This is a genomic window from Empedobacter sp. UBA5987 (assembly GCF_002429865.1).
GTDB classification, from domain to species: Bacteria; Bacteroidota; Bacteroidia; order Flavobacteriales; family Weeksellaceae; genus Empedobacter; species Empedobacter falsenii_B.
Genome location: NZ_DJBB01000055.1, coordinates 57672 through 102620, shown reverse-complemented (window position 1 = coordinate 102620; position 44949 = coordinate 57672). Strand labels below are relative to the sequence as shown.

Below are 44949 nucleotides of genomic sequence, written 5' to 3'. Positions count from 1 at the left end.
TAATACAAATGCACTACCGGTAATTCTTAATATTTTTCATTGATAACTTTGAACTATAACCATATAATGGATTAATATTTTTTGCAGGAAAAATTAATTGTACAATTCCCATAATTATAAATATTAGACCAAATAATAAGGATAAAATAAACAAAGGGCTTTCTGTATTCATCATAAAAAAAATTAAATCATCTTAGTCTTTATCATTTTATATAAATTTAAATACTTTTCGTTAGATTCGTACTTTTAGATTTATTATTTTTGCTTCAATTATACTCAACCTTAAAATGGCTATAAAAAACACACAGGAAACACCAAAAACTCCTAAAAAACAAATCGTCAAAACAATTATAGGTATACTGTTTTTAGTAATCGGTTTATTACTATTAGCTTCGTTTATTTCTTATTTTTTTAATGGTTTTATGGATCAGAGCCAAATCTCTGATTTATTAGATAAAAGTCAAACCGCCGAAAATATTTTCGGGAAGTTTGGCGCATTATTAGGTGAAACATTCATTTTGCAAGGAATCGGAATTGTTTCATTTTTTGTCCCAGTCTTCTTTATTCTCTTAGGAGTTAAAGTTGCTACAAATTGGAAAAAAATTAAGCCTTTCACAACGCTTTATCAAAGCATTTTCTTCATGATTTGGTTGCCAATATTTTTTGGTTGTATTTTACCAACTCAACACATGTTTTCTGGCGTAATGGGATTTGAAATTAATGATTTCCTAAATAGCTTTATTGGTAAATGGGGTGTAATTTTATTGCTTTTCGTTAGTTTATTGATTTATTGTGTCATTCATTTCCGAATGACGTATCAATCTATCCAAGAAAAAATGGAAGAACGTGCGAAACAAAAAGAAATTGAGCGCATAGAAAAAGAGCAAGAAAAAATCAAGAGAGAACAGCTTGAATTAAGAAAACGTAAGGAAAAAGAAGAACAAGAAAAGATAAATAAATTCAATCAAGATGCTGAAAAGCAACAAGAAGATAGTTTATCGCAAGAATTAGAATTGATAGAACAACAAGAGAAAGAAGCAATTCAATCTCATAAAGTAAATCCAAACGAAGCATTTCATCAAGAATTTAAAATTAATCAACCAAAAGAGGAAGAAACAATCGAAGAAACTCCACTTAATATTACAGAATTAGTGGTTGAAGATTTGGCAGATGATGAGGAAGAAAATAATCAAGTAGATTTTTTATCAATTAATGATGAAGAAAATTTAGAAACAGAAATTCAACCAACTCAAAACTCTTCTGAAAATGGATTAGAATTAAAAGTTCAACACGTTGATGAAGAAGAAGAATTTGAAGCGACTTCTGCTCGATTGGTACAAGAGCAAGGTGAATACAATCAACGTTTAGATTTACCAAATTATCAATTTCCTCCTATTTCATTGTTAAAAAAATATGACAACGGAAATACCTTAATTGATCAAAAAGAATTAGAAACGAACAAAAATAGAATTGTCGAAACCTTAGGAAACTATGGAATCGGAATCGATGAAATTTCTGCAACAATCGGTCCTACAGTTACATTGTACGAAATTGTACCAAAAGCTGGTGTTCGTATTTCTAAAATCAAAAATCTTGAGGACGATATTGCCTTAAGTTTGGCTGCGCTTGGTATTCGTATTATTGCGCCGATTCCTGGAAAAGGAACAATTGGTATTGAGGTTCCAAATTCTAATCCTTCGATGGTTTCCATGCATTCGGTAATTGCTTCGCAAAAGTTCCAAAATGCTGATATGGAATTGCCAATTGCTTTCGGGAAAACAATTACGAACGAAACCTTTGTTGCCGATTTAGCAAAAATGCCTCATTTGTTGATGGCTGGTGCAACGGGACAAGGTAAATCGGTTGGTTTGAATGCAATTATCGCTTCGTTAATCTATAAAAAACATCCATCTGAATTAAAATTTGTGATGGTCGATCCAAAGAAAGTTGAGCTTACTTTATATTCTAAAATCGAGCGTCATTATTTAGCAAAATTACCAGATTCGGAAGAAGCAATTATCACAGATAATACAAAAGTAATTAACACGTTAAATTCACTTTGTATTGAAATGGATGATCGTTACGAATTATTGAAAAATGCTTTCGTTCGAAATATCAAAGAATATAACGCGAAGTTCAAACAACGTAAATTAAATCCAGAAGCTGGTCACAGATTCTTACCATATATTGTATTAATCGTGGATGAGTTTGCAGATTTGATTATGACAGCTGGTAAAGAAGTTGAATTACCGATTGCTCGTTTAGCTCAGTTGGCTCGTGCTGTTGGTATTCACTTGATTGTTGCAACTCAACGTCCGTCTGTAAATGTGATTACAGGAACAATTAAAGCCAATTTCCCAGGACGTGTCGCTTTCCGTGTAACGTCAAAAATCGATTCGAGAACGATTTTAGATTCGCAAGGAGCCGATCAATTAATTGGTAAAGGTGATATGTTGTACACCACTGGAAACGAATTAATTCGCTTACAATGTGCGTTTGTTGATACACCAGAAGTCGATAAAATCACCGAATTTATTGGTGAACAACGTGGTTATCCAGATGCAATGCATTTACCAGAATATGTTGGTGAAGAAGGTGGATCTAATTTAGATATTGATTTATCTGATCGTGATGTACTTTTTGAAGATGCTGCACGATTAATTGTAATGAATCAACAAGGTTCCGCGTCTTTATTACAACGAAAATTAAAATTAGGATATAATCGCGCCGGACGATTAATTGATCAATTGGAAGCTGCTGGAATTGTTGGTCCTTTCGAAGGAAGTAAAGCAAGACAGGTATTGATACAAGATGACATGAGTTTGGAACAGTTGTTGAATAATTTGAACTAAAATTTATTAAAAACAGATAGAAAATTAAATTGTATGAAAAAGATAATCTATTCTTTCATACTCTTATTAGTAGGGGTTGGAACATTAAACGCTCAATCAGCAAAACAAATCTTAGACAAAGTTTACGCTAAATATACCAACGCAAACTCGTATTACATCAAATTTGATTTTAGCCATAATGCAAATGGAAAATCAACAAGTCGTTCGGGAGAAGTTTTTGCAATGAAGCAAAAATTTAACTTGAATGTAGGCGATATCAACCAAATTTTCACAGGAACTAAATTATATACAATTGCAAAAGATGACAAAGAAGTAACTATTTCTGATGCATCTAACACAGATGATTTCTTAACACCAACTAAAGTTTTGAACACGTATCGTACTGATTTCAGCTACGCTTTAACAGATAAAAAAACGGTTGGAGGAAAAACAATTCAGTATATAAAATTAACTCCAACTAAAACTTCAACAATCAAATATTCGGTTTTAGGAGTCAATACAGCGAATAATGAAATCTACGATTACAAGGAATATGGTAAAAATGGTGATACAACATCAATAGTTGTAAAAGATTACGTTCAAAATTTACTTATTCACAAAAGTTACTTTAACTTTGACCAAAAGAAATATAAGTCGCAAGGCTATATGATTACTCAATTATAATCAATGTTAAAAAAACTTGACTGGTATATAATCAAGACCTTTTTAGGTCCATTTTTTTTCATATTTAGTGTTCTATTTTTCATCTTTATCGTGCAATTTGCATGGCAACAAATGGAAAAATTTGTTGGAAAAGGTTTAGAATGGTACACTATTACCGAATTACTTTTTTGGTTAGGAATTAACGTTATTCAGCTTGTATTACCGCTTACAATCCTTTTGGGGTCTATCATGACCATGGGAGGTTTTGGAGAACGATACGAATTAGCTGCAATGAAAGCGTCTGGAATTTCACTTACCAGAATACTTGCTCCATTGTTTACATTAGTTGCTTTAATGTCTGTTGGATTGTATTTTTTCGGAGACAAAGTGATGCCTTATTCCCAACAAAAAGCACGAACAATGTACTTCAATATCTTACAAACCAAGCCAACGGTAAGTATGAAAGAAGGTGTTTTTATCGAAACCGTTCCGGGATTTCAGATGAAAATTAATAAAGTTTCGGGCGAAAATTCAGAAAAATTAGAAGACGTTTTTGTGCATCAAAATGCACCTTTTGGCGAAAATACGATGACAATTATTGCGAAAAAGGGAAATCTTGCACCAGACAAAAATGACAATCATTATCTAAAAATGGAACTTTTTGATGGAATTGCTTATACCGATAACATCAAAAATAAAAACTTTGATCAACGCAAACGTCAAGAAAATCAATATACAAAATTTGATACATTAAACTATTATATTGACATTTCGGATATTTTAAATTCTGGTAAAGACGAAGACCCAGGAAACTCTTATAAATATTTGGACGGAAAAGGTTTAAGACATCTTATCGATTCATTAAACACAGATTATAAGAAGTATTATAAAGATTTGAAAACGAATATGTTTAATCAAAACTATTTCTATTCAATCAAAGTAAAAGATATTGATACGGTAAAAACAAATATGATTTTTGACTTGAAAGAGCGAAATCGTCAAGAACAAGATCAAGTGCTTAATCAAGCCGTACAAATGGTAAATCGTGATCAAGAAAATATGACGTTTTCTGAACAAGAAATTGTAAACAGAGAAAAGTTATATTCAAAAGTAAATATTCATTACCAAAGAAATTTCTCGTATGCAGTAACGTGTATTATTTTCTTTTTGATTGGATCATCATTAGGTGCAATCGTAAAAAAAGGAGGAATTGGAATGCCAGTTGTCATCTCAATTATCATTTTCGTTATTTATTTTATCCTTAATTTCTCGGCAGAAAATATGGCGAAAAACGGAAAATTAGATCCAACTTTTGCCGCTTGGGCAGCGAATATTATCGCGCTTCCTTTCTCTATTTTGTTTAGTTACAAAGCTAATCAAGATTCTGGATTATTTGACATCAGTATTTACGTTGATCCACTTGTAAAATACTTTAATAAGTTTAAGAAAACAAACAAAAACGAGGAGCATTCTCGTTATCAATAACATAAAACAATGGAAAATAGATCATCTCAATTAAACACAATTGAAGAAGCTTTAGAAGATTTAAAACAAGGAAAAGTTATCATTGTAGTTGACGATGAAGATCGTGAAAATGAAGGAGATTTCCTATGTATCGCCGAATTTGCAACGCCAGAAGTTATTAACTTTATGGTTACGCACGGACGCGGATTAGTTTGTACACCACTTACACAACAAAGATGTAAAGCATTAGGTTTGGACCTTATGGTTGGGCACAATACTGCAATTTACGAAACTAATTTTACGGTTTCTGTGGATCTACAAGGTCACGGATGTACGACAGGAATTTCGGCTTCTGATCGTTCTAAAACTATTCAAGCTTTAATTGACGAAAATACAAATCCAGATGATTTAGGAAAACCAGGACATATTTTCCCATTAATTGCAAAAGATGGTGGAGTTTTGGTTCGAATGGGACATACAGAAGCTGCTGTTGATTTGGCACGCATGGCAGGATATTATCCTGCTGGATGTATTGTCGAAATCTTGAAAGAAGATGGAGAAATGGCTCGCTTGCCAGAATTGTTAGAGATTGCAAAGAAATTTGATCTTAAAATTGTTTCGATTGAAGATTTGATTGCTTACCGATTAGAAAATGAATCCTTGGTAAAACGTATCGAGCAATTTCCTGCAAAAACAAGATTCGGAGAATATGAATTAATCGCTTATCAACAAACAACAAATAATCAAGTTCACTTCGCTTTGAAAAAAGGAAAATGGACAAAAGATGATGTAGTTCCAGTTCGTGTAAAATCGACAAATAGCTACTATGATTTGTTTAGCGCTTTACAAAACGGCGAAACACCATTGTTAGAAAAAACAATGAACATCATCAATGAAGAAGAAAAAGGTGTTGTAATTTTTATTAATAACATTCAAAGTTCTGAGTTGATTGAACAAAAATTAGAGATTTTCAAAAGTTTTTCTGAAGGAAAATCTAAATCAGGTGTTTTACCAGCCGATGAAAAAGATCACGGAATTGGCTCTCAAATCATCAAAGATTTAGGCATCCAAAAAATGAATTTGATTACACGCACTTTAGAAGAACCACATACGACGCAATACGGTTTGGAAATTGTAAAATGTACTAAATTGTAAGAAATAATTCATCACAATATACAAAAGCAGTTCTGAGAAGAGCTGCTTTTTTTTTTGAATCATTTTGTAACTTTTTGATTAAATTGACATCTCATATAAAAACACAATATGCAAAATAAAACTTTAGCTTTAATATTTTTTATTCTTACGAGTATTTCATTTGGACAAAATTCAATAGCTAATAAAATTTACACTTCTGATATAGATAATTTCTGGATAGCTTTTGATAGTATTCAAACTACAAATAATTATTCACAAAAAATAAAATTCATTAATACTTTATACATTGATAAAGGGACAAAAGGTTTAAAATCCTTTATGAAAGTAAGAGATTATAATGATACTCTTTATATTAAACTTATTGATAATTATCCTAAGTTTTGGAATTCTATTAGACCTAATACACTTACCATAAAAAATAAAACAAAAGAATTAACTAAAGCTGTAAAAAAACTAAAAAAACTATATCCTGAGCTAAAAGAAGGAGAAATGTATTTTACAATTGGTGGCTTGCGTTCAGGTGGAACTTTATATGAAAATATGGTTTTAGTTGGTTCTGAAATCGCTACAGGAATTCCAAAAACAGATGTTTCAGAATTTGAAAATGATTGGCTAAAAAATGTTTTTGCGAAGCAATCACTTGATAATATTATTTCACTAAATATTCATGAATATGTACACACACAACAAAAACCAAATGAAAACAACTCATTATTACACCATACCCTAAAAGAAGGTTCGTGCGATTTTATTACAGAGCTTGTTTTAGGAGAACCAATTGAAAAACAATATATTTTTTATGGAAAACAGCACTTCGATGATTTGAAAAAACAATTTAAAGAAGAGATGTTTATAGATGATTTTTCAAATTGGTTATACAATGGAGGACAAAAGGGTGAAGCTGCTGATCTGGGATATTTTATTGGATATGAAATATGTAAATCATATTACAATCAAGCTAAAAATAAAAAACAAGCGATAAAAGATATTATTGAACTGAATTATCAAGATGAAAAAGAAGTTGAAAATTTTCTAAGAAAATCTGGTTTTTACGAAGAAGGTTTTGATAAAGATCAATTAATAAAAGAATACGAAAAAAAACAACCTTATATCATAAAAATTGAGCCTTTCGAAAATGGTTCAACAAATATAGATTCATCTATCAAAGAATTTAAAATTATATTTTCTAAACCAATGAATCCAAAAGAATATTCAATAAGATTCTCAAAAAAAGGAAAAGAGTATAGTCCTAAGTTTACAAAAATCAATTTCTCTAATGATAACACTACATTCGTAATAACTATGGAATTAACTCCAACTAAAGAATATGAATTTGTAATTTCAAATGGTTTCAAATCAGAAGATGGCTACCCATTAAAATTAGACAACAATGAATTAATTATTAATTTTAAAACTCAATAATACAAAAAAAGCTTCTCGAAATCGAGAAGCTTTCTTATTAATAATCATCATAATATTTAATGCGCATAATGTTTACGAGAAACAAAATGCAGAATTTTTTGAACTAATTTCGTGTTTTTATAAAGATTCCAGTTCATTAATAAAACACTGAACAAAATTACTGCCAAACCGTAAATTTGCAAATGAGTTACGACATCATCTGTAAAAAAATAACTCAATGCAACGGCTACAATAGGGTTTACATACGCATAAGTAGAAACTTCCACAGCTGGTCGATATTGCAACAACCAAACGTAAGAACCAAAAGCAAGAATAGAGCCAAAAGTTGTTAAATAAGCCATTGCCAACCAATCTTCTATCGCAACATTCGCAAAATTGAAATTAGCATATTCTCCATTGAAGATTGCAACTGTATTAAACAAAACACCAGCAGTAATCATTTGCCAAGCCGTTTTGACCATGATGTTCAAATCTTCTTTTGGCTTTGTAACTTCTTTTTTCTGCTTTTCTGTTACATATTTTGAATACAAAGAACCTAACGTCCAAGCAATCGAACAAAAGATCAGAACAATCAACCCAATCATATTTAAGAACTGCTGATCTGCATCTGCGTGCACAGTGGTTGTTTGTTCATAGAATAACATCAGAACTCCAACAAAACCTAACAAAACACCTAAAATCGTAGGAATACTTGAAAAATTTTGTTTCCATTTCGGTTTATCTAAGACAATAAACCAAATTGCTGCCGATGCTGCCATAATTGCAACAATTCCACTTGGTAAAAATTGTTCGGACCAAATAATCCCAGCCATATCAATAAACAACAACATAAAACCTGTAAACATACATTGTTTCACAATTTGTTTATCCCACAGCTTGTAACCTTTCAACTTACAATATCCCATCAACATTGTGCTCGCCGCAATAAAGCGAAACGAACCCAAAATAAACGGACTAAAACCATGCAAAGCCTTATCTATAAAAAAATAAGTTGATCCCCAAACTACATAAACCACGAAATATGCTGCAATAATCAGCCACTTACTTGGTTGATTCCCTTTCATTCAATCTCTATTTTTTAAATCGTTGGTATAACGATATTTTGTTCTTCTTTTATTGTTTGTAAAACTATAGTTGTACGCGTAGAAGTGATTCCGCCAATTTTACTCAAATGTTTGCGCATCAATTCCACCAAACCTTCGTTATCAGAAGTTCTCACTTTGATTAGATAACCATCTTCTCCAGCAATATCATGAACCTCTAAAACTTCTGGAATTTCGGCAAGTTGTCTTCCTACTGTTTCATCACCGATAATATCTACGGTTTTGATAAACATATACGAAAGTAATTTTTGTCCAACTGCCACTGGATTTATTTTTGCGTGATAAGCCAAAATAACTTGCTTATTTTCAAGCTTTTTCACACGTTCTAATATTCCAGAAGGTGCCATTCCCAATTCTCTTGCGATATCTGCATTGTTAATGCGTGCATTATCTTGCATTAATCGCATGATTTTCAAATCAGTAGCATCTAAATTAAATTCTATCTTTTCCATTTCGACTGCAAAATTAAGACTATTTTGAATAATATTCAAAAAATATATTAAAATTTGTATCTTATTCTTGATATTATTTTAAACTGTAAATTAAATTCATTTTAAATTCCAAAAAAAACATCATTATTCAAAAGAAAAGGCTACTCAAAAAATGAGTAGCCTTTCTATTATTTTAAAAAATTTCGGTTAGAGAATTAGTTTCCTCCTTCTTCCATTTTCTTTTTCAATTCTGCTAATGAATCGATATCTCCTAAAGTAGAAGTTTCGATTGTGTTAGATGAATTGTTGTTATTGTTGTTAGATGATCTCTCAGCTTTAACTTCTTCCTCACGGAAAGTTGCTGTGTGAGAAACTACTACACGACGGAATTCTTTGTTGAATTCGATAACTTTGAAAGATGTTTCTTCACCTTTTTTGATACGAGATCCGTCTTCTTTCTCTAATGTACGAGCTGGAGCGAAAGCTTCAACGTCAGCATCTTCGAATTGTACTGTAGCACCTTTGTCAAATACGTCAACTGCTTTACCTGTGTGAACTGTACCTACAGCATATTTAGCTTCGTACTGATCCCATGGGTTTTCAGTTAATTGTTTGTGACCTAAAGATAAACGACGAGCTTCTACGTCTAATTCTAAAACTACTACGTCTAAGATATCATCAACTGCACAGAATTCTGATGGGTGTTTGATTTTCTTAGTCCAAGATAAGTCAGAGATGTAGATTAATCCGTCAACACCTTCTTCTAATTCTACGAATACACCGAAGTTAGTGAAGTTACGAACTTTACCTTTGTGAGTAGAACCTACTGGGTATTTAGTTGTAATATCTGTCCAAGGATCTGGAGTTAATTGTTTGATTCCTAAAGACATTTTTCTTTCTTCTCTATCTAAAGTTAAAACTACTGCTTCAACCTCATCACCTACTTTTACGAAATCTTGAGCAGAACGTAAGTGAGTAGACCATGACATTTCAGAAACGTGGATTAAACCTTCTACACCTGGAGCAACCTCAACGAATGCACCGTAGTCAGCTAAAACAACTACTTTTCCTTTAACTTTATCACCAACTTTGATATCAGCATCTAAAGCATCCCATGGATGAGCCTCTAATTGTTTAATACCTAATTGGATACGAGATTTATCTTCGTCGAAATCTAAGATAACAACGTTGATTTTTTGTCCATCTTCTAAGATTTCAGATGGGTGGTTGATACGAGACCAAGATAAGTCAGTGATGTGGATTAAACCGTCAACACCTCCTAAGTCTACGAATACACCGTAAGATGTGATGTTTTTAACTTCACCTTCTAATACTTGTCCTTTCTCTAATTGAGCAACGATTTCTTTTTTCTGAACTTCGATATCAGCCTCGATTAACGCTTTGTGAGAAACTACTACGTTTTTGAATTCTGGGTTGATTTTAACAACTTTGAACTCCATAGTTTTTCCTACGAATTGTTCGTAATCACGGATTGGTTTAACATCGATTTGAGAACCTGGTAAGAAAGCTTCAATTCCGAATACGTCAACGATCATACCTCCTTTAGTACGAGCTTTGATGTAACCGTTAACGATTTCTTGAGAATCGTGTGCTTTGTTAACAGCATCCCATGCATTTAATGTACGAGCTTTTTTGTGAGATAAAATTAATTGTCCATTTTTATCTTCACGTTGATCAACCATTACTTCAACGATATCCCCAACTTTCAAGTCTGAGTTGTAACGGAATTCGTTTAATGAAATAACACCTTCTGATTTGAAGTTGATGTCAACGATAGCTTCTTTATCTGTAATACGTACAACTTGTCCTTTGAATACTTCATTCTCATGTAAGTCTTCTAAAGTTGTATCGTACATTTGCTCTAATTCAGCTTTTTCTTTACGATCTTCTTCGTTTAATCCTGATTCGAAAGATTCCCAATCAAATGATTCTGGCGCTACGTTTGCATTAGCAGACGCGTCTAATACTGGAGTGTTTAATACAACTTCTTGTACCTCCTCTTGTTTTGTTTCTTTAGACATAATTCTAAAAATTTGTATCTCAATCTATTTTATTTTGGAATCTTCAAATGCAAATAAATGACCGAGAGATGTTTAACTTAATAATTAATTGCTTGATTCCTAAACCATTTTAGCGAGTGCAAAGATAAACAATAATATTTTAATATTTGGAATAATTTTAGATTCAACTCAAAGAAATTTAAGATTTTATAAACGAATTGCACCCTTGTTTATTCGTAACTTGTAATCGAATCTCAACTTTATGGATAGTCTAAAGAAAATAAAACGATTTTCTAAAATCGTAAAAGTCGTTTCTAAATATGGTTTTGAAGAAATTCTTTCTCGCGGAAATGATTTGTTTCATTCTGATCACGATACCGAATTTTTCAACCAATCATTCAATCAACGTTTCCGAATGGCTTTGGAAGAACTTGGTCCGACCTATATAAAATTTGGACAATTATTGAGTAATCGAAAAGATTTGGTTCCTGAATCTTTGGTTGAAGAACTAAAAAAATTACAAGATAATGTTCCGCCAGAAGAAATTGACATCAAACAAAAAATTAGAGACGAATTTGGAATAGAACCTGACGAACATTTTCTTTTTATAGAAGAACAACCTTTTGCTGCAGCAAGTATTTCGCAAGTTTATCGCGCAACTTTATTGAATGGTGAAAAAGTTGTTTTCAAAGTAAAACGATCTAATATTCAGAAAATAATTGAATCTGATTTAGCCCTGATTCGAGATATTGTTCATTTTTTGGAAAAAAAATATGAGAAACTTCAAAAATTATTCATTTCTGAAATCGAAAAATCATTTGAAAATTCAATTCTGAAAGAACTTTCATTAACCAATGAATTTCAAAATATTGAACGATTCAGGAAAAACTTTGAGAATAGTAAAGATGTTTATGTGCCAAAAACGTACGAAGATTATTCGAACAATAATTTTCTTTGCATGGAATTCATAGATGGTTTCAAGGTAAATGATGTTGAACAGTTAGATGCTTTAGGAGTTGATCCGAAAAAAATCGTACAGAAAGGTTTTGATATTTATTTGAAACAATTACTTGATGACGGTTTTTTTCATGCCGATCCACATCCCGGAAATATTTTTATTTTAAAAGATGGACGACTTGCTTTTATAGATTTTGGTTCGATGGGAATTTTAGCCATCAACGAAAAAGAGGCTTTAGAAAATGTTGTAATTGATTTTGGATTAAAAAATCCGAAACGAATTGTTCGTTCACTCAAAAAAATGGCGATTAAACATTATATCGAGAACGAAAAACAATTGGAACGTGACATTGCAGATATTTTTGATTATTTAGAATACAATACTGTCGATACAATAGAAGTTCAAATCATCATTAAGAAATTCAACAATATTCTACAGCGAAATCATGTTTTATTACCCGAATATGTTTATATTTTACTACGCGGAATTGCGCTTATAGAAGGAATTGGACAACAATTACACGCTGATCTTAATGTCCAACGCTCGATGCGTCCTTATGCCGTAAAATTGGCTCGACAAAAATTTCATCCAAAATATTTGAGTAAAAAAGCAATTGATAATTTTAAAGATATTCAGGATTTAATCAACGATTTACCAGAAGACACCTTGAAATTAATTGAAAAAGTAAACAATGATAAATTGGCTTTAAACTTTAAGATTGATCAAATAGATAATATTCAGAAATTAATAAAAGACAGTATTAATAAACTGGTTTTAGCCATTCTTACTTTAGCTTTCGGAATTGGAGCAAGTATGCTTGCTAACACTACTGTTCGTCCAATGATTTTGGACATGCCATTACTTTCTTGGATTGGATATTTACTATCAGTGTTTACAGCTTGTTGTATCATTATATTGGTTTTTAGAAAGAAATAATTAATCCTAATTTCATAAAAATAAAATAGCCACCTCAATGAGGTGGCTATTTTTGTATATTATCGTTTTAAAGAATTATTTTTTCTTTTTGATAACTTTTGTTTCAGTTACTACAGCTGTTCTAGGTAATACCTCAACACGTCTGTTTCTTTGGTAACACTCTTCAGTGTTTTCAGTACATAACAATTGAGATTTTCCTAAACCACGAGCAGTTAAACGAGCTTTATCCACTCCACCTCTTTCAACTAAAATATTAACTAACGCTTGAGCACGTTTTAAAGATAATGTTTTGTTATAAGCGTCTTTACCTCTTTGGTCAGCATGTCCGTCAATGTAGAAGCTTTTTTCTTTTAAATCATCAGAATTTAAAATTTGAGCAGCTACACGTACATCTTCGTAAGAAGAAGGAACAATTTTATCAGAGTTGTATTCGAATAAAATATTAGATAAACGTTTTGCTACGTGAACTTCTGTCCATGGACATCCATTATTTTCTTTTGGTCCTTTTACTGTTGGACAAGCATCATCTTTATCTGGAATACCATCTCCATCTGTATCTGGACAACCTTGGAATTCAGCTAAACCATATTCGTTTGGACAAGCATCATCTTTATCAAAGATTCCATCACCATCTGTATCTGGCCAAGGACATCCATTATTTTCTACTGGACCTGCAACTGTAGGACAAGCATCATCTTTATCTGGAACACCATCACCATCTGTATCTGGACAACCTTGGAATTCAGCTAAACCAAATTCTGTTGGACAAGCATCATCTTTATCAAAGATTCCATCACCATCTGTATCTGGACATCCGTTTGTAGATGGATCATTTGTAGCGATACCTGGAGTATCTGGACATGCATCTTCGTCATCAGGAATACCATCACCATCTCTATCTTGTTTTCCGAAACGGAAAGTAACACCTACTGTGTGTTGGAAGAAATCGAAATAATTGTTTCCTCCGTAAGCTGGTAACCAGTTGTAATCAGAAGCAACGTTTAAACCAAAGTTTTTAGTAAACCATAAGTTAAATCCAGCACCTAAAGAAGCTACAAAGTGATTTTTCTCTAAATCTTCAACTTCTGTTAATTGGTAAGTTTCATTTCCATCACCATTACCATAGTAAGCTGTTAATGGAAATTGTAATCCTGTGTAGTCGTATCTGTGGTAACCAGCACCTACACGGATATATGGATCAAACCAAGAATCTTCTTTTAAGATATAACCATTAGCTAACTTATAACGTAAACCTAAACCAGCATTGATGAATAATTCATCTTTGATACGTAATCTGTTGTTATCAACTTCACCTACTGAAGCAGTTAAATCAACATCAAAAGATCTGTTTAAGTTACGGATGATAGATAATTTAGATAAAGGAGGAACGATATCCCAATTATCTGTTTTGAAATACTGGTTGAATGGTCCAGTGATCGAGTTGTGATCAACTGCGTGAGCACCAACTGTAATTGCCCAAGGATTCTTAGAATTCTGAGCATCTACAAAAGAATTACCCGCTAGGAATAATACTACTGCAGATAATAATAGATTAAACTTTTTCATTATCAAATATTTAGCGTTTTAAATATATTAAATTTTACTTAATTTTTATACAATTATAAGACAAATTTAAGAATTCTTTATCATTCTATCCAAATCTCTTTTCAAATCTTTTCCTTTTATTGTGTTTCTTTTGTCAAAAAGTTTCTTCCCTTTTGCCAAATATATCTTCAATTTTGCCAACCCTTTATTGTTTATAAACAGCGTGGTTGCTACAATTGTCAATCCTGTCTCTTTCGTTTTGCGTTCCAATTTTCGCAACTCAGATTTTTGTAATAAAAGTTTTCTGTCTCGTCTCGTTTTATGATTAAAGTATGTTCCCCAATCATATTCGTCAATAAACATATTAACAATATAGAGTTCTCCATCCTTCATTTGACAAAAACTTTCGGTAATCGAAGCTTTTCCCATTCGGATAGATTTTATTTCAGTCCCAAATAATTGGATGCCGGCTTCGTAAGAATCTAATAATTCATACTCAAACCTTGCACGTTTATTCTTAATCGTAACTTCTTTCTGCACTTTATTTTATTCCAATTAAAATTTGTAACTTTGCCGGAAGGTCAAACAAACATCATACCAAAAATTATGTTAAATGTTTCTAATTTATCGCTTCAATTCGGCAAGCGTGTACTTTTCGACGAAGTTAATATAAAATTTACAAATGGCAACTGTTACGGGATAATTGGTGCTAATGGAGCAGGAAAATCTACTTTCTTAAAAATATTATCAGGTGAAATCGATCCAACTTCAGGACAAGTTAGTCTTGAAAAAGGAAAACGTATGTCTGTCTTAGAACAGAATCACTTCAAATATGACGAATATACAGTATTGGATACTGTTTTACGTGGAAATAAAGTATTATACGATATTAAAGAACGTATGGATGCTTTATATGCTAAACCAGATTTTTCTGAAGAAGATGGTATCAAAGCAGGAGAATTAGGTGTCGTTTATGAAGAAATGAACGGATGGAATGCAGAATCTGATGCTGCTACATTATTATCTAATGTAGGAATCGATTCGGATATGCATTATACGTTAATGGGAGATTTAGATAATAAAGCAAAAGTTCGTATTTTGATTGCGCAAGCTTTATTTGGAAATCCTGACGTGTTAATCTTAGATGAGCCTACCAACGAATTGGACGTTAATACAATTCAATGGTTAGAGGATTTCTTAGGTAATTTCGAGAATACTGTAATTGTTGTATCGCACGACCGTCACTTCTTAGACGCGGTTTGTACGCATATTTGTGATTTAGATTTCTCTAAATTAAACCTATATTCTGGTAACTACACATTCTGGTACGAATCTTCTCAGTTAGCTGCAAAACAACGTGCACAACAAAACAAAAAAGCAGAGGAAAAGAAAAAGGAATTACAAGATTTCATTGCTCGTTTCTCTTCTAACGTTGCTAAAGCAAAACAAACGACTTCTCGTAAAAAAATGATCGAGAAATTAAATATCGAAGATATCAAACCTTCTTCTCGTCGATATCCAGCACTTATCTGGGAACAATCGCGTGAGGCTGGTGATCAAATCTTAGAAGTAAACAATTTATCTGCTTCTGTAGATGGAGAAGTTTTATTTAAAGATGCGAACATCAACTTGAAAAAAGGTGATAAAATTGGTATTTTCTCTCGCAACTCGAAAGCGGTTTCTCAATTTTTTGAAATTCTTTCAGGAAAAGCTCAGCCAGATTCTGGAGATTTTACTTGGGGAATTACAACAACACAAGCGTATTTACCTTTAGATAATACAGATTTCTTCAAAGAAGATATCAACTTGGTTGATTGGTTACGTCAATATACAGAATCAGACGATGAACGTCACGAAGAATTTATGCGTGGTTTCTTAGGGAAAATGTTATTCTCTGGAGACGAAGCTCTTAAAAAATCTTCTGTTTTATCAGGAGGTGAAAAAATGCGTTGTATGTTCTCTCGCATGATGTTATTACGTGCAAACGTATTATTGTTAGACGAGCCAACAGGTCACTTAGACTTAGAATCGATTACAGCATTGAATAATTCTTTGGTTAATTTCAAAGGAACAATTTTAATGGGTTCTCATGACCACGAATTGATTCAAACAACTTGTAACCGTATTATCGAGTTAACTCCAAACGGAATCATCGATCGTTATATGACGTATGATGAATTCTTAGATGATCCAAAAGTAAAAGAATTAAAAGCAAAATATTACGCTTAATAATTTCTTTCACCATATTTCTAAAAATCCAGAAGGTTCTACTTTCTGGATTTTTTTATTCATAAATTATTCTATCTTTGAGTTAGAATTTTTCGCATGATTCAACTTCCTACCATATTACTTTATCTCATTATTGCATTGATTATTTTTCTAATCATTATGATTACATATTTAATCCATTCATTAAAATCTGAGAAAAAAATAAGTCATGAGCAAACGCAACGTTTAGACAATTTATCTACAAAAGTTGATGAGTTAAAATTGGAGTCATACGAAGCTAAACTGAATCCTCATTTATTCAAAAACATACTTAATTCTATTCAGTCAAATGCTTATCAAACCTATTATACGATTGATAAATTGGCAAATGTGTTGGATTATATTTTGTACGAAAGCAAAGACAATTTTGTGACGATAAAAGATGAAATAGATTTCACTAAAAACTTTATTGAAATTAATAAAGTAAAAGTTTCGCCTTTGTTTGATTTTCAAGTTAAAACGAAAATTGATGAAACTTCACCTTATTATCAAGAAAAAATTATCTTACCTTTATTAAGTATTGATTTTATTGAAAATGCTTTCAAACACACCGATTTCCAACAAGCCAATTCATTCATAAAAATTTTGCTTGAACTGAATAATAAATCATTTCAAATTCAGGTAATGAATAAAATTTCACCAAAAAATAGTTTAAAAAAAGAAACTGGCGGACATGGAAGTCAATCCTTAGAACATCGCTTGAAAATGGTTTACGACGACGATTTTTCACTTTCTAAAACTATAGAACAAGATATTTTTGTAGCCAACTTAAAAATAAATCTACATGAGTTTTACACTAAAATGCATACTAATTGACGATGAAATTCTTGGGTTAAAATACCTGAAAATGTTGTGTGAACAAATGGAAGACATAGAAGTTGTGAAAGCTTATGTTGATCCTGAATTATTCATTAACGAAATCGAAAATATCGATTTTGACTTTTGTATTTTAGATATTGAAATGCCTAAAATTAATGGTTTACAGATCGCTAATTTATTAAAAGAAAAACCGTTTATTTTTTCCACTGCTTATAAGGAATATGCTGTTGATGCTTTTGATTTAGACGCGACAGATTATATTCAAAAACCAATTAAAAAAGAACGTTTACAACAAGCTGTTGACAAAGTAAAAAAACGTTTACAAAATAATTTTTCGACACCAAATAATTTTGTACAATTAAATTCAGACAAAGGAAAAATTTTGTTGCAGTTTAATCAAATTTTGTACATTACAACTTCTAGTGTTGACAGCCGTGATAAAGTGGTTTATTATCAAGATTTATCGTTCTTAATTTTGAAAAATATCACACTCGATGCATTATCAGAAATGTTACCCGAAAAAGATTTTGTCCGCATCAATAAACGAGAAATAATTAGCTTACATCACATCAAATATTTCCACTCAGACAATGTTACTTTAGACATTTTATCGAAAGAGAATAAAGAAATCAATTTGGTATTAAGCGAAGTTTACAAAGCTAATTTTATTGCTCAAATTTCAATTTGATTACAAAAAAAATCCATTTCATTACATTTTACTCGAGTTTAAAAAATATTGATATTTTTCTGTAAATTAATTTCTGACTTTTGTTGAAAATTAACGCCATGAAAAAATCGACAAGAAATTCAATTTTTTATATCGTAACCATTCTACTTTGTTCAATCATGATGTATTTTATTGTGATAAGAGCAGAAGAAATGGAAGCAGGAAAACATGTTGTACAAGCTGCAAACGGAAGCAATTACTTCAATGATTTCATCAACAGTATTACGCATAATATTGGACATCCGCTTGCTATTTTATTAGCACAAATTGTGACCATTATATTTACCGCAAGGGTTTTTGGATGGATTTTTAATAAAATTGGACAACCAACTGTAATTGGAGAAATTATTGCAGGTATTTTCCTTGGTCCTTCTTTTATAGGAATGCATTTCCCAGAATTTTTCGGAGATCTTTTTCCAAAAGAATCGTTAGGAAACTTAGAATTTATCAGTCAGATAGGTTTGATCCTATTCATGTATGTTATCGGGATGGAATTAGACCTGAAAGTGCTAAAGAAAAATGCACAAGACGCCATAGTTATCAGTCATGCAAGTATCATTATTCCATTTACACTTGGTTTGGCTTTGGCTGGATTAATTTATATGGAATTCGCACCAGAAGGAATTAACTTTTTATCATTTGCCCTTTTTATCGGTATTTCGATGAGTATTACAGCTTTTCCCGTTTTGGCTCGTATTGTACAAGAACGCGGAATTAGTAAAACTCGCTTAGGTTCTATTGTAATTACTTGCGCTGCTGCCGACGATATCACAGCTTGGTGTTTATTAGCTGCGGTTATCGCCATCGTAAAAGCCGGTTCATTCATCAGTTCAATCTACGTGATTTTACTGGCAATTATTTACGTTATCGCAATGGTTCGTTTCGTTCGCCCTTTTCTAAAGCGCATTGCAGACGTACATTCGAGCAAAACAACGCTTACAAAACCTATCATAGGAATCTTTTTCTTGGTCTTAATTATTTCTTCATATTTAAGCGAAATCATTGGAATTCATGCATTATTTGGAGCTTTTTTAGCTGGAACAATTATGCCAGAAAATGTAAAATTCAGAAATTTATTCATCGAAAAAATAGAAGATGTTTCATTAGTTTTATTACTTCCACTATTCTTTGTTTTTACAGGTTTAAGAACGCAAATTGGATTATTAGATAGTCCACATTTATGGCAAACAGCGGGATTGATTATTTTGGTTGCTGTAACAGGAAAATTTGTTGGAAGTGCAGTCGCCGCAAAGTTTGTAGGACAAAATTGGAAAGATAGTTTGACCATCGGTGCTTTAATGAATACACGAGGTTTGATGGAATTAGTCGTGTTAAACATTGGATATGATTTAGGTGTCTTAACACCAGAAGTTTTCGCTATGATGGTGATAATGGCTTTGGTCACAACTTTTATGACAGGTCCAGCTTTAGATTTAATCAATTGGATTTTTCGAAAACAAAAGACAGAAAATGAACTTTCTGAAATTAGTCAAAGTCAGAAATATAAAATTTTAATTGATTTTCAAACACCCGAAAAAGGTGCTGAATTATTGCGAATAGCTAATAGCTTTATCAAAAAACAAGACGAAAATTCACTTGTTTCTGCAATTCATGTGATGAAAAGTAGCGAAGTGCAACATTTCAATCTTGAAGATAGAGAAGCAGAAATTTTCGAACCGATTATTGAGGTTTCCAAAGAATTACACCAAGATGTAACAACCATGTTCAAAGTGTCTACTGATATGGTTTTCGACACCGTTGATGTTGCGCAAAAAGGTGATTACGATTTGATGTTGATGGGTGTAAGAAATTCTATTTATTCGGGTTCGTTGTTGGGTAATATTTTAGGATTTACAACTAAAATTATTGATCCAGATATTTTAATTGGTCAAGTTACTGGAAAAGAAAACATGTTTGATCATTCAATTTTCAACGAAAGAACGAAACAATTATTGAACAAATCAACCGTTCCTGTTGGAATTGTTTTGGACAAAAATTTCACAAAAGCTGAGAAAGTTTTTCTTCCTCTTTTCGGAAATAAAGATGCCGATTTACTGAAATATGCACAACGTTTAATCTCGAATAGCGAATCTCAAATTATTATTGTAGACGTGAGCGGTTACACAAAACGTCATTCAGAAGTAAAAGAAATTATTCGTAGTATCGAAAATATTGCACCAAATCATATTAGTCTTTCGTACAAGCAACAATTGGATAAAGAGTTTTTGGATGAAATGGATTTGATGATGATTAGTATGGAAAGTTGGAAAAACTTAATCGAAACAAAAAGCATTTGGATTTCCAATGTACCAACAACTTTGATTATTTCTGAGTAACATTTTTTATAAGATTCATAAAGTAAAACAAAAAATCCAGCTGAAAAGCTGGATTTTTTGTTTTATATCATTCAAAATCGATTAAACATCAATTTTTGCATAGTGTGCATTTTTCTCGATAAACTCACGACGAGGCGGTACATCATCACCCATCAACATAGAGAACACGCGATCTGCTTCTGTCGCATTGTCAATCGTTACTTTACGCAACGTTCTGTGTTCTGGATTAAGTGTTGTATCCCATAATTGCTCCGCGTTCATTTCCCCAAGACCTTTATATCGTTGAATTGTAACTCCTTTACCAGAACCATCTGTAGAGAATTCTGCAGTTAAACGCTCACGATCTTTTTCGTCCCAAGCATATTCTGCTTTCGCTCCTTTTTTGATCAAATATAAAGGTGGCGTTGCAATATAAATATGTCCTTGCTCAATCAATTCTTTCATATAACGGAAGAAGAATGTCAAAATTAATGTCGCGATGTGAGAACCGTCGACATCGGCATCGGTCATAATTACAACCTTGTGGTAACGTAATTTTGAGATATTAAGTGCTTTTGAATCTTCTTCAGTTCCGATTGTTACACCTAAAGCTGTATAAATATTTTTAATCTCTTCGTTATCCAAAACTTTGTGCGCCATCGCTTTCTCTACATTCAAAATCTTACCACGCAATGGTAAAATTGCTTGAAAATGACGATCACGACCTTGTTTTGCCGTTCCTCCGGCAGAATCTCCCTCGACTAAGAATAACTCAGATTCTTCTGGTTTACGAGATGAACAATCCGCTAATTTCCCTGGCAATCCGCTTCCTCCCATTGGATTTTTGCGTTGTACCATTTCACGAGCTTTCTTCGCTGCCTGACGAGCTTTTGCTGCTAAAATTACTTTATCAACAATTTGTTTTGCTTCTGTTGGATTCTCTTCTAAGAAATTCGTTAACATTTCTGCCACAATTTTATCTACCGCAGGAGAAACCTCAGAGTTTCCTAATTTCGTTTTTGTTTGACCTTCGAATTGAGGTTCCATTACTTTTACCGAAATAACTGCTGTTAATCCTTCTCGGAAGTCATCTCCAACAATTTCAACTTTTTCTTTTGCAAGATTAAAGTTTTCTTCAGCATATTTTTTCAATGTACGTGTCAATGCACGACGAAAACCAGATAAATGCGTTCCACCTTCGTGTGTATTGATATTATTTACATACGAATGCACATTTTCGTTATACGATGTATTGTATCGCATTGCAACCTCAACTGGAATTCCATCACGTTCACCTTCCATGAAGATTACTTTGTCCATGATAGATTCGCGGCTACCGTCGATAAACTCAACAAATTCTTTTAATCCTTCTTCAGAATGAAAAGTTTCTGTTACAGGATTTCCATCAGCATCTTTTTCGCGTTCGTCAACCAATACAATATTGATTCCTTTGTTTAAGAAAGCTAACTCACGCAAACGATTTGCTAAAGTAGAATAGTTATATGTTTGTACTTCTTGGAAAATTGTATCATCTGGCGTAAAAGTAACTGTTGTACCACTTTTATCAGTCGTTCCAACTTCTTTTACATCATACAAAGGTTTCCCTTTCGAATATTCCTGAATATATTGTTTTCCGTTCTTGAAAACTTCTGCCGATAAATGGTTAGAAAGTGCATTAACACACGAAACTCCAACACCGTGCAAACCTCCAGAAACTTTGTACGTATCTTTATCAAACTTACCTCCTGCACCAATTTTCGTCATTACAACTTCTAATGCAGATTTTCCTTCTTTTTTATGTAAGTCGACAGGAATACCACGTCCGTTATCTTCTACACGAATCGAGTTTCCTTCTAAAATTGTCACCTTGATTGTATCACAGTATCCTGCTAAAGCTTCATCAATAGAGTTATCAACAACCTCGTAAACTAAGTGGTGTAATCCTCTAACTCCGACGTCACCAATGTACATCGATGGACGAAGACGTACGTGCTCCATTCCTTCTAACGCTTGGATATTATCCGCCGTATATGTGTTATTACTCATAATATGTCTCTAACTTTTTAAAACAAACAAATATAGTGAATTTTGACGAGAAAACCTCTTAAAAAGAACTTAAAGTATTGGATAAAATAACGTTTTAAACATCATTTTTTGGATTAATTCAATAATTGTTAAAATAAAAAACCGAAATCAAATTGATTTCGGTTTTGAAGTATATAATTTCTATAAATTAAATATCTTTCTTTTCTAGGTAAACGACTTTTTTCGTTTCGAAAAAATCTTCGTCAAAAAAGTTTTGAATATCAAATAAAACTGCATTTGGAAAACCTGCTAATTCTTCTGTCAAATCGCCTCCTTTTAGGTATAACAAACCATTTGGAAAAGGATTAATCGCTTCTTTTTTGAATTTCCCGCGAATCCATTCCGCAAATCTTGGCATTGCTGTTACCGCACGAGAAACAACAAAATCATATTTATCTGTCAACTCTTCGGCACGCTTCTGTTCAGCTTTTACATTCGTCAAACCTAAACCATCAGCCACACCTTTTACAACCTTTATTTTTTTTCCTATAGAATCAACCAAATGAAACTGAACATTCGGAAACAAAATTGCCAACGGAATTCCTGGTAAACCTCCGCCAGTTCCTACATCAAGAACAGAAGAACCATCTGCAAACTCCATCACTTTTGCAATCGCTAACGAATGTAAAATATGATTCGTATAAATTTCGTCAATATCTTTTCGAGAAACAACATTGATTTGATCGTTCCATTCTTTGTACAAATCACCAACTTTCGAAAATTGCTCGATTTGTTTCTCCGTTAAATCAGGAAAATATTTTAAAATTAAATCAATCATTGCTTAAATAATTTCTGAAACTCGCTGACAAACGTAATCTAACAACTTTGTATCGTCTTCTGTAAACGGATTAATTTTGTGCGAATCGATATCAATTTGACCAATATTTTCTCCATTTTTGAAAATTGGAACAACAATTTCAGCTTTCGTTTCTATTGAACAAGCCAAATAATTATCTTGTGCATAAACGTCTGGCACAACAAAAGTTTCGTTAGATTCTGCCACTTGCCCACAAATTCCTTTACCATAAGGAATTATTGTATGATCGGTAGCTGCACCAACATAAGGTCCAAGTTTTAGTTCATTTTTATCTCCATTCTTGAAATAAAATCCCACCCAATTATAGTATTCAACTTCGTCACTCAACAATTGACAAATCTTTTGTAATCTATCTTCCGTAGAAATTGCGCTATCAATTATGACATCCACGCGTTTATGTAAATCTTGCATTTTGTTACTTCTAAAAAAGCAAATTTATTGATTAATCATAACTTAATCAAAAGTTGACGTTTTTCATTTATATTTGTTCAAGATTTTTTAACCAAATGAAAGAATTTAAACCTTTATTGTTATTCCTTGCACGTTTTTTAGGAACTTACATTATTTTAAGTTTAGCTTATAAATTGTATTTGGATCAATATTTACCGCACAATACCCCTGATCCATTTACAAAATTAACATCTGATGTAACAGCTTTTGGTTTGAACAAATGTGGTTTTTTTACTTTTTCTAATATTGCAGAAAATCAACCTTGGATGCGTTTGGTAATGGACGGACAAGTCGCGTCTATTGTAAATGAAGGTTGTAATGCGATTTCTATTTTGATAATTTTCATAGCGTTTATCGTTGCTTTTTACACGAATTTCAAACAAACTTTTTTGTTTATTTTGTCTGGTTTAGCAATTCTTTTTGTGATGAATATTTCGAGAATTATGTTGTTAAATTATATTTTTAGATACCACGCAGAATATGGTAAAATGGCGCACGATTATCTATTCCCTGCAATTATTTATGGTTCAATCGTGATTCTTTGGATTGTTTGGATCAAATTTTTTGTAACAAAATACAATAAGCAAAATGCTAAATAAATATTTACGTTATGCAATTGCAGTTTTACTTGTTTTTGGATTAATATTAGTCCGAAAATTTGAAGATATTTTATTTTATGATCCTTTCTTAGAATACTTTCATTTTGTTGGACATTCAAAATTTCCTGAAATTGATTTACCAAAATTAAACGCAAGTCTGATGGTTCGCTATCTAATTAATACATTATTAACGGTATTAATTGTTTGGTTTATTTTCTGGAAAAAAAGTTACGTTAAATTCTCTATCATTATTATGATTATCGGATTAATCGTTCTTTTACCAATCTATAATTATTTGATTTCAACACATTTTTCATCAGGCGAAATGGTTTTATTTTATGTGAGAAGATTTCTCATTCAGCCCATGTTTTTATTAATTTTAGTTCCTTGTTTTTATTACCAAGAAATACAACATAAAAAAACGGTCGAAAATTAATTTTCGACCGTTTTTATTTTATCTAATTTATATTTTACAATAAACCTGATTCTTCTTTTTCTTGTTGCGCATCTAACTTTGCTTGCTCTTTTGCAGCTGCTTCTTGTGCTTTTTGTTCTGCAACTTTACGTTTTTCTTCGTTTGCAATTTCTGCATTCGCTTTGTTCACTGCTTTGTATTTGTACAACCAACCTAAGAATCCACCAAGTATAAATCCAACTCCAGCACCTCCTGTTATTCCGACTAAAAATTCTTTGTCCGCAAATAATCTTGAGATATCTAAATTTGTAAAATAGTACATTGCAACGCTAATCGCAATCAACAAAAATCCAATAAAAGTAGAATAGGTCATCGTTATATGTTTTTAAAATAAATCTTGTAACATTCTTTGGCGAACAGCTTCGTACAAAATCGCTCCAGCCGCAACCGAAACATTCAGTGAAGCAGTTTGTCCAGCCATAGGCAATTTAATAATTTTATCCGAAATTTTAATAATAGAATCCGAAACTCCATCTTCCTCACTTCCCATCACAATAGCTGCAGGAACAGAGAAATCTGCATCATAAATAAATTCTGCTGATTTTTCAGAAGCACTAAAAATTGAGATTCCAGCCGATTGTAAATATTTAATAACATTCACTAAATTTCCTTCTTTACAAACCGGAATATTGTACAACGCTCCTGTCGAAGTTTTGATCGCATCTGCATTTACAGAAGCCGAACCTTTTGCTGGAATAATAATTGCATCAACACCAACACATTCTGCTGTACGAGCGATTGCACCAAAATTACGAACATCAGAAACACGATCTAAAATCAAGATAAAAGGTGTTTTTCCTTGTTCCCAAATTTGAGGTAATACATTTTCGATTGAATCAAATTCGATTGGCGAAATAAATGCATAGACTCCTTGGTGATTTTTTCCTGTAAAACGATTTAGTTTTTCTACAGGTACATAACTTACAGGAATTTCATATTCAGTGATTAATTTTCTCAATTCAGAAAAAATTTCACCTTGTAAACCTTTTTGAATAAAAATTTTGTCGATTGTTTTCCCTGCTTCAATCGCTTCTATTACTGGTCTTAAACCAAAAATTCCCGCTTCGTTTTTCATAAGTGCAAAGATAAAAAATTATACGTAACTATTTACCTATCCTTCTCTTCAATTGTTGTAAATAATTTGGAAAGCTCATATACAACATGCAACCAATAACAATTAGCGAAATCATTGAGATTAAATTTAGTTTGATATGAACAATTTTTGACACAAAAACAACCACCAAAACAACATTAAATAAAGTTTGAAAATAAAAATGTTGCGCAATTTTTCGTCCAAAATCTGATTTGCTATATGAAGCAAAAAACATAAAAAGCACTAAAATTGTAAGAATTAAACTAATTTTCATTCTAAAAAAATTCACTAAATTTGAAAGGTTAAATATACTCAAAATGCAACAATATCACGATTTATGTAAAAAGGTTTTGACAGAAGGCGCTTTTAAAGAAGACAGAACAGGAACGGGAACGAAAAGTATTTTTGGTTACCAAATGCGTTTCGATTTGTCGGAAGGCTTCCCTTTGGTGACGACTAAAAAATTACATTTAAAATCGATTATCTACGAATTGTTGTGGTTTTTGAAAGGTGATACAAACATCAAATATTTAACAGATAACGGTGTTAGAATTTGGAACGAATGGGCCGACGAAAATGGTGATTTAGGTCCTGTTTATGGACATCAATGGCGTTCATGGGGAAAACCAAATGGAGAAGTTGCTGACCAAATTAAAGTTGCAATTGATCAAATAAAAAATAATCCAGATTCGCGTAGAATAATAGTTTCTGCTTGGAATGTTGGTGAATTAGATCAAATGGCTTTAGCGCCTTGTCACGCATTTTTTCAGTTTTATGTGAATGATGGAAAATTATCGTTGCAATTGTACCAACGTAGTGCAGATATTTTCTTAGGTGTTCCATTCAACATTGCGTCATATGCGTTATTACAAATGATGGTTGCGCAAGTTTGTGAGTTAGAAGTTGGCGATTTTGTTCATACGTTTGGAGATGCACACATTTACAAAAATCATTTCGAACAAGTTGAATTACAATTAACGCGTGAACCTTTTCCATTACCGACAATGAAAATCAATCCTAATGTAAAAGACATTTTTGATTTTACATACGAAGATTTCGAATTAGAAAATTATCAAGCTCACCCACATATCAAAGGAATTGTAGCGGTTTAATCATAAAATATACTTAAAGTCTCCAAATTGGAGGCTTTTTTTGTAACTTTTCAAGAAAATTATCAACCAATAGAAATAAAATTTTACAATGAAAAAACGCATTCTTTGGCTTTCATCAGCCTTTATTATATCAAGTCTTACTAATGCGCAAGTAATGACGCCACCACCGAGTTACAACGAAAACCAAACGAATAAATTAGATATTTATCGTGCGGAGGCAGAACGAATCAACAATCTTGTTCATACCAAATTGGATCTTAAATTTGATTATACAAAAGAGCACGTTTTAGGTGAAGCTTGGGTAACGCTGAAACCACATTTTTATGCAACAAACAAAGTTACGTTAGACGCAAAAGCTATGCTGATTAGCGAAGTTGCTTTGGTGAATGGTGCTACAAAAAAGAAATTAAATTATAAATATGATGATTTACAATTGGTCATCGATTTGGATAAAGAATACAAAAAAGATCAAGAATATACGCTTTACATCAAGTATACAGCGCGTCCGAACGAAGTAAAACAAGAAGGAAGTGCGGCGATAAACGATGCAAAAGGTGTTTATTTTATCAATGCAAAAGGTGATCGACCAAATTATCCAACTCAAATTTGGACACAAGGCGAAACAGAATCTTCTTCTTGTTGGTTCCCGACAATTGATAAAACAAATCAAAAAACTTCACAAGAAATCACGTTAACATATCCGGATAAATATGTTTCATTATCAAATGGAACGATGAAATCTTCAAAGAAAAATTCGGACGGAACAAAAACTGATTATTGGAAATTCGATAAAAAACATGCGCCATATTTATTCTTTTTCGGGATTGGAGATTACGCAGTCATCAATGATAAATGGAAAAATATCAATGTTGATTATTACGTAGAGCCAGAATATAAAGATATTGCGAAGCAAATTTTTGGTAATACGCCAGAAATGATTCAGTTCTTTTCTGATAAATTAAACTATCCTTATCCTTGGGACAAATATGCGCAAATGACAGCTCGCGAATATGTTTCTGGAGCAATGGAAAATACAACAGCTTCTTTATTTCATGATGGTGTTCAGCAAAAAGCTGGTCAATTAGTCGATGAAAATACGGCGGAATATGTGATTGCGCACGAATTATTTCACCATTGGTTTGGAGATTTAGTTACGGCAGAAAGTTGGGGAAATTTAACAGTGAATGAATCTTTTGCTAATTATTCTGAATATTTATGGTTCGAATATAAATACGGAAAAGAGAAAGCGGATGAGCATCGTTACAACGAAATGTTTGGTTATAAACAAGGCGATGGACCAACGAAAAATTTGGTTCGAGTTCATTACAATTCTCGCGAAGACATGTTTGATGGCGTTTCGTACAATAAAGGTGGAATCATCTTACATATGTTGAGAAATTTCTTAGGAGATGATGCTTTCTTCAAAGGTTTGAATAAATATTTGAAAGATAACGAATACGGAAAAGCTGAATCTGCACAATTACGCTTGGCTTTGGAAGAAGTTTCTGGTCGTGATTTGAACTGGTTTTTCAATCAATGGTATTACGAAAATGGTCATCCAAAATTAACTATTGTTTCAGACTATTCTTCAACGAATAAAAAAGTAAAAGTTGTTGTTCGTCAAGATGCTTCAAAATTATTTGAATTCCCTTTTGCGATCGATATTGTTGAGAATGGTAAAACAACACGTCAACAAGTTTGGGTTCCAAAACAAGCCGAAACTGTTTTTGAATTTGCAGCAAACCAAAAACCTGATGTCGTTATTCCAAATGCGGATCAAGTTTTATTAGCAGATATCGACGATAAAAAACCTGTTGAAGATTTTATCGCGCAATACAAAGCTGGAAAAGGAAATTACACGACGCGTTTATTAGCGATTGAAGCAATGGCAAATGCGCAAGCAACTAATCCAAAAGCTGCTGATGCATTGGTTAATGCGTTAGATGATTCATTTGATGGATTAAGAATTTATGCGATTCATAAATTGGATACAAAATCAAAAACGATTGTAGATAAAGCTTCATCAAAATTAAAACAATTAGCATCTAACGATCCTAAAACATTGGTACAAGCAGCTGCTTTGAGTGCTTTGAATGATGCCAATATTTATGATGCAACCATTTTCGAGAAAGCTTCAAAAAGCCCATCTTTTAGTGTTCAAGGAGCTTCATTAACAGGAATCTTAAAAAATAATCCTTCAAAAATTAATGATTTAACAACTAATCTTGATAATGAAGTAATTAAAGGTTCGCCAGATTTAGCAATGGCATTAGTTCCGACTTGGATTAAAAATAATCAATTGGATAAAGCTGCTTTAATTTCTGAATCTGCTGCGATGTATGAATTCGTAAAATTCCAAGATCCAGAAAAAGGAAAAATTGCTGAACAAGCTTTCAATTGGATTATGAATAATGATACGCCAGATGCAACAGCTGAAATTGCTAAAACATATTCGCGTTACTATCCATACTTGAAAGAGCAAAATCCACAAGCAAGCCAAGCTATAAAAATGATGGCTGAAAAAGCGTTGCAAGTGAAAACGAATGCTGCAAAAACAATTAAATCTGCATCTATTGCAAAACAAGTGGAGCAATTACAAGATGCACTAAATAAAATGAAATAATTCGCTAAAATTATTATATTTGTTAAGCTATCCTTGCTAGAGGATAGCTTTTTTTACCTTATAACTTATGATAAACATTGTAGTAGCAAAAGCAAGCAACAACGTAATTGGTGCAAAAAACGATTTGATTTGGCATTTACCAAATGATCTGAAACATTTCAAAAGTTTAACTTCTGGACATCCTATTATTATGGGACGAAAGACGTTCGAATCATTGGGTAGACCTTTACCAAATCGTACCAATATTGTTGTGACAAGAGATCAGAATTGGAATGCAGAAGATATCGAAATTGCTTCTTCTTTACAAAAAGCAATAGAAGCTGCGAAAAAAATTGACGATGATATTTACATTATCGGTGGTGGAAATATTTATAAACAAGCGATAGAATTTACTGATGTTCTGTACATCACAGAAGTTCATCACGAATTTGATGGAGACACTTATTTCCCAGAAATTGACTCGGACGAATGGGAAGAAGTTGAGCGAGAAGATTTCAAAAAAGATGAAAAGCATCCGTATGCTTACTCCTTTGTGACGTATAAAAGAGCAGATAAAGAAAATTAGAAAACTTACGAGCATAAAAAAAAAAGCAAGAACCAAAATTCTTGCTTTTATATTTTATTAATTTAACAACTTAATGCTTAACATCTTGTACTTCGTCTGGATTGTGTTTATGTTTAAATAAAATAGCAAATAAAATAGCAATTACTAATGCATATAATGCAAATGTTAGCCAGATATGCTCCCAATCTTTAAACATTAATGCTTTATCAAAAACTCCGTCAGTAATAGTAATTCCATTATTTTTAATATAATCTAGCATTAAGTTATTATCTGGGGTAGTATCTAAAAACACTGATAATTCTTGTGTGTTATTGAATGATTTTGTGAAGTATTTATCAATTAACCATCCCGAAGTTAAACTGCCGAAAACAGCTCCAAAACCATTTGTCATCATCATAAATAATCCTTGTGCAGAAGATCTTATTCTAGAATCAGTATTTGTTTCAACAAATAATGATCCCGAAATATTAAAGAAGTCGAAAGCCATTCCGTAAACAACACAAGATAAAATAATCATCCATAAACCTTCTTGCGGATTAGAGAATCCTAATAATCCGAAACGTAAAACCCAAGCTAACATTGAGATTAACATTACTTTCTTAATACCATATCTCTTTAAGAAAAATGGAATTGCAAGAATAAATAATGTCTCAGAAACTTGAGAAATTGACATAATAATTGTAGAATATTTAATAACAAATGAATCAGCATATTTCGGAAAGTGTTTAAACTCATCCAAAAAAACATCTCCATAAGCATTCGTTAATTGTAATGCTCCACCCAAAAACATTGCAAAAATAAAAAACAATGCCATTTTATAATTCGCAAACAATTTAAACGCATCCAACCCTAACAACTGAACAAAACTTGTAGATTCAGTATTAGTTTTTTGTGGTTTACAAGCTGGTATTGTAAAAAAAGCGTACAATCCAAGAATAACAGCTGCTACTCCAGCAATATAAAACTGATATTCGGTTGCTTTATTACCAGAAAGATTTGTAATCCACATTGCAACAATAAACCCAACAGTTCCCCATACTCTAATTGGAGGAAAATCTTTTACAACATCATAATTATTAGATTTTAAAACAGTGTAAGAAATCGAGTTATTTAAAGCAATTGTAGGCATATAACAAGCCATTGCTATCAACATAACCCAAAAAAAAGTATTCGGATCATTTACTTGAGGTAAATAAAAAAGTACTGCAGCATAAGCTATATGTAAAAATCCATACAACTTTTCTGCATTAATCCACCTATCTGCAATTATACCTGTTATTGTAGGCATTATTAATGAAGCGAAACCCATTGTTGAAAATATTAACCCAAATTTGGTTCCATCCCATTGTTTTGTACCAAACCAATAGTTTGCGATAGTTATTAACCATGCTCCCCAAACAAATAATTGTAAGAAGTTCATGATGATTAGTCTAGTTTTTAAAGACATAATTATTTGAAATAGTTATTAGTTTCCCATGTTTTCGATTTGATCACGAAGGCGAGCTGCCAATTCGTAATCTTCATTCTTCACAGCTTTTTCCATCTCAGTTTCAAGTTCAGATTTTGTCCAACCTTCATATTCATTGATTTCAGACAAATCACTTTCTAAACCAGCTAAGATATCCAAATCATCTTCGAAGTTATTTGCTGCGCGACGTATATTTTCTTCTTCTTCAATAACGTCCAAATGAATTCCAGCTTTTTCTACAACATTATCATAGGCATAGATAGGTGCATTGAAACGAACAGCCAACGCAATTGCATCAGAAGTTCTCGAATCAATTTCGGCACGTTGTCCATCGTTATTCACAAAAATAATATTCGAATAGAAAACGCCATCTTCTAATTTATAAATATAAATAGATTCAACATTCAATTGAAATTCTTTTCCTAATGAAATAAACAAATCGTGTGTTAATGGACGAGGTGGATTAATATCTTTCTCTAAAGCTAATGCGATTGATTGCGCTTCGAAGCTCCCAATAATAATAGGTAACTTTCTTCCTCCTACATTTTCCTCAAGAATCAACGCATATGCGCCAGTCTGAGTTTGACTGTAAGAAATTCCTTTAATATTTAATCTAATTAAATTGTCCATTTGGGTGTAAATCTATGAAAAACTGATGAATATTTAATCTTTTTTTAATGAATAAAAAAAATCCGAACCACCTAAATGATTCGGATTGAATTTATAATCTTAAAATGATTAAGCTTGACCTTTATATTTTTTTAACTCTTCAGTTAATTTAGGAACAATCTCAAAAGCATCTCCTACGATTCCGTAATCAGCTGCTTTGAAGAAAGGCGCTTCTGGATCATTGTTAATAACAACAATTGTTTTAGATCCGTTAACTCCAGCTAAGTGCTGAATAGCTCCTGAAATACCAACTGCGATGTATAAATTTGGCGCAATTGCTTTTCCTGTTTGTCCTACGTGCTCAGCATGAGGTCTCCAACCGATATCAGCAACTGGTTTAGATGACGCTGTAGCAGCTCCTAAAACTTTTGCTAAATCTTCGATCATTCCCCAGTTTTCAGGACCTTTCATTCCACGACCTGCAGAAACTACGATATCAGCTTCTTTCAAATCGATTTTATCAGAAGAAGCCATTTCTGTTGAAACAACTTTTACTTTAGCATCTGCATCAGAAACTGATATTGAAGCTGATTCTTCTGAACCAGAAACTGCATTTTCTTTTGCTCCGAATGCGTTTTGTAAAACTGTAACTACAACTTTTCCTGAAACTGCAACAGTTTCTACTCCTTTTCCAGAGAATGCTTTACGCGCAACTGTGAATGGAGAAACTGCTGTTGGAGCTTTTTCTACATTTGTTACTAAAGATGCTCCTGTTTTGTATGCTAAAACTGGTGCTACAGTAGCTCCTTCGTTTGTTGATGGTAAAACCACAACATCTCCTTGAGCAACTTCAGCCAAAGCTTTTGCGTAAGAATTTGCATCAAATTTTGCTAAAGCTGCATTCTCAATTTTAACTACTTTAGATGCTCCATATTTATATAATTCGTCAGCAGCAGCATTTCCAAAAACGATTGCTGTAACAGTATCTCCAGCAACATCAGCTGTAGCTTTTGCGTAAGAAACTGCTTCTAATCCTGCTTTTTTATATTTTCCGTCGTGTGACTCTGCGTATACAAAAATTGCCATTTTTTAATTTCTTTTTAGGTGAATAATTAGATTACTTTAGCTTCTTCGTGTAATAATCTTACCAATTCTGCTACATTGTCTTTGTCGATTAATGTTACATTACCTCTTTCAGCAGGTTTTACATAACCAACAACTTCAACTTTACTTTCTGTCGTTTCTGGGGCAACAACTGCGATTTGTTTTGTACGCGCTTGCATAATTCCTCGCATGTTAGGAATTCTTAATGCAGCTTCATCAACCAATCCTTTTTGTCCTGCGATAACAGCTGGTAAGGCAACCTCTACGGTTTCTTTTCCTCCATCAATTTCGCGAACAGCTTTTGCAGAAGAACCTTCTACATCAAGACCGATACATCCGTTTACAAAACCATAATCTAACATTGCTGCAACTAATCCTGGTACAGAACCTCCATTATAATCAATTGACTCTTTTCCTGTCAATACTAAATCGAAACCACCATCTTTAGCAGCTTTTGCGATTTGTGTAGCAACAAAGAAATCATCGCGAGCATCAGCATCAATACGAATTCCATCATTCGCACCAATTGCTAAAGCTTTACGCATAACTGGATCTACAGTTGCATCTCCAACAGTTAAAATGGTAACAGTAGCACCTTGTTTTTCTTGTAACTCTACTGCTTTGTTTAAACTAAATTCGTCGTGCGGGTTAATAACGAACTGAACGCCATTTTTGTCAAATGATTTTCCGTCAGCTGTGAAGTTGATTTTTGCTGTAGTATCTGGTACACTACTAATACAAACTAATATCTTCATAATTTTGTGTTTACTTTTTCTTTTATGTAAAAATAACTAATTTATTTTATTATGCAAGCATAACATTGTTAATTCTTTACTAAGTCGTTACTTTTCGCTTTCAGTTGTTTTTTATAAACTGAATTTGAAACCAATACACTTAGTTCATACAATAACCAAAGAGGAATTGTAACTAAAATCATACTGTACACATCGTTTGGTGTAATCGCAGCTGCAATCACTAATACAACGATAAATGCGTGTTTACGGTATTCTTTCAAGAATTTTGGAGTTAAGATTCCAATACTCGTTAAGAAGTAAACGAAAACTGGCATCAAAAACATAACTCCCATCGATAATAATAATTGAACAAATAAATCGATATAACTTGGCAATGTCCATGTATTTCCTACACCAAAAGGATCGTAAGTAAATAAGAATTGCGTACACAATGGCAGCAACATGTAGTAACTAAATAGTACTCCTGTCACAAAGAAAAAAGAAACAGCAAAGATGGTAAATCCTGCATATTTTCGTTCAGCTTCTTTTAGTGCTGGTTTTACAAATCGCCAAATTTCAAAAATAACATAAGGAATTGCGATAATTACACCACACACAATTACTGCAAAAAACTGTGAAGTGATCTGTCCTGATGGATTAAGATTGGTCAATTCTTTCGAAATATCAAATGATTCGGTATAAATTTTTCCGAAACCTGTTAATTCACCAAATTGATTAAAAATATCAAACGTTGGAAAAGTTGATTTTAATGGAGCCATAATCACATGTTCCACCAATTCGTCCCAATAAATAGCGACTGCAATAGATGTAATCACAATTGATAAAATAGAACGAACCAAATGTCCTCTCAACTCACCAATATGAGCCAAAAATGACATACTCGATTTTGTATTATCTGCCATACGCTTATTCGATTCCTTCGTTTAAAATTGAGTGAATATCCAAAATTCCATAATAATGATTTTCTTCATCAACCACCACCAATTGTCCAATACTGTTGTGACGAAGAATCGCTAAAGCTTCTCTTGCTTTTTCAGCTTTTTTGATTGTTTTCGGATTCATTGAAGCAATATCTTTCGCAGTTAAATGTGCAAAAGTTTCATTATTTAATAACATTCGGCGCAAATCTCCATCTGTTATCACACCAACAATTTTATCATTATCAATCACAACTGTAATTCCATGACGACCTGATGTTAATGAATTAATGACTTCTGTAATCGAAGAATCTGGATGCACAGAAGGTTTTCTTTCTGGATCAACAATATTTTCTACTGTCCACAATAATCGTTTTCCTAAAGCTCCACCTGGATGATATTTTGCAAAATCGTTTTGTGTAAACGCTCTCAATTTCATCAAAGCTACCGCCAATGCATCACCTATTACCAATTGAGCCGTTGTAGAAGTTGTTGGTGCCAAATTTACGGGACAAGCTTCTTTATCAATATTAACATCCAAAACAATGTCTGAATTTTTTGCTAATTCTGATTTCAAATTTGATGTTAAACCAATCAAAACTGATGCATATTGTTTAAGAATCGGAGCCAAATATGTAATCTCTGGCGTATTTCCACTTTTCGAAATACAAATCACCACATCTTCTGGTCGTACAAGACCCAAATCGCCATGAATAGCTTCCGTCGCATGTAAAAATTGACTTGGAGTTCCGGTAGAATTTAAGGTTGCTACAATTTTATTTGCAATGTGTGCACTCTTTCCTACTCCAACAACTACCAACTTTCCTTTCGTGTTATATATCGCATTTACCGCATCAACAAAAGACTCGCTAATACGAGAAGCTATTGCTTCCAGCGCTTGAATTTCTTCTCGAAATACCCCTTGCGCTATTTGTATTAATTCTGAATTTTCCACAATAAAATTTCTATTGTCTATTTTTAAAATTTTTCGTACTTTTACTCTCCTTTTTTATTTACACTCAATTATATATAAATCATATAAAATTTATGTGTATATTTAAGAGTTATCAAATATAGGAACTATTTAATTTATAATATTAATTTTAGTCTTTTGTGTAGATGGAAGCCACTTCGAAAAACTTAACATCTTACCTAAAAAAATATTTTGGTTTCGACCAATTTAAAGGACAGCAGCACGAAATCATTACAAGCTTACTAAATAAAGAAGATGTATTTGTTTTGATGCCAACTGGAGGAGGTAAGTCTTTATGTTATCAATTACCGGCATTAATGTCAGATGGAGTCGCGATTATTGTGTCCCCTTTAATCGCGCTGATGAAGAATCAAGTAGACGCTATACGTGGAATTTCTGAAAATGATGGAATTGCCCACGTATTAAACTCATCTTTAAACAAGTCAGAAACGAAAACAGTTATGACAGATATTAAAGATGGGGTAACTAAAATGTTGTACGTTGCACCCGAATCTTTGACAAAAGAAGAATACATCGATTTCTTTAAATCGGTAAAAATTTCTTTTTTTGCTATTGATGAAGCGCACTGTATTTCTGAATGGGGACACGATTTTCGACCAGAATATCGTAATCTAAAAGCGATTATCAACAAAATTGGTGATGCGCCAATTATTGCTTTAACTGCAACAGCAACACCAAAAGTACAAGAAGATATTCAGAAAACTTTGGGAATGCAAAGCGCTAAAGTTTTTAAAGATTCTTTTAATCGTACGAATTTATTTTACGAAATCCGCCCAAAGGTTGATCAAGACAAACAAATCATCAAATTTATCAAACAAAACGATGGTAAATCTGGTGTCATTTATTGCTTGAGTCGTAAAAAAGTTGAAGAAATTACGCAACTTTTACAAGTAAACGGAATCAATGCTATTCCTTATCACGCAGGTTTAGATGCCAAAACACGTAGCAAACATCAAGATATGTTTTTGATGGAAGATGCAAGTGTCGTTGTCGCTACAATTGCTTTCGGAATGGGAATTGACAAGCCAGATGTACGTTTTGTAATGCATTACGATATGCCAAAATCGTTAGAAAGTTATTACCAAGAAACTGGTCGTGCAGGTCGCGATGGTGGTGAAGGTGTTTGTATTGCTTTCTATGATTATAAAGATATCGAAAAGTTAGAAAAATTCTTAGCAAGTAAACCTGTTGCAGAACGCGAAGTTGGAATGCAATTACTTTCTGAGGTTGTAGCATATGCCGAAACTTCGATGTCGCGTCGTAAATTTTTGTTACATTATTTTGGAGAAGAATTCGACGACAAAAACGGCGAAGGGGCAAATATGGACGACAATATGCGCAATCCTAAAAAAATGATTGAGGCAAAAGTTGATGCAGTAATTGCATTAGATGTTGTTCAGAAAACAAATCAAAAATTAAAATTAAATGATGTTGTAAATGTTATAGTTGGTAAAGAAACTTCTATTACAAAATCATATAATTTGAGCTCTGAAGATTTCTTCGGAATTGGAAAAGCAAAAGAAGATTATTATTGGAAATCTATTTTACGCCAATTAATTGTACGTAATTTATTAGAGAAAGAAATCGAATCATATGGTATTTTAAAAATTACCAAATCTGGAAAAGATTTCATTAGTAAGCCAACTTCTTTTGAAATTGCCGAAGATATTGATTTCAAAAAATTATTATCAGAAGGTAGCTTTGAAAAAGAAGAAACATCTTCTGCACCTATTGCTTTTGATGATGTTTTATTGAAACAATTGAAAGATTTACGTAAAAAAATCTCTAAAAAACATCAAATTCCACCTTTTGCAGTTTTCCAAGATTCGAGTTTAGATGATATGACAATGCAATATCCAACAACAGTTAAGGAGTTAACAAATGTATTTGGTGTTGGAGAAGGAAAAGCTCAGAAATTCGGGAAAGAATTTGTAGATTTTATTGCGCAATATGTTAAAGACAACGACATTATTCGACCTGAAGATATGGTGATTAAACAAGTTGCTGACAAATCGAGTCACAAAGTTTATATCATTCAATCGACAGACAGAAAGTTAAATCTTGAAGATGTTGCGGAAGCAAAAAATATGACGATGAGCGATTTGCTTTCAGAAATGGAAAGTATCGTTTATCAAGGAACAAAATTAAATATCAATTATTACATTGACGAAGTTTTGGACGAAGATCAACAAGAGGAAATTTATGAATTCTTGATGGACGCAGATTCTGACTCAATGTCATCATTGTTAGATGAATTTGGTGACGATTATGATGAAGAAGAATTACGTTTAATGCGTATCAAATTCATCAGTGAAGTCGCAAATTAAACCATACAAAAAATAAACTTTCAGCCCAAGGAATGCTTATCTTTGGGCTTAATTATTACAAGAAAAATGAACAATAAAGCAATATTAATGATTTTGGACGGATGGGGAATTGGACCAAACCCTGCTGTTTCTGCAATCGCGCAAGCAAATACACCTTTTATAGATAGCTGTTTCGAGAAATTTCCACATTCTACGTTGGATACGTTTGGTTTAGCCGTTGGTTTACCAGAAGGACAAATGGGTAATTCGGAAGTTGGACATATGAACTTGGGTGCTGGACGCGTAGTTTTCCAAAACTTAGTTCGAATCAATATGGCGGCTGAAAACGGAACGTTACAAAACGAACCTATCTTAAAAGATGCTTTTCAATATGCTTTAGAGAATAACAAAAAAGTACATTTCATCGGTTTAGTTTCTGATGGTGGTGTACACTCACATATCAATCATTTGAAAGGTTTGTTAGATGCAGCAAATCAATCAGGTTTACAACAAAATGTTTTTGTACATGCTTTCACAGATGGTCGTGATACCGATCCAAAATCTGGCGAAGGATTTATCACAGAATTGATGAACCACATGACAAAATCAACAGGAGAAATCGCTTCGATTACTGGTCGTTATTATGCAATGGATCGTGATAAACGTTGGGAACGCGTGAAATTAGCATACGATGCAATGGTAAATGCAGTTGGTGAAACAACAACAAATCCATTAGAAGCAATTCGTGCATCTTATAATGAAGGCGTGACAGATGAATTCATCAAACCGATTATTGTAACGGATGAAAATGATCAGCCAAAAGCTAAAATCGAGAATGATGATGTAGTGATTTGTTTCAATTTTAGAACTGATCGTGGACGTGAAATCACAGAAGTTTTAACGCAACATGATTTTCCAGAATTTGGAATGCATAAATTAAATCTAAAATATATCACTCTCACAGAATATGATGCTACATATACTGGAGTTGCGGTAATTTTTGACGAGAAAAATATTGTAAATACGTTAGGAGAAGTTATTGCGAATGTTGGTCGTAAGCAAATTCGTATTGCTGAAACTGAAAAATATCCACACGTAACTTTCTTTTTCAATGGTGGTCGCGAAGAACCTTTCGTTGGTGAATCTCGTATTTTATGTGCTTCGCCAAGAGATGTTGCGACTTACGATTTGAAACCAGAAATGGCAGCATATGATATTACAAATGCAATTGTACCAGAAATCGAAAAAGAATCAGCGGATTTCATTTGTCTTAACTTCGCTAATACAGATATGGTTGGACATACAGGTGTTATGTCTGCGGCAATAAAAGCTGCTGAAGTAGTAGATTCTTGTGCGGAAAAAATTATAAATGCAGCTTTAGAACATGGTTACAATGTGGTGATTTTGGCTGATCACGGAAATTCAGATTTTATGATGAACGAAGATGGATCACCGAATACGCAACATACAACGAATCCTGTTCCATTTATTTTGGCTCAGAAAAATATCGAATGGAATGTTGAACATGGTAAACTTGGAGATATTGCACCAACTATCTTAACTTTGATGGGAATTGAAATTCCAACTGAAATGACCGGAAACATTATTGTTCAAAAAAAATAACCTAAATAACTTTAAATACTTACAAACATGATTAATAAAATTATTGCTGTTGACTTTGATGGAACTGTGGTAGATGATAAATATCCAGAAATTGGAAAAGCTAAAATCTTCGCTTTCGAAACATTGAAACAATTACAAAACGACGGATATCGCCTTACTTTATGGACTTATCGTAGTGGTAAATACTTAGATGAGGCTGTAGAATTCTGTAAAAAAAATGGAATTGAGTTTTATGCCATCAACAATAGTTTTGACGGAGAGGATTTTGATAAAAATACGCAAAGTCGAAAAATAAATGCCGATATCTTTATCGACGATAGAAATTTAGGAGGTTTCCCAGGTTGGAGTGACGTTTATCAAATCATTACAAAAAAGATTGAATTAAGTGTTCACGCAAACGGACAAAAAGCTCCTGAGAAGAAAAAGAAAAGAGGATTTTTCGGATTATGATACATTTAAAAAGTAAAGAAGAATTAGAACTAATGTACCTAAGCGCTCAATTGGTTTCAAAAACCTTGGGTATGTTAGCCAAAGAAGTAATGCCTGGTGTTACAACCAATCATTTAGATAAATTAGGAGGCGAATTTATTCGCGACAATGGTGGGTATCCCGCATTTTTAGGAATGTACGATTTCCCTAAAAACCTTTGTATTTCTCCAAATCAACAAGTTGTTCATGGAATTCCAAACGATGAACCACTTAACGAAGGAGATATTGTTTCGGTAGATTGTGGTGTTTATATGAATGATTTTTACGGAGATCACGCTTATACATTTGCAGTTGGTGAAGTAGATGCTGAAACTGAAAAATTATTACGCATTACAAAAGAATCTATGTTCAAAGGAATAGAACAAATGAAAAAAGGTAATCGCGTAGGTGATATCGGTTTTGCAATTCAACAATATTGTGAAAAAGAAGGTTACGGAATCGTTCGTGAATTAGTTGGACACGGATTAGGTCGTAAAATGCACGAAGAACCGCAAGTTCCTAATTATGGACGTCGTGGATCTGGTAAAAAAATTGAAGAAGGAATGGTGTTAGCTATTGAACCAATGGTAAATATGGGAACTGAAAAAGTCTTCTTTCATCCAGATGGCTGGACGGTTACAACGCGCGATGATAAATATTCGGCTCACTTCGAACACGATGTTTGTGTGGTAGATGGCGAACCAAAATTATTGTCAACTTATCAGTTTATTTACGATGCTTTAGGAATCGTATCTGACGAAGAAAAACCATTTTTATTCAAACCTTAAGAAAACTTTTGTGAAAAAGCTTTTAAAAAAAATTATGAATATTCTACCTCGTCCTTTATTAATACAAGGTAGTTATATTATTCGTCCTGTTTTAGTTTGGTTTATGAAAGGAAATCGCTTCGTAGACCCAATTGATGGACAAGGTTATTATAGTTTGTTGCCTTATGGTTACGAAAAACAGCGTGATAATGTACTTTCACCCGGAACTTTTTCATTAGAAAGACATCGCTTGATGTGGTTGTACCTAAAAAATGAAACGTCTTTCTTTACTGAAAAAGCAAAAGTTTTGCACATTGCTCCAGAGCAATCTTTTATCAAACGTTTTCGTGCGATGAAGAATTTAGAATACATCACAAGTGATATAGAATCGCCTTTGGCAGATGTAAAAGCAGATATCTGCGATTTACCTTTTGGTGATGATACATTTGATATCATTTTTTGTAATCACGTTTTGGAACATATTCCTGACGATCACAAAGCGATGAGCGAATTATTTCGTGTCATGAAACCAGGAGGTTGGGGAATTCTGCAAGTTCCGATTTCGTATCAACGTGATGTAACGTACGAAGATCCAACGGTTACAACAAAAGAAGAACGTAAAGAAAAATTTGGACAATACGATCACGTTCGTGTCTATGGTTTAGATTATTACAGACGTTTGGAAGATGTAGGTTTTATCGTCGAAAAAGTAGATTACACAAAACAAATTCCGTCGGAAGATGTTCAAAAATATTGCTTAGAAAAAGGTGAAATTTTACCTGTGGTTCGCAAACCAAAGACTGAATAAAATATAAAATCCAAGAAATAATTTTCTTGGATTTTTTTTATTTAAAGCTTCTACGAATATCCATTTTTTCGTTCACCGATTTGTTGAATTCAGGAAATGGTTGTATGCTAAAATCTTTGACTTCGAGCTTTATTTTCATGTCATTTGTATGTTGACTTTTATCTTTCTCCAAGAAAGTTGAATTCCAATTTCTAAAACTCTCCTTTAAAATCCATTTATTTTGATAGGGTCTGTATTTATACATCACCTCATTATTATGGATTGTATATCCAAATTTCTCAGAATGTTCATTTTCTCTTTTCGTAAAACTTTCTACAATTGCAAACGATTCTTTATCAATCAGAAAATTACAAACAAAATTAACTTTTGGATTTTTCAATTCTATCTCATACATGTACTTATCTGCATATTTAGAAATGATAACTTTTTCGTCATATTTATTTTCAGATGTTCTTTCTTGCATTTTCTTGACAAATTCCAACAAAGAAATATGGTTAAAATATTCATTCATATGATACAATGATGTTAATTGCCTTCCTTCTCCAACAATTCTTCTATTCACAACATTATTTGAATGTATTTTTAAATTATTTTTTTTGAAACGGAACTGTAAATCAACATCAATCATATCTCTATTAACAGAATCCATTATTGCATCAAGTACAAAGTTTACTTTATAAAAATGCTGTTCTGTATTAAAGTTTTTATCATAATTCTCAATTACTTTTTTCAAAATATCCTCAGATTTTAAATTCGTTACAAAAGCTTCTTTTAATTCAACTTCGGATACTTTTTCAAGTTTAATTGTTAATTCAGATTTCAAATCAGAAACGTTGATGATCGCATCTTGGTAATCTTTTTTCGACACGATTAATTCATCTGTTTGCGAAACATTACTCAAATCAACAATAGCTTTTCCTTCCATATCCGAAATAAAATTCTTTGTTGAATTTTTGAAATATACATCGGCATCATCAAGTGGTAAATTATCAGAAAGGTCTAATATTTTTAGATTTACAATTTGCGCATTTAAACAAATCGTAAACAATGTAAATAAGTAAAATATCTTCTTCATAAATCGATTATTTAAAACTTCTACGAATGTCCATTTTCTCATTCACCGATTTATTGAATTCAGGGAAAGGTTGCGTACTGAAATCTTTAACTTCAAGGTTCATTTTTACATTAACATTATGATTACTTCCATCACCTCCTCTGTAATCTGTACTCCAATTGCGCATTAATTCTTTCAAAATATATTTCCCTTGATAAGGTCTGTATCTGTAATAGGTATTAACAAAATTCACAGTTTGTTGACTCTTTTTTATTTCAATTCCTTCTGCATCTACTTTATATTCTACAATAGCAAAAGAATCCTTTGCCACCAAAAACCGATGAAACGAATTATTATCCAAATAAAATTCATACATCAACTCATCACCATATTTTGTTAAGTTGACTTTTGAAAGTTTATATTTTTTATAATATTTCAGATAATCATTTACGACTTCTTTCAAAGAAACCATACCTAAAATGGGTAATAAATTTATTTTATATCCATAATTTGGCTCATTAATTATTCGTTCTTTAACCTGATTATTAGATTTTATATTCAAATTATCTTTCTTAAAACGAAGCTGCAAATCTAAATCAATGAAATCTCTTTTCGTAGAATCTACAATTTCATCAATTATAAAATTTACTTTATAAAAATGCTCATCAGTATTAAAGTTTTTATCGTAGTTTTCAATTACTTTTTTCAAAATATCTTCAGTTTTCAGGTTCGTTACAAAAGCTTCTTTTAACTCAACTTCGGATACTTTCTCAAGTTTAACGACCATATCTGATTTCAAATCTGAAACTTTGATTACTGCATCTTGGTAATCTTTTTTCGACACGATTAATTCATCTGTTTGCGAAACATTACTCAAATCAACAATAGCTTTTCCTTCCATATCCGAAATAAAATTCTTTGTTGAATTTTTGAAATATACATCGGCATCGTCCAATGGAAAATTATCAGAAAGATCTAATATTTTTAAATTTACAATTTGCGCATTTAAGCAAATCGTAAACAATGTAAATAAGTAAAATATTTTATTCATATAATTTAAAATCAATAATGAATTAAAGATATATTTTAATCTCGTTAAGAATTTGTTAATCAGAATATTTTATAGATATTTTAACAAAAAAAAACGCTACTAAAAAGTAACGCTTTATAATTATTGTAAATAATATTTTTCTAATGAGCTTCTAACCAATTCGCTCCTACTCCGACTTCTGCAATCAACGGAACATCCATTTGCATTGCAGCTTCCATAGTCGATTTGATTAATTCAGAAACTTTTTCAACCTCATCTTTTGGTGCATCAAAAATTAACTCATCATGCACTTGTAAAATCATTTTGGTTTTATAATTTTTCTTCAATTCTTTCTGAATTTGAATCATTGCCATTTTCACGATATCAGCCGCAGTTCCTTGTATTGGTGCATTTACAGCATTTCGCTCAGCATGCGAACGCACTACTGCATTTCTCGAATTGATATCTTTCAAATAACGGCGACGTCCCATTAACGTTTCTACAAAACCTTGGTCACGAGCCACCTCAACTTGTTTTTCGATATACGCTTTCAACGTTGGGTAAGTTTC

General features: G+C 32.5%; 39 protein-coding genes (1 of these 39 cut by a window edge). 20 read left to right on the top strand and 19 right to left on the bottom strand.

Translation table 11 applies throughout. From position 1 onward, the window contains the following. The first annotated feature begins 287 nt into the window (after positions 1 to 287). The 5 genes from B3J26_RS09520 to B3J26_RS09500 all read left to right on the top strand — a co-directional run bounded on the left by B3J26_RS09520 (position 288) and on the right by B3J26_RS09500 (position 7535). Entirely contained in the window at positions 288 to 2852 is a 2565-nt protein-coding gene (locus B3J26_RS09520) for an FtsK/SpoIIIE family DNA translocase (protein WP_291047234.1), read from the top strand. A 33-nt stretch (positions 2853 to 2885) separates the two neighbouring features. Beyond that, positions 2886 to 3515, top strand: coding sequence for a LolA family protein (locus B3J26_RS09515; RefSeq protein ID WP_038332673.1), 630 nt, complete (start codon positions 2886 to 2888; stop codon positions 3513 to 3515). A gap of 3 nt (positions 3516 to 3518) precedes the next feature. Next, positions 3519 to 4979, top strand: coding sequence for an LptF/LptG family permease (locus B3J26_RS09510; RefSeq protein WP_291074294.1), 1461 nt, complete (start codon positions 3519 to 3521; stop codon positions 4977 to 4979). A 9-nt stretch (positions 4980 to 4988) separates the two neighbouring features. Further along, entirely contained in the window at positions 4989 to 6113 is a 1125-nt protein-coding gene (gene ribB / locus B3J26_RS09505; protein ID WP_291047230.1) for a 3,4-dihydroxy-2-butanone-4-phosphate synthase, read from the top strand. Positions 6114 to 6221: 108 nt separating this feature from the next. Beyond that, positions 6222 to 7535: an Ig-like domain-containing protein gene (locus B3J26_RS09500; protein ID WP_219034404.1), complete on the top strand. Its 1314-nt coding sequence runs from the start codon at positions 6222 to 6224 to the stop codon at positions 7533 to 7535. Positions 7536 to 7591: 56 nt separating this feature from the next. On the opposite strand, the gene B3J26_RS09495 is transcribed toward B3J26_RS09500, so the two are convergent. The 3 genes from B3J26_RS09495 to rpsA form a co-directional block, all read right to left on the bottom strand. After that, a complete protein-coding gene (locus tag B3J26_RS09495; protein WP_221854523.1) occupies positions 7592 to 8599 on the bottom strand; it encodes an EamA family transporter in 1008 nt (335 codons plus the stop codon). Between the two features lie 14 nt (positions 8600 to 8613). Beyond that, the gene (locus B3J26_RS09490; protein WP_038332665.1) at positions 8614 to 9090 is read right to left on the bottom strand and encodes an Lrp/AsnC family transcriptional regulator; all 477 of its coding nucleotides are present in this window, start codon (positions 9088 to 9090) and stop codon (positions 8614 to 8616) included. A gap of 194 nt (positions 9091 to 9284) precedes the next feature. Continuing rightward, a complete protein-coding gene (rpsA, locus tag B3J26_RS09485) occupies positions 9285 to 11111 on the bottom strand; it encodes a 30S ribosomal protein S1 (protein ID WP_115001847.1) in 1827 nt (608 codons plus the stop codon). Positions 11112 to 11352: 241 nt separating this feature from the next. On the opposite strand from rpsA, the gene B3J26_RS09480 reads away from it, so the two are divergent. After that, the gene (locus B3J26_RS09480) at positions 11353 to 12984 is read left to right on the top strand and encodes an ABC1 kinase family protein (RefSeq protein ID WP_291074292.1); all 1632 of its coding nucleotides are present in this window, start codon (positions 11353 to 11355) and stop codon (positions 12982 to 12984) included. 75 nt (positions 12985 to 13059) lie between these two features. Here B3J26_RS09480 and B3J26_RS09475 read toward each other — a convergent pair whose 3' ends face one another. Continuing rightward, positions 13060 to 14550 carry an OmpA family protein gene (locus tag B3J26_RS09475; protein ID WP_291074290.1) on the bottom strand — a complete coding sequence of 497 codons (1491 nt, stop codon included), beginning with the start codon at positions 14548 to 14550 and terminating at the stop codon, positions 13060 to 13062. Positions 14551 to 14616: 66 nt separating this feature from the next. After that, positions 14617 to 15069, bottom strand: coding sequence for an SsrA-binding protein SmpB (gene smpB, locus B3J26_RS09470; protein ID WP_038332657.1), 453 nt, complete (start codon positions 15067 to 15069; stop codon positions 14617 to 14619). Between the two features lie 66 nt (positions 15070 to 15135). On the opposite strand from smpB, the gene B3J26_RS09465 reads away from it, so the two are divergent. The 4 genes from B3J26_RS09465 (at position 15136) to B3J26_RS09450 (ending at position 20679) form a co-directional block, all read left to right on the top strand. Then, on the top strand, positions 15136 to 16758 hold the full coding sequence (locus tag B3J26_RS09465; RefSeq protein WP_038332655.1) for an ABC-F family ATP-binding cassette domain-containing protein: 1623 nt from the start codon (positions 15136 to 15138) through the stop codon (positions 16756 to 16758). A 96-nt stretch (positions 16759 to 16854) separates the two neighbouring features. Next, positions 16855 to 17613 carry a sensor histidine kinase gene (locus tag B3J26_RS09460; RefSeq protein ID WP_038332654.1) on the top strand — a complete coding sequence of 253 codons (759 nt, stop codon included), beginning with the start codon at positions 16855 to 16857 and terminating at the stop codon, positions 17611 to 17613. Between the two features lie 31 nt (positions 17614 to 17644). After that, positions 17645 to 18304 carry a LytR/AlgR family response regulator transcription factor gene (locus B3J26_RS09455; RefSeq protein ID WP_291074288.1) on the top strand — a complete coding sequence of 220 codons (660 nt, stop codon included), beginning with the start codon at positions 17645 to 17647 and terminating at the stop codon, positions 18302 to 18304. Between the two features lie 98 nt (positions 18305 to 18402). Then, a complete protein-coding gene (locus B3J26_RS09450) occupies positions 18403 to 20679 on the top strand; it encodes a cation:proton antiporter (RefSeq protein ID WP_291074286.1) in 2277 nt (758 codons plus the stop codon). 81 nt (positions 20680 to 20760) lie between these two features. On the opposite strand, the gene gyrB is transcribed toward B3J26_RS09450, so the two are convergent. From gyrB to B3J26_RS09435, 3 genes are all read right to left on the bottom strand, one after another. Next, positions 20761 to 22704 (bottom strand): DNA topoisomerase (ATP-hydrolyzing) subunit B, encoded by a 1944-nt coding sequence (gene gyrB, locus B3J26_RS09445; RefSeq protein ID WP_125349786.1) that lies wholly within the window; start codon positions 22702 to 22704, stop codon positions 20761 to 20763. 187 nt (positions 22705 to 22891) lie between these two features. Beyond that, positions 22892 to 23518, bottom strand: coding sequence for a 16S rRNA (guanine(527)-N(7))-methyltransferase RsmG (gene rsmG, locus B3J26_RS09440; protein ID WP_125349806.1), 627 nt, complete (start codon positions 23516 to 23518; stop codon positions 22892 to 22894). Between the two features lie 6 nt (positions 23519 to 23524). Further along, positions 23525 to 23971, bottom strand: coding sequence for a GAF domain-containing protein (locus B3J26_RS09435; protein ID WP_038332644.1), 447 nt, complete (start codon positions 23969 to 23971; stop codon positions 23525 to 23527). Between the two features lie 95 nt (positions 23972 to 24066). Here B3J26_RS09435 and xrtF point away from each other — a divergent pair, with 95 nt between their 5' ends. Together xrtF and B3J26_RS09425 are read left to right on the top strand one after the other, a co-directional pair. After that, positions 24067 to 24609, top strand: coding sequence for an exosortase family protein XrtF (xrtF, locus tag B3J26_RS09430; protein WP_180905205.1), 543 nt, complete (start codon positions 24067 to 24069; stop codon positions 24607 to 24609). Beyond that, positions 24599 to 25045 carry an exosortase F system-associated membrane protein gene (locus B3J26_RS09425; protein ID WP_125349788.1) on the top strand — a complete coding sequence of 149 codons (447 nt, stop codon included), beginning with the start codon at positions 24599 to 24601 and terminating at the stop codon, positions 25043 to 25045. Before xrtF ends, B3J26_RS09425 begins: the two co-directional genes overlap by 11 nt. 34 nt (positions 25046 to 25079) lie before the next feature. On the opposite strand, the gene B3J26_RS09420 is transcribed toward B3J26_RS09425, so the two are convergent. Further along, positions 25080 to 25397, bottom strand: coding sequence for a hypothetical protein (locus B3J26_RS09420; protein ID WP_125349789.1), 318 nt, complete (start codon positions 25395 to 25397; stop codon positions 25080 to 25082). A gap of 12 nt (positions 25398 to 25409) precedes the next feature. Continuing rightward, complete coding sequence (gene rlmB, locus B3J26_RS09415) at positions 25410 to 26159, bottom strand: 23S rRNA (guanosine(2251)-2'-O)-methyltransferase RlmB (protein ID WP_219034413.1); 750 nt, start codon at positions 26157 to 26159, stop codon at positions 25410 to 25412. A gap of 335 nt (positions 26160 to 26494) precedes the next feature. Here rlmB and B3J26_RS09410 point away from each other — a divergent pair, with 335 nt between their 5' ends. The 3 genes from B3J26_RS09410 to B3J26_RS09400 all read left to right on the top strand — a co-directional run bounded on the left by B3J26_RS09410 (position 26495) and on the right by B3J26_RS09400 (position 30477). Beyond that, a complete protein-coding gene (locus B3J26_RS09410) occupies positions 26495 to 27289 on the top strand; it encodes a thymidylate synthase (RefSeq protein WP_291074284.1) in 795 nt (264 codons plus the stop codon). An 88-nt stretch (positions 27290 to 27377) separates the two neighbouring features. Further along, positions 27378 to 29912, top strand: a complete 2535-nt coding sequence (locus tag B3J26_RS09405) for a M1 family metallopeptidase (protein ID WP_291074282.1) — start codon at positions 27378 to 27380, stop codon at positions 29910 to 29912. A 67-nt stretch (positions 29913 to 29979) separates the two neighbouring features. Further along, positions 29980 to 30477 (top strand): dihydrofolate reductase, encoded by a 498-nt coding sequence (locus B3J26_RS09400; protein WP_291074280.1) that lies wholly within the window; start codon positions 29980 to 29982, stop codon positions 30475 to 30477. A 70-nt stretch (positions 30478 to 30547) separates the two neighbouring features. Here the strand turns inward: B3J26_RS09400 and B3J26_RS09395 are convergent, their stop codons facing one another. From B3J26_RS09395 to B3J26_RS09370, 6 genes are all read right to left on the bottom strand, one after another. After that, complete coding sequence (locus B3J26_RS09395) at positions 30548 to 31924, bottom strand: nucleoside permease (RefSeq protein ID WP_291064143.1); 1377 nt, start codon at positions 31922 to 31924, stop codon at positions 30548 to 30550. A gap of 18 nt (positions 31925 to 31942) precedes the next feature. After that, positions 31943 to 32575, bottom strand: a complete 633-nt coding sequence (locus B3J26_RS09390) for a bifunctional nuclease family protein (RefSeq protein ID WP_291074279.1) — start codon at positions 32573 to 32575, stop codon at positions 31943 to 31945. A gap of 108 nt (positions 32576 to 32683) precedes the next feature. Then, positions 32684 to 33640: an electron transfer flavoprotein subunit alpha/FixB family protein gene (locus B3J26_RS09385; RefSeq protein WP_291074277.1), complete on the bottom strand. Its 957-nt coding sequence runs from the start codon at positions 33638 to 33640 to the stop codon at positions 32684 to 32686. Between the two features lie 26 nt (positions 33641 to 33666). After that, the gene (locus tag B3J26_RS09380; RefSeq protein WP_291064140.1) at positions 33667 to 34413 is read right to left on the bottom strand and encodes an electron transfer flavoprotein subunit beta/FixA family protein; all 747 of its coding nucleotides are present in this window, start codon (positions 34411 to 34413) and stop codon (positions 33667 to 33669) included. Between the two features lie 68 nt (positions 34414 to 34481). Further along, on the bottom strand, positions 34482 to 35315 hold the full coding sequence (gene tatC, locus B3J26_RS09375) for a twin-arginine translocase subunit TatC (RefSeq protein ID WP_291064139.1): 834 nt from the start codon (positions 35313 to 35315) through the stop codon (positions 34482 to 34484). A 4-nt stretch (positions 35316 to 35319) separates the two neighbouring features. Then, complete coding sequence (locus B3J26_RS09370) at positions 35320 to 36285, bottom strand: KpsF/GutQ family sugar-phosphate isomerase (protein ID WP_291074275.1); 966 nt, start codon at positions 36283 to 36285, stop codon at positions 35320 to 35322. A gap of 164 nt (positions 36286 to 36449) precedes the next feature. On the opposite strand from B3J26_RS09370, the gene recQ reads away from it, so the two are divergent. From recQ to B3J26_RS09345, 5 genes are all read left to right on the top strand, one after another. Next, the gene (recQ, locus tag B3J26_RS09365; RefSeq protein ID WP_180905211.1) at positions 36450 to 38651 is read left to right on the top strand and encodes a DNA helicase RecQ; all 2202 of its coding nucleotides are present in this window, start codon (positions 36450 to 36452) and stop codon (positions 38649 to 38651) included. 66 nt (positions 38652 to 38717) lie between these two features. Continuing rightward, positions 38718 to 40253, top strand: a complete 1536-nt coding sequence (gene gpmI / locus B3J26_RS09360) for a 2,3-bisphosphoglycerate-independent phosphoglycerate mutase (protein ID WP_180905212.1) — start codon at positions 38718 to 38720, stop codon at positions 40251 to 40253. A 27-nt stretch (positions 40254 to 40280) separates the two neighbouring features. Continuing rightward, positions 40281 to 40703, top strand: coding sequence for a BT0820 family HAD-type phosphatase (locus B3J26_RS09355; protein ID WP_115001885.1), 423 nt, complete (start codon positions 40281 to 40283; stop codon positions 40701 to 40703). Further along, positions 40700 to 41509, top strand: coding sequence for a type I methionyl aminopeptidase (gene map / locus B3J26_RS09350; RefSeq protein WP_125349798.1), 810 nt, complete (start codon positions 40700 to 40702; stop codon positions 41507 to 41509). Before B3J26_RS09355 ends, map begins: the two co-directional genes overlap by 4 nt. 34 nt (positions 41510 to 41543) lie before the next feature. Beyond that, positions 41544 to 42296 (top strand): class I SAM-dependent methyltransferase, encoded by a 753-nt coding sequence (locus tag B3J26_RS09345; protein WP_115001888.1) that lies wholly within the window; start codon positions 41544 to 41546, stop codon positions 42294 to 42296. A 37-nt stretch (positions 42297 to 42333) separates the two neighbouring features. Here B3J26_RS09345 and B3J26_RS09340 read toward each other — a convergent pair whose 3' ends face one another. The 3 genes from B3J26_RS09340 to polA all read right to left on the bottom strand — a co-directional run. Beyond that, a complete protein-coding gene (locus tag B3J26_RS09340) occupies positions 42334 to 43371 on the bottom strand; it encodes a hypothetical protein (protein ID WP_125349799.1) in 1038 nt (345 codons plus the stop codon). A 7-nt stretch (positions 43372 to 43378) separates the two neighbouring features. Next, entirely contained in the window at positions 43379 to 44401 is a 1023-nt protein-coding gene (locus B3J26_RS09335) for a hypothetical protein (RefSeq protein WP_291074271.1), read from the bottom strand. Between the two features lie 140 nt (positions 44402 to 44541). Then, a protein-coding gene (gene polA, locus B3J26_RS09330; protein WP_125349801.1) for a DNA polymerase I crosses the window boundary here: on the bottom strand, positions 44542 to 44949 show its 3' end. Its footprint extends 2430 nt past the window's final position; the window shows 408 of its 2838 coding nt (coding positions 2431–2838); its start codon lies beyond the right edge, outside the window; it ends in the stop codon at positions 44542 to 44544.

Coding starts and splice junctions, on each gene's coding strand:
- B3J26_RS09410 (WP_291074284.1), top strand. CDS start 26,495: ATGCAACAATATCACGATTTATGTAAAAAGGTTTTGACAGAAGGCGCT.
- B3J26_RS09385 (WP_291074277.1), bottom strand. CDS start 33,640: ATGGCAATTTTTGTATACGCAGAGTCACACGACGGAAAATATAAAAAA.
- B3J26_RS09435 (WP_038332644.1), bottom strand. CDS start 23,971: ATGCAAGATTTACATAAACGCGTGGATGTCATAATTGATAGCGCAATT.
- B3J26_RS09420 (WP_125349789.1), bottom strand. CDS start 25,397: ATGACCTATTCTACTTTTATTGGATTTTTGTTGATTGCGATTAGCGTT.
- tatC (WP_291064139.1), bottom strand. CDS start 35,315: ATGGCAGATAATACAAAATCGAGTATGTCATTTTTGGCTCATATTGGT.
- B3J26_RS09460 (WP_038332654.1), top strand. CDS start 16,855: ATGATTCAACTTCCTACCATATTACTTTATCTCATTATTGCATTGATT.
- B3J26_RS09510 (WP_291074294.1), top strand. CDS start 3,519: ATGTTAAAAAAACTTGACTGGTATATAATCAAGACCTTTTTAGGTCCA.
- B3J26_RS09335 (WP_291074271.1), bottom strand. CDS start 44,401: ATGAATAAAATATTTTACTTATTTACATTGTTTACGATTTGCTTAAAT.
- B3J26_RS09425 (WP_125349788.1), top strand. CDS start 24,599: ATGCTAAATAAATATTTACGTTATGCAATTGCAGTTTTACTTGTTTTT.
- B3J26_RS09400 (WP_291074280.1), top strand. CDS start 29,980: ATGATAAACATTGTAGTAGCAAAAGCAAGCAACAACGTAATTGGTGCA.
- map (WP_125349798.1), top strand. CDS start 40,700: ATGATACATTTAAAAAGTAAAGAAGAATTAGAACTAATGTACCTAAGC.
- gpmI (WP_180905212.1), top strand. CDS start 38,718: ATGAACAATAAAGCAATATTAATGATTTTGGACGGATGGGGAATTGGA.
- B3J26_RS09515 (WP_038332673.1), top strand. CDS start 2,886: ATGAAAAAGATAATCTATTCTTTCATACTCTTATTAGTAGGGGTTGGA.
- B3J26_RS09450 (WP_291074286.1), top strand. CDS start 18,403: ATGAAAAAATCGACAAGAAATTCAATTTTTTATATCGTAACCATTCTA.
- ribB (WP_291047230.1), top strand. CDS start 4,989: ATGGAAAATAGATCATCTCAATTAAACACAATTGAAGAAGCTTTAGAA.
- B3J26_RS09475 (WP_291074290.1), bottom strand. CDS start 14,550: ATGAAAAAGTTTAATCTATTATTATCTGCAGTAGTATTATTCCTAGCG.
- B3J26_RS09355 (WP_115001885.1), top strand. CDS start 40,281: ATGATTAATAAAATTATTGCTGTTGACTTTGATGGAACTGTGGTAGAT.
- recQ (WP_180905211.1), top strand. CDS start 36,450: ATGGAAGCCACTTCGAAAAACTTAACATCTTACCTAAAAAAATATTTT.
- B3J26_RS09500 (WP_219034404.1), top strand. CDS start 6,222: ATGCAAAATAAAACTTTAGCTTTAATATTTTTTATTCTTACGAGTATT.
- B3J26_RS09520 (WP_291047234.1), top strand. CDS start 288: ATGGCTATAAAAAACACACAGGAAACACCAAAAACTCCTAAAAAACAA.
- B3J26_RS09490 (WP_038332665.1), bottom strand. CDS start 9,090: ATGGAAAAGATAGAATTTAATTTAGATGCTACTGATTTGAAAATCATG.
- gyrB (WP_125349786.1), bottom strand. CDS start 22,704: ATGAGTAATAACACATATACGGCGGATAATATCCAAGCGTTAGAAGGA.
- B3J26_RS09345 (WP_115001888.1), top strand. CDS start 41,544: ATGAATATTCTACCTCGTCCTTTATTAATACAAGGTAGTTATATTATT.
- xrtF (WP_180905205.1), top strand. CDS start 24,067: ATGAAAGAATTTAAACCTTTATTGTTATTCCTTGCACGTTTTTTAGGA.
- B3J26_RS09465 (WP_038332655.1), top strand. CDS start 15,136: ATGTTAAATGTTTCTAATTTATCGCTTCAATTCGGCAAGCGTGTACTT.
- B3J26_RS09380 (WP_291064140.1), bottom strand. CDS start 34,413: ATGAAGATATTAGTTTGTATTAGTAGTGTACCAGATACTACAGCAAAA.
- B3J26_RS09455 (WP_291074288.1), top strand. CDS start 17,645: ATGTTGTGTGAACAAATGGAAGACATAGAAGTTGTGAAAGCTTATGTT.
- B3J26_RS09390 (WP_291074279.1), bottom strand. CDS start 32,575: ATGGACAATTTAATTAGATTAAATATTAAAGGAATTTCTTACAGTCAA.
- rlmB (WP_219034413.1), bottom strand. CDS start 26,159: ATGAAAAACGAAGCGGGAATTTTTGGTTTAAGACCAGTAATAGAAGCG.
- B3J26_RS09480 (WP_291074292.1), top strand. CDS start 11,353: ATGGATAGTCTAAAGAAAATAAAACGATTTTCTAAAATCGTAAAAGTC.
- B3J26_RS09395 (WP_291064143.1), bottom strand. CDS start 31,924: ATGTCTTTAAAAACTAGACTAATCATCATGAACTTCTTACAATTATTT.
- B3J26_RS09340 (WP_125349799.1), bottom strand. CDS start 43,371: ATGAAGAAGATATTTTACTTATTTACATTGTTTACGATTTGTTTAAAT.
- rpsA (WP_115001847.1), bottom strand. CDS start 11,111: ATGTCTAAAGAAACAAAACAAGAGGAGGTACAAGAAGTTGTATTAAAC.
- B3J26_RS09405 (WP_291074282.1), top strand. CDS start 27,378: ATGAAAAAACGCATTCTTTGGCTTTCATCAGCCTTTATTATATCAAGT.
- B3J26_RS09495 (WP_221854523.1), bottom strand. CDS start 8,599: ATGAAAGGGAATCAACCAAGTAAGTGGCTGATTATTGCAGCATATTTC.